General features: G+C 66.9%; 46 protein-coding genes and 1 pseudogene (1 of these 47 running past the window's edge). 39 read left to right on the forward strand and 8 right to left on the reverse strand.

Annotated features, from left to right (window positions below; all coding sequences use genetic code 11):
• From LL962_RS12485 to LL962_RS12505, 5 genes are all read left to right on the forward strand, one after another.
• A partial coding sequence (locus LL962_RS12485; protein ID WP_441004869.1) for a quinoprotein dehydrogenase-associated putative ABC transporter substrate-binding protein occupies nt 1–1722 on the forward strand: 1722 nt, incomplete at its 5' end.
• A gap of 24 nt (nt 1723–1746) precedes the next feature.
• Complete coding sequence (locus tag LL962_RS12490) at nt 1747–2397, forward strand: c-type cytochrome (RefSeq protein WP_228317118.1); 651 nt, start codon at nt 1747–1749, stop codon at nt 2395–2397.
• Nucleotides 2394–3473 (forward strand): beta-propeller fold lactonase family protein, encoded by a 1080-nt coding sequence (locus LL962_RS12495; RefSeq protein ID WP_228317119.1) that lies wholly within the window; start codon nt 2394–2396, stop codon nt 3471–3473. The genes LL962_RS12490 and LL962_RS12495 overlap by 4 nt, the downstream gene beginning before the upstream one ends.
• Nucleotides 3474–3508: 35 nt before the next feature.
• On the forward strand, nt 3509–4615 hold the full coding sequence (locus LL962_RS12500; RefSeq protein WP_104585804.1) for an S-(hydroxymethyl)glutathione dehydrogenase/class III alcohol dehydrogenase: 1107 nt from the start codon (nt 3509–3511) through the stop codon (nt 4613–4615).
• A 12-nt stretch (nt 4616–4627) separates the two neighbouring features.
• Nucleotides 4628–7012 (forward strand): TonB-dependent receptor, encoded by a 2385-nt coding sequence (locus tag LL962_RS12505; protein ID WP_228317120.1) that lies wholly within the window; start codon nt 4628–4630, stop codon nt 7010–7012.
• Nucleotides 7013–7117: 105 nt separating this feature from the next.
• Here LL962_RS12505 and LL962_RS12510 read toward each other — a convergent pair whose 3' ends face one another.
• Nucleotides 7118–9088 (reverse strand): sigma-54-dependent Fis family transcriptional regulator, encoded by a 1971-nt coding sequence (locus LL962_RS12510; protein ID WP_228317121.1) that lies wholly within the window; start codon nt 9086–9088, stop codon nt 7118–7120.
• A gap of 399 nt (nt 9089–9487) precedes the next feature.
• Nucleotides 9488–10420: a carbohydrate kinase family protein gene (locus LL962_RS12515; RefSeq protein WP_104585798.1), complete on the reverse strand. Its 933-nt coding sequence runs from the start codon at nt 10418–10420 to the stop codon at nt 9488–9490.
• Nucleotides 10421–10697: 277 nt separating this feature from the next.
• On the opposite strand from LL962_RS12515, the gene LL962_RS12520 reads away from it, so the two are divergent.
• The 9 genes and pseudogenes from LL962_RS12520 (at nt 10698) to LL962_RS12560 (ending at nt 22755) form a co-directional block, all read left to right on the forward strand.
• Entirely contained in the window at nt 10698–11744 is a 1047-nt protein-coding gene (locus tag LL962_RS12520; protein WP_010368259.1) for a rod shape-determining protein, read from the forward strand.
• Nucleotides 11745–11916: 172 nt separating this feature from the next.
• Nucleotides 11917–12865, forward strand: a pseudogene (gene mreC, locus LL962_RS12525) (rod shape-determining protein MreC); the annotation flags it as partial.
• Between the two features lie 154 nt (nt 12866–13019).
• Nucleotides 13020–13505 (forward strand): rod shape-determining protein MreD, encoded by a 486-nt coding sequence (mreD, locus tag LL962_RS12530; RefSeq protein WP_228317122.1) that lies wholly within the window; start codon nt 13020–13022, stop codon nt 13503–13505.
• Between the two features lie 3 nt (nt 13506–13508).
• The gene (mrdA, locus tag LL962_RS12535) at nt 13509–15569 is read left to right on the forward strand and encodes a penicillin-binding protein 2 (protein ID WP_228317123.1); all 2061 of its coding nucleotides are present in this window, start codon (nt 13509–13511) and stop codon (nt 15567–15569) included.
• Nucleotides 15566–16684 (forward strand): rod shape-determining protein RodA, encoded by a 1119-nt coding sequence (gene rodA / locus LL962_RS12540; protein ID WP_228317124.1) that lies wholly within the window; start codon nt 15566–15568, stop codon nt 16682–16684. The genes mrdA and rodA overlap by 4 nt, the downstream gene beginning before the upstream one ends.
• A gap of 356 nt (nt 16685–17040) precedes the next feature.
• On the forward strand, nt 17041–18429 hold the full coding sequence (locus LL962_RS12545) for a glycoside hydrolase family 28 protein (RefSeq protein ID WP_228317125.1): 1389 nt from the start codon (nt 17041–17043) through the stop codon (nt 18427–18429).
• A 284-nt stretch (nt 18430–18713) separates the two neighbouring features.
• Entirely contained in the window at nt 18714–19862 is a 1149-nt protein-coding gene (mltB, locus tag LL962_RS12550; RefSeq protein WP_228317126.1) for a lytic murein transglycosylase B, read from the forward strand.
• The gene (locus tag LL962_RS12555; protein WP_228317127.1) at nt 19859–21223 is read left to right on the forward strand and encodes a septal ring lytic transglycosylase RlpA family protein; all 1365 of its coding nucleotides are present in this window, start codon (nt 19859–19861) and stop codon (nt 21221–21223) included. Before mltB ends, LL962_RS12555 begins: the two co-directional genes overlap by 4 nt.
• Nucleotides 21224–21540: 317 nt before the next feature.
• Nucleotides 21541–22755: a D-alanyl-D-alanine carboxypeptidase family protein gene (locus tag LL962_RS12560; RefSeq protein ID WP_228317128.1), complete on the forward strand. Its 1215-nt coding sequence runs from the start codon at nt 21541–21543 to the stop codon at nt 22753–22755.
• A gap of 203 nt (nt 22756–22958) precedes the next feature.
• Here LL962_RS12560 and LL962_RS12565 read toward each other — a convergent pair whose 3' ends face one another.
• Nucleotides 22959–24020 (reverse strand): lipid A deacylase LpxR family protein, encoded by a 1062-nt coding sequence (locus tag LL962_RS12565; RefSeq protein WP_228317129.1) that lies wholly within the window; start codon nt 24018–24020, stop codon nt 22959–22961.
• Nucleotides 24021–24323: 303 nt separating this feature from the next.
• On the opposite strand from LL962_RS12565, the gene LL962_RS12570 reads away from it, so the two are divergent.
• The 5 genes from LL962_RS12570 to LL962_RS12590 all read left to right on the forward strand — a co-directional run bounded on the left by LL962_RS12570 (nt 24324) and on the right by LL962_RS12590 (nt 29992).
• Nucleotides 24324–25307, forward strand: coding sequence for a CsgG/HfaB family protein (locus LL962_RS12570; RefSeq protein ID WP_228317130.1), 984 nt, complete (start codon nt 24324–24326; stop codon nt 25305–25307).
• A 252-nt stretch (nt 25308–25559) separates the two neighbouring features.
• Nucleotides 25560–25838 (forward strand): YbeD family protein, encoded by a 279-nt coding sequence (locus tag LL962_RS12575; protein ID WP_228317131.1) that lies wholly within the window; start codon nt 25560–25562, stop codon nt 25836–25838.
• Nucleotides 25826–26524 carry a lipoyl(octanoyl) transferase LipB gene (lipB, locus tag LL962_RS12580; RefSeq protein WP_228317132.1) on the forward strand — a complete coding sequence of 233 codons (699 nt, stop codon included), beginning with the start codon at nt 25826–25828 and terminating at the stop codon, nt 26522–26524. The genes LL962_RS12575 and lipB overlap by 13 nt, the downstream gene beginning before the upstream one ends.
• A gap of 11 nt (nt 26525–26535) precedes the next feature.
• Entirely contained in the window at nt 26536–27549 is a 1014-nt protein-coding gene (lipA, locus tag LL962_RS12585; protein ID WP_228317133.1) for a lipoyl synthase, read from the forward strand.
• 283 nt (nt 27550–27832) lie between these two features.
• Nucleotides 27833–29992: a carboxy terminal-processing peptidase gene (locus LL962_RS12590; RefSeq protein WP_228317193.1), complete on the forward strand. Its 2160-nt coding sequence runs from the start codon at nt 27833–27835 to the stop codon at nt 29990–29992.
• Nucleotides 29993–30127: 135 nt separating this feature from the next.
• Here LL962_RS12590 and LL962_RS12595 read toward each other — a convergent pair whose 3' ends face one another.
• The gene (locus LL962_RS12595) at nt 30128–30871 is read right to left on the reverse strand and encodes a sulfite exporter TauE/SafE family protein (RefSeq protein ID WP_228317134.1); all 744 of its coding nucleotides are present in this window, start codon (nt 30869–30871) and stop codon (nt 30128–30130) included.
• Between the two features lie 83 nt (nt 30872–30954).
• Between LL962_RS12595 and LL962_RS12600 the strand changes: the two genes are divergently transcribed.
• Nucleotides 30955–31863 (forward strand): LysR family transcriptional regulator, encoded by a 909-nt coding sequence (locus LL962_RS12600; RefSeq protein WP_228317135.1) that lies wholly within the window; start codon nt 30955–30957, stop codon nt 31861–31863.
• Between the two features lie 39 nt (nt 31864–31902).
• Here the strand turns inward: LL962_RS12600 and LL962_RS12605 are convergent, their stop codons facing one another.
• A complete protein-coding gene (locus LL962_RS12605) occupies nt 31903–32769 on the reverse strand; it encodes an endonuclease/exonuclease/phosphatase family protein (protein WP_228317136.1) in 867 nt (288 codons plus the stop codon).
• Between the two features lie 160 nt (nt 32770–32929).
• On the opposite strand from LL962_RS12605, the gene LL962_RS12610 reads away from it, so the two are divergent.
• The 8 genes from LL962_RS12610 (at nt 32930) to gnd (ending at nt 41495) form a co-directional block, all read left to right on the forward strand.
• Entirely contained in the window at nt 32930–33985 is a 1056-nt protein-coding gene (locus LL962_RS12610; protein WP_228317137.1) for a bifunctional nicotinamide-nucleotide adenylyltransferase/Nudix hydroxylase, read from the forward strand.
• A 122-nt stretch (nt 33986–34107) separates the two neighbouring features.
• Complete coding sequence (locus LL962_RS12615) at nt 34108–35511, forward strand: nicotinate phosphoribosyltransferase (RefSeq protein ID WP_228317138.1); 1404 nt, start codon at nt 34108–34110, stop codon at nt 35509–35511.
• 22 nt (nt 35512–35533) lie between these two features.
• Nucleotides 35534–36634 (forward strand): hypothetical protein, encoded by a 1101-nt coding sequence (locus tag LL962_RS12620; protein ID WP_228317194.1) that lies wholly within the window; start codon nt 35534–35536, stop codon nt 36632–36634.
• Nucleotides 36627–37691, forward strand: a complete 1065-nt coding sequence (locus tag LL962_RS12625; protein WP_228317139.1) for a DNA methyltransferase — start codon at nt 36627–36629, stop codon at nt 37689–37691. The genes LL962_RS12620 and LL962_RS12625 overlap by 8 nt, the downstream gene beginning before the upstream one ends.
• Before the next feature lie 72 nt (nt 37692–37763).
• Entirely contained in the window at nt 37764–38498 is a 735-nt protein-coding gene (locus tag LL962_RS12630) for a DUF2242 domain-containing protein (RefSeq protein ID WP_228317140.1), read from the forward strand.
• Nucleotides 38499–38623: 125 nt separating this feature from the next.
• Entirely contained in the window at nt 38624–39004 is a 381-nt protein-coding gene (locus LL962_RS12635; protein ID WP_104585757.1) for a glycine zipper 2TM domain-containing protein, read from the forward strand.
• 202 nt (nt 39005–39206) lie between these two features.
• Nucleotides 39207–40532, forward strand: a complete 1326-nt coding sequence (locus LL962_RS12640) for a hypothetical protein (protein WP_228317141.1) — start codon at nt 39207–39209, stop codon at nt 40530–40532.
• A gap of 21 nt (nt 40533–40553) precedes the next feature.
• Complete coding sequence (gnd, locus tag LL962_RS12645) at nt 40554–41495, forward strand: phosphogluconate dehydrogenase (NAD(+)-dependent, decarboxylating) (protein ID WP_228317142.1); 942 nt, start codon at nt 40554–40556, stop codon at nt 41493–41495.
• A 302-nt stretch (nt 41496–41797) separates the two neighbouring features.
• On the opposite strand, the gene LL962_RS12650 is transcribed toward gnd, so the two are convergent.
• Nucleotides 41798–42856 carry an oxidoreductase gene (locus LL962_RS12650; RefSeq protein ID WP_228317143.1) on the reverse strand — a complete coding sequence of 353 codons (1059 nt, stop codon included), beginning with the start codon at nt 42854–42856 and terminating at the stop codon, nt 41798–41800.
• Nucleotides 42857–43006: 150 nt separating this feature from the next.
• On the opposite strand from LL962_RS12650, the gene LL962_RS12655 reads away from it, so the two are divergent.
• The 5 genes from LL962_RS12655 to folK all read left to right on the forward strand — a co-directional run bounded on the left by LL962_RS12655 (nt 43007) and on the right by folK (nt 48037).
• Nucleotides 43007–43390: a BON domain-containing protein gene (locus tag LL962_RS12655; RefSeq protein WP_167395207.1), complete on the forward strand. Its 384-nt coding sequence runs from the start codon at nt 43007–43009 to the stop codon at nt 43388–43390.
• Between the two features lie 295 nt (nt 43391–43685).
• Nucleotides 43686–45497 (forward strand): sensor histidine kinase, encoded by a 1812-nt coding sequence (locus tag LL962_RS12660; protein ID WP_228317144.1) that lies wholly within the window; start codon nt 43686–43688, stop codon nt 45495–45497.
• A complete protein-coding gene (locus LL962_RS12665) occupies nt 45494–45934 on the forward strand; it encodes a response regulator (RefSeq protein ID WP_104585751.1) in 441 nt (146 codons plus the stop codon). The genes LL962_RS12660 and LL962_RS12665 overlap by 4 nt, the downstream gene beginning before the upstream one ends.
• A gap of 3 nt (nt 45935–45937) precedes the next feature.
• On the forward strand, nt 45938–47440 hold the full coding sequence (locus LL962_RS12670) for an ATP-binding response regulator (protein ID WP_228317145.1): 1503 nt from the start codon (nt 45938–45940) through the stop codon (nt 47438–47440).
• Nucleotides 47441–47521: 81 nt separating this feature from the next.
• Entirely contained in the window at nt 47522–48037 is a 516-nt protein-coding gene (gene folK / locus LL962_RS12675) for a 2-amino-4-hydroxy-6-hydroxymethyldihydropteridine diphosphokinase (RefSeq protein ID WP_104586453.1), read from the forward strand.
• A 110-nt stretch (nt 48038–48147) separates the two neighbouring features.
• Here folK and LL962_RS12680 read toward each other — a convergent pair whose 3' ends face one another.
• Nucleotides 48148–48885, reverse strand: coding sequence for a pteridine reductase (locus tag LL962_RS12680; RefSeq protein ID WP_104585748.1), 738 nt, complete (start codon nt 48883–48885; stop codon nt 48148–48150).
• Between LL962_RS12680 and LL962_RS12685 the strand changes: the two genes are divergently transcribed.
• Nucleotides 48884–50137, forward strand: a complete 1254-nt coding sequence (locus LL962_RS12685) for a class I SAM-dependent methyltransferase (protein WP_208621392.1) — start codon at nt 48884–48886, stop codon at nt 50135–50137. The two genes, LL962_RS12680 and LL962_RS12685, sit on opposite strands and share 2 nt — an antisense overlap.
• Nucleotides 50125–50538 carry a VanZ family protein gene (locus LL962_RS12690; protein ID WP_228317146.1) on the forward strand — a complete coding sequence of 138 codons (414 nt, stop codon included), beginning with the start codon at nt 50125–50127 and terminating at the stop codon, nt 50536–50538. Before LL962_RS12685 ends, LL962_RS12690 begins: the two co-directional genes overlap by 13 nt.
• Nucleotides 50539–51036: 498 nt before the next feature.
• On the opposite strand, the gene LL962_RS12695 is transcribed toward LL962_RS12690, so the two are convergent.
• Entirely contained in the window at nt 51037–51897 is an 861-nt protein-coding gene (locus LL962_RS12695) for a 2OG-Fe(II) oxygenase (RefSeq protein WP_228317147.1), read from the reverse strand.
• A 186-nt stretch (nt 51898–52083) separates the two neighbouring features.
• On the opposite strand from LL962_RS12695, the gene LL962_RS12700 reads away from it, so the two are divergent.
• The 4 genes from LL962_RS12700 to gspD all read left to right on the forward strand — a co-directional run.
• A complete protein-coding gene (locus tag LL962_RS12700) occupies nt 52084–53556 on the forward strand; it encodes a hypothetical protein (protein ID WP_228317148.1) in 1473 nt (490 codons plus the stop codon).
• A 77-nt stretch (nt 53557–53633) separates the two neighbouring features.
• Nucleotides 53634–56288 carry a TonB-dependent receptor domain-containing protein gene (locus tag LL962_RS12705; RefSeq protein WP_228317149.1) on the forward strand — a complete coding sequence of 885 codons (2655 nt, stop codon included), beginning with the start codon at nt 53634–53636 and terminating at the stop codon, nt 56286–56288.
• Between the two features lie 159 nt (nt 56289–56447).
• On the forward strand, nt 56448–57254 hold the full coding sequence (locus LL962_RS12710; RefSeq protein WP_441004871.1) for a type II secretion system protein N: 807 nt from the start codon (nt 56448–56450) through the stop codon (nt 57252–57254).
• On the forward strand, nt 57251–57671 hold the beginning of the coding sequence (gene gspD, locus LL962_RS12715; protein WP_228317151.1) for a type II secretion system secretin GspD. Its footprint extends 1655 nt past the window's final position; 421 of the gene's 2076 nt are visible here — the first part of the coding sequence; its start codon is at nt 57251–57253; its stop codon lies beyond the right edge, outside the window. The genes LL962_RS12710 and gspD overlap by 4 nt, the downstream gene beginning before the upstream one ends.

Raw genomic sequence — 57671 nt, forward strand, 5'->3', positions numbered from 1 at the left:
CGCCGGCAGCCCGCTGCCGGCGCGCACGACATGGCCGCGCAGCTGCGCAGGGTGCTACTGGTTTGCAGCCTCGGACTCGTCGCTGGCGGCTGCACACGCGAGCCGTCCTCACCGACGGCTCGCGCTTCTGCCACCGCGCCCGCCGCGGTGACGCCCACACCCGCAGCGGCAGCTGCCGCACCGCCACCGGTACCCGATTCCACGGTGCTGCGGATATGCGCCGATCCGGGCAACATGCCGCTGTCCAACAAGGCCGGCGAGGGATTCCAGAACAGGATCGCGCAGGTGGTGGCCGAAGCCATGGGGCGGCGGCTGGACTACGAATGGCGCACCTACTACCAGCGCGGGCTGGCGCGCAGCACCATCAATGCCGGCCGTTGCGATGTGCTGATGGATCTCAACAGCGATTTCGAACAGGGGCTCACCACGGTGCCGCTCTATCGCTCCAGCTATGTGCTGGTGGCGCGCAAGGACCTGCAGCTGGCGCCCCGCACCCTGGACGATCCGGCGCTGAAATCGATCAGGCTGGGCGTGTTCCAGAGTTCGCCCGCGCGCCAGGCGCTGTACGAACACGGCGTCACTGGTGAGGTGCAGTACCTGTTCTACGATTCGGCCACCGCGCCGGAAGAACACCCTGGCAAGCTGGTGCAGCGCGTCGCCGCAGGCGAGCTGGATGCCGCCGAATCCTGGGGCCCGGTCGCCGGCTATTACGCTGCGCGCGCAGGCTTGGGCCTGGTACCGCTCAACACCGTCGACGATGCCGTGCTGGAGTATTCGATGGCCTGGGCGGTGGCGCGCAAGAATGCCGCGCTGCGCGATGCCTTGAACACGGCATTCGAACGCAGCGCCGGCAAGATCGAGGCCATTCTTCGCGATTACCGGGTGCCGCTGGTACGGTGCAGCGACTGCGTCGTGGCCGGCGATCTGCCGTCGCATGGGCCCTACGCCACACCGACACCGGCGCCGAAGTCGACCAGCCCGGCCGCGTCGTCGCAGGAGCTGGCGCAGTTGCAACTGCGCATCGCCGGCGGCGCCGACCCGAATCAGGAGCTTGCGCATGCGCTGGATGCCGGCGATGCGGTGCGCGCGGCCTGGTTGCTGCGGCACGGCGCCGATGCCAACCGGCCGAATCTGCTCGGCGAGCCGCCGCTGCATCAGGCCATCCGTAACCAGGAACCCGACCTGGTGGGTCTGCTGCTGGATGCCGGCGCGCGGCTGGACGCCCGCGATGCCGGTGGATGGACCGCGCTGATGAAGGCCGCCTGGGCCAACGATGCCGACAGCGTCGACCGGCTACTGCGCAAGCGTGCGTCGGTGGACGCGGTGTCCGGCGATGGCTGGAGCGCACTGGAACTGGCAGTGGCGTACGCCGATGTGGAGGTGGTGCGGTCGTTGCTGACCGCCGGAGCGGATGCGCGGCGCGCCAACGCCACCGGGTTCACGCCGGTGATGTTTGCGGTGGCGCGCGACGACCCGGCCATCCTCGATGCGGTGCTCGCACGCGGAGCCGACGCGGGGCACGCCAATCGGGCCGGCGTCACTGCCTTGATGCTGGCAGCCGCGGCCGGCCGCGAGCAGGTCGCCAGACGCCTGCTGGCTGCCGGTGCCGATCCGGCGGTGCGCAATCGCGAAGGCAAGACGGCGGCGGCGCTGGCACAGGACCGTGGCGATACCGCGCTGGCCACCCTGCTGAGCGATACCGCCCGCCCCTCCAGACACTGACCGCTTCTTCCGCCGCGCGCATCTGTGCGTGGCGTTCCCTCCGATCAGAAAGGTTCGTCCATGCGCAAGACCATCGTTGGTTGTCTCGATCGTTCCGTCCGTGCAGCGTTATGCAGCGTGCTGCTCAGTGCAATGTTGGCGGCATGCGGCAAGGAGGAAGCGCCGCCTGGCCCGGCGCGCGATGCGGCCGCGCCTCCCGCCGCCAGCACGCCGGCAGCGGCGACCACAGCGCCGCCACCCGCTGCCGCGCCGGCGGCCATGCCCAATCTCGCCGCCGGGCCGGCGCCGGATCCGGCTACGCCGCCTACGCCTCCAGCCACGGTGGTTCCGATTCCCAAGGGGCCGGAAGTCAAGGTCACGCCGGAACTGGTGGCCGAAGGCAAGAAGATCTATTTTTCCGCCGGCTGCAATGCCTGCCACGGCGGTACCGGGGGTGGTGGCATGTGCCCGCCGTTGACCAACGACATCTGGGTCTATGGCAGCGACGACGACACCTTGCGTGCGCTGATCAGCGAAGGCACCGCCGCGATGATCACCCATGGCAAGACCCGGATCGGCCACGAAAAAGTGGTGGGGCAGATGCCGCCGTTCGCACCGGTGCTCAAGCCCGGCGATACCGAAAAGCTGCTCGCCTTCATCCATTCCATCAACAAGACCGCAGGCAAGGCGCAATGAGGCCTGGCGTCTCCAGAGCGGTTTGCGGCACTTGGCTGCGCCTGCGTGCGGTGGCTGCACTCGGCGCGCTGGTGCTGCTGGCCGGCTGCCAGCGCGATGCGCCTGTGACTGCCTCCACGGCGAGGTCCGCTCCCCTCGCGCCGCCGCTCTCCACCGATGCAACGCCCGCGCCTGCGACTGCGCCGGTGTTTGCGTATGTGCCCAATCAGCGCAGCGGCACGGTGTCGGTGATCGATACCCGCAGCGATACGGTGGTGCGTACCCTCACCGGACAAGGCCAGTTGGGCAATCGCCTGCAGCAACTGTTGCCCGGGGCACAGGGCCACCTGTACCTGATCGATGCGCAACACCACCGATTGATCGAGCTGGACATCGCCAAGGACAGCGTGCTGCGCAGCGTGCAGATCGGCGAGAACGCCGAAGGCATCGCGCGCTCGCCCGATGGCAGGCAGTTCGCGGTGTGCGTGGAGGGGCAGAACCAGGTGATGCTGATCGATGCCGCACGCTTTACGGTGCAGCAGGTCATCGCCACGCGTGGGCAGGCACCGGAGCACTGCGCGTATACACCCGATGGCAAGTGGCTGCTGACCAGCAACGAAGGCTCCAACGACATGGACCTGATCGATCTGACCACGCAGCGCTCGATCGGCGTGGTGGCCACCAGCGGCCACCCACGCGGCATGGCCTTCGCGCCGGATGGTCATCGCGTCTACATCGCGCAGGAAACGGCCGACGTGGTGGATGTGATCGACCTGCAGACCCGCACCCGCCGCGCCAGTCTGCCGGCTGGCGTGCGCACCGCCGGGGTTGCCCTGTCTGCGGACGGCGTGCGTCTGTATGCCTCCAATGGTGGCGCCGGGACGGTCAGCGTGATCGACACCCGCAGCGCACGCCGCCTGGCCGAGATCCCGGTCGGGTTGCGGCCATGGAACCCGGCGCTGACCCCGGCCGGCGACAAGCTGTACGTGGCGAACGGGCGCTCCAATACGGTGAGCGTGATCGACACCGCCAGCCTGCGCGAACGCAAACAGATCCCTGTCGGCGAACTGCCGTGGGGCGTGGTCATCGCGCGCTGAGTGGCCGCCATGCCCACGCGCGCCAGGGAGGCGGGATGAAGACACGCGCTGCGGTGGCCTGGGGCCCGCATCAGCCGCTGACCATCGAAGAAGTGGAGCTGCAGCCGCCGCGCCCCGGCGAGGTCCTGGTGCGGCTGGTCGCCACCGGCATCTGCCATGGCGATGTGCACGCACTGGCCCACGGGCATGCGGCCAGCTTCCCGGCGATCCTGGGGCAGGAAGGCGCCGGTGTGGTGGAAGCGGTGGGTATCGGCGTCACCAGCGTGCAGGCCGGCGACCATGTCATCCCGCTGTACATGCCCGAATGCGGGGTCTGCAAGTTCTGCCGATCCGGCCGTACCAACCTGTGCCAGGCGATTCGCAGCAGCCAGGAGCGCGGGCTGATGCCCGATGGCAGCAGCCGGTTCTCGCTGCACGGGCGCCCGATCCTGCATCACATGGGTACCAGCACCTTTTCCGAGTACACCGTGCTGCCCGAGATCGCGGTGGCGCGCATCCCGCGCGAGGCCGCGCTGGAGCAGGTCTGTCTGCTCGGCTGCACGGTCACCACGGGGGTGGGCGCGGTCCTCACCGGCGCGCACGTGCGTCCCGGCGATAGCGTGGCGGTGTTCGGCCTGGGCGGCATCGGGCTGTCGGTGGTGCAGGGCGCGGTGCTGGCGCAGGCCGGGCGCATCGTGGGAGTGGATATCGATCCGGGCAAGTTCGCGCTGGCGCGCGCGCTGGGCGCCACCGATTGCCTGGATCCACGCGACTACGGCGCGCCGATCCAGCAGGTGATCGTGGATCTCACCGACGGTGGCGCCGACCACAGTTTCGAATGCGTCGGCGATGTGGGCACGATGCGGGCGGCGCTGGAGTGTTGCCACAAGGGCTGGGGCGAGAGCGTCATTCTCGGCCTGGCCGACGCTGCGCAGGAAATCAGTACCCGCCCGTTCCAGCTGGTCACCGGGCGGGTGTGGCGCGGCAGCGCATTCGGCGGGGTGAAAGGGCGCAGCGAGTTGCCCGGCTATGTGGAGCGCTGCCTGCGCGGCGAAATCCGGTTGGCACCACTGATCACCCGCACGCTGGCGCTGGACGAGATCAACCAGGGGTTGGCGGATCTGCGCGCCGCGCGCGGCATCAAATCGATCGTGCTTTATTGACGGAGACGCGACATGACAGCAGCCACACGCAGGAACGCGCCGTTGCGGCGCCACGCATTGGTGGGCGCCTGTGCCCTGGCATCGCTGGCCGGCGCTGCCAGGGCGCTGGCGGCAGAGGCGGCGCAGGTCACCTGGCTGGATCGCGTCGAGGTCACCGCCACGCCGGTCCCCGGCACCACCATCGATGCGGGGCAGCTGCCGTACATGGTGCAGTCGGCCAACACGGCCGACCTGTCGCGCGGGCGCAGCAACAATCTCGGCGATCTGCTGCAGCGGCGCTTCGTCGGCGTGGATGGCAACGATGTGCAGGGCAGCGCGTTCCAGAACGACCTCACCTTCCACGGCTTCCGCGCCTCGGCCTTGCCGGGCGCCTCGCAGGGCGTATCGGTGTATCTGGATGGCGTACGCCTCAACGAACCGTTCGCCGACATCGTCAGCTGGGACATGCTGCCCGAAGCGGCGATCACGGCGGTGACCCTGATGCCCGGTTCCAACCCGCTGTTCGGTCCGAACACGCTGGGGGGCGCGGTGGTGTTGTCCACTGCCTCCGGACTCACCGCACCGGGCGTGCAGGGCGAGTTGAGTCTGGGCAGCGGCGCGCGCAGGCGCCTGGATGCCAGCTATGGCGTCGCCGGCGCGGACGGCTGGCATGGGTTCATCGCAGTGACCGGTTTCGACGAGAACGGCTGGCGCGATGCGTCCGAAGGCCGGCTGGGCACGCTGTTCGGCAAGCTCGGTCGGCAGGGCGAGCAGACCGACTGGAGCCTGTCGCTGCTGCACGGGCGCAGCCGCCTGATCGGCAACGGCCTGCTGCCGCAGACGCGTTACACCGACGAAGGGCCTGAGCCCGGGCTGTATCGCGCCGACCGCCGCGCGGTATACACCTCGCCGGACCTCACCCGCAATCGCAACACGCTGCTGACCGCGCAGCTGGATCATCGCTTCGATGCCGACACCGCATTGCACGCGCTGGCCTATTCGCGCGTGGGCCGGCGCGACACCGTCAACGGCGACATCGGCGAAGACTACGAAGAGTTCGTCGAAGAGTGCGCGTCCGGCTATGCCGCAGACGGCACCGCGCTGGACGCCGATTGCGGGATCGCGCGCGCCGATGCCGATGCGCTGCCGACCGGGGCACTCAACACCACATGGATGCGCCAGGATGCGCAGGGGCTGGCGCTCAACCTGACCGGGCAGTGGGGTGCGCATGCGCTCAGCACCGGCGTGACCTTCGATCGCGGTCATGTCCGGTATCGACAGTTCGCCCGCGATGGCTGGGTACAGCCGGATCGCTCGGTGCTGGCCGATCCCGATGCCGAGCGGACGTTCTTCTCCGGCGTGCGCGGCAGCACCAAGACGCTGGGCGCCTTCGTCGCCGATACCTGGGCGATCGACCAGGCGACCCATCTCACTGCGGCAGTGCGCTGGAATCGGGTGGTGGTGGACAACATCCTCTCCACTGCCGAGGACGGCGACCGCCCGCGCGAGCGCTTCGTCTACGTCAAGGCCAATCCCTCGCTGGGGCTGACCCATCGGCTCGCTTCCGGGCTGACCGTGTACGGCTCGGTGGCGCAGAACACGCGCGCGCCCACCGCCATCGAGCTGGGCTGTGCCGATCCGACCCAGCCGTGCCGCCTCCCCACCGGCCTGCAGGCCGATCCACCGCTGGAGCAGATCGTCTCGCGCACGGTCGAAGTGGGCGCGCGCTGGGCGCCATCGGCCGACACCCAGGCGACGCTGTCGCTGTACCGGGCCGATAACCGCGACGACATCCTGTTCCTGCGCGCGCCCGATACCCAGCTGGGGTACTTCGACAACGTCGGCCGTACCCGCTACCAGGGCGCAGATCTGGCGCTGCAGCAGCGCAGCGGCCGCTGGCAGTGGTCGGCCGGCTACAGCTACCTGGACGCGACCTACCGCAGCAGCGGCGAATTGTTGTCCGGCGAGCGCGTGATCGCGCTGCGGCCCGGCCTGCGCATTGCCGCACTGCCGCGGCACAATTTCAAGGCCGCGGTGGAATGGCAGCGCGATGCGCTGACCCTGGGCGCCGGCGTGCGCGCGGTGTCCGGGCGCGTGGCCAGCGGCAACGAGGACGGTCAGGTCGACAATGCCGAAGCGGGCGAAGCCGCGCCCGAGCGCATCGACATCGGCACTGCCGGCTATGCCCTGGTCGACCTGCAGGCGCGTTGGACCATCACTCCACGCGTGTCGTTATTCGCGCGGATCGACAATGTGTTCGACCGCCACTACGCCACCTATGCCGCCGTGGCCGAAGACGTGTTCCCCGACGGCGAGCTGGCCCGCCCGCAAGATGCACCGGTAGAAACCGGCCCGGCGCGTTTTCTCGCACCCGGCGTACCCAGGCAGTATGTGGTCGGGCTGCGTTGGGCGCTTTGAGGCGGGGATTCGGAATTCGGGATTCGTGATTCGTAAACGCCGATGCACCGGCGGCGCCGACTGCTAGCTGTTGCCAATCCCCAATCCCGAATCCCGGCCCCCGATTCATCCGGTAGCCAGACCATGCTTGCGCAGCTTGCGATACAGCGTATTGCGGCTGATGCCCAGCGCATCGGCGGTGCGGCTGACATTCCAGCGGTGGCGTTCGAGTTGTTGCTGCAGCACCATGCGTTCGGCCTGATCCAGCGCGACGCGGCCCGGCATGTCGTCGGCGGCCACCGCGCGGCCATCCACCAGGCAGGGGGCGCTTCCGGCGTCGACGATCTCCTGCGGCAGGTTGGGCAGGCGGATCACGCCACCGCTGCACAGCACCGCCGCGGTGCGCAGCACATTGCGCAACTGGCGCAGGTTGCCCGGCCATGCGTAGCTGAGCAGCTTGTGCATGGCCTCCTCGCTGATGCGCACGCTGCGTTCGGGGTTTTCCTCGTGCAGCAGGGTGCGGATCAACTCGGCCTTGTCGCTGCGTTCGCGCAGCGGCGGCAGGTGCATGACCACGCCGTTGAGTCGGTAATACAGGTCTTCGCGGAACTCCCCTGCGGCCACGCGCTGGGCCAGATCGCGATGGCTGGCGCTGATGACGTGCAGTTCCAGCGCGACCGTGCGCTCGCTGCCCAGCGGCGTGACGCACTGGTCTTCCAGTACGCGCAGCAGGCGGCTCTGCAACGGCAGCGGCATGTCGCCGATTTCGTCCAGGAACAAGGTGCCACCGCTGGCCTGCAACAGTTTGCCGTGACGTCCTTCGCGCGCAGCGTCGGTGAACGCCCCGCGCGCATAGCCGAACAGTTCGCTTTCGATCAGCGCCTCCGGAATCGCGGCGCAGTTGATCGCCACGAACGCCCCGCTGGACCAGGGCGAGCCGCGATGCACGGCCTTGGCGAATTCTTCCTTGCCGGTGCCGGTGTCGCCGCGCAGCAGGATGGAGACCCGGTGCGCCGCCAGCTTCAATGCATTGGCCAGGTTATGGCGCATCCGCGGATCGGAGCCGATGTGCTCGCCCGGTGCGGCGGCAGTGTCCGGCACCGCCGCCGCGGCTCCGCCCACGCCCGACGGCGACGGACGCGCACGGGGCGGGCGTACCAGCGCGTAGAAGCGGCGCCCGTGGCAGGCGCAGCGGATCGACCACACCGTGCCGGCGTCGCTGCCGGCGCGGTGTTCGAGGGTGTCGAAGTCCAGTTGCATCACCTGCGAGATGTCGCGCCCCACCAATAGGCTGCGATCGATCTTGCCCAGCTGTTCGAGCACCGCTTCGTTCACCGCCAGCACGCGGCCGTCGGTGCCGATGGCGATCAAGGCTTCGTGCAGCAGGCCGGCGAATTCCGGGCGGCTGTGGAAGCGCAGGATGTAGGCGTGGGCGAACTCGTTGAGAAAATGCGAGCGCGAGATCTGCGCGGCGGACATGCTCACCAACGCCATGGTATGGCGCTGGATCTGTTTGCTGTCCTGCGCATTGGGCGTGGAGGCGTCCAGCACCGCCAGCAGGCCGCCGTGCGGATCCAGGATGGGCGCGCCGCTGCAGGAGAGCGGCAGGTGCCGGGTCAGGTAATGCTCGCCGCGGTGCACGCTCACCGGCGTGCGCTCGGCCGCGCACGTGCCCAGCCCGTTGGTGCCCTGATGGCATTCGTCCCAACTGGCGCCGCACAGCAAGCCGGCCTGGCGGAACTCGTGCACCAGCGTGGCATCGTGCACGCTGTGCAATACCGTGGCCTGGGCATCGGCAAAGATCACCGCATAGCCGCTGCCGGCGATCTGCTCGTACAGGTTCTCCATTTCCACCTTGGCGATACGCAGCACCTCGCCGAGGCGCTGCTGGCGCTCGCGCAGGTGCAGGGCGTCATGGACCAGCGGGGCGGGCGTGGCCTCGGGCAGCAGCGCGTAGTCGTCCAGGCAGCGCCGCCACGAGCGCGTCAGCGGCGGCGCCAGTGGCGCGATGTCGCGCAACCGTCGGATCTGCCGTAGCAGGTCGGGCTCGAACTCCGGCGAAACCTGGGAATCGGCGATAACGCTTGGCTCTGACATGGGCCAGCGTTCCTCAGTGGGCGCGAGGCGTCAGTAGAGACACAAACCGTGGTGATGCTCAAACTGCATTGCAGCAAAGTGCGCTGTCGCCGCTGACGATGCCGCGCTGTCGGCATAAAGCCCCTCTGCCCAAGGGGCGAGAAGGCACGGCTTACTCGCCACTGGCGCGTGTGCCTTGGAGCGCCCGTGCCGCGAGCGCGGGCCGGGGCGCAGCGCGGGGGCTGGGGTGAGGGTACGGGGCGAGGCAGTGAAGCAGTCGGTGATTCAGGTCTGATGGCGCGTGGCGACGCGTTTGTCATGACAGGTGACGGTAGATCTCCGAGGCGCACCCTCATCCGCCCCTGCGGGACACCTTCTCCCAAGGGAAGAAGGGCAAGCGCTGATCAGCGGCGGTGCGCGTCAGAGCGCGTAACCGAACTGCTGCTTGAACTGATCGTTGAATTCGGCGAAGTCGAAGCGCTGGTTCTGCGTACCCGGGTGCTCCACCTTCAGCGCGCCCATCAGGTTGCCCATGCGGCCGATGGTCAGCCAGTCGTAGTTGTGCTGGATGCCGTAGATCAGCCCGGCGCGGAACGCATCGCCGCAGCCGGTGGGATCGACCACGCGGCGCTCGTGCGCCGGCGGAATGTCGTAGGTCTTCTCCGGGGTGTGCACCAGTGCGCCCTTGGGACCCTGGGTGGTGATGTAGGCCTGCACGCGCGAGACGATGTCCTTTTCGTCCCAGCCGGTGCGTTCCTGCAGCAGATTGGACTCGTAGTCGTTGACCACCACGTAGTCGGCCTGCTCGATGAACTGGCGCAGCTCCGGGCCGTTGAACAGCGGCATGGCCTGGCCGGGGTCGAAGATGAAGGGGACGCCGCCGGTAGCGAACTCTTCCGCGTTCTGGATCATGCCTTCGCGCCCGTCCGGGCCGACCAGGCCCAGGGTCACCCCCGGCACGTCCTTCACGTGGTTCTCGTAGCTGCGCATCATCGCGCCCGGGTGGAAGGCGGTGATCTGGTTGTTGTCGTGGTCGGTGGTGATGAACGCCTGCGGGGTGAATAGGTCGTCGATGATCTTCACGCGCGACAGGTCGATGCCCAGGGCCTCGAAGTGCTCGCGGTAGGGGCCGAAATCCTGGCCAACGGTGCCCATCGGAATCGGTGCGCCGCCGAGCAGGTGCAGGTTGTAGGCGATGTTGCCGGCACAGCCGCCGAACTCGCGGCGCATGCGCGGCACCAGGAACGAGACGTTCAGGATGTGCACCTTGTCCGGCAGGATGTGGTTCTTGAACTGGTCCGGAAACACCATGATGGTGTCGTAGGCGAGGGAACCACAGATCAGTGCGGACATCGAATCAGGCCTTTGCGTAGGGAAATACCCGCCAGTTGCCGGGCATGGCAGCGGGACGGCGCGTGCGCCGCGGCGCAAAGGGTAACGGCTGCGACCGATCAGGGCCACAACCGCATGCCATGGCCGGCGTGACCGGCACATGAAAACGGGGCCGGGGCGGCCGATTTTTCCTTGCTCACCCCGGGGGGGATTGCTAGGCTAGCCGACTTCGTTTTCTGCCCAAATTTTCGCCACTCTGGCGGTAGGGCGCGCGACTCACCCAGGAACAACTCCCTCGATGTTCAAGAAACTGCGCGGCATGTTCTCCAACGACCTGTCCATCGATCTGGGCACGGCCAATACGCTGATCTACGTGCGCGGGCAGGGCATCGTGCTGAACGAGCCATCGGTGGTGGCGGTGCGTCAGGACCGTGCGATCGGCGGTACGCGCTCGGTGGCGGCGGTCGGCGCCGAGGCCAAGCAGATGCTCGGCAGGACTCCCGGCCATATCACCACCATCCGCCCGATGAAGGATGGCGTGATCGCCGACTTCACCTACACCGAGGCGATGCTGAAGCACTTCATCAAGAAGGTGCACAAGTCGCGCGTGCTGCGTCCCAGCCCGCGCGTGCTGGTCTGCGTGCCGGCCGGCTCCACCCAGGTCGAGCGCCGCGCCATCAAGGAATCGGCGGAAGAGGCCGGTGCGCGCGACGTCTACCTGATCGAAGAGCCGATGGCCGCGGCGATCGGTGCCGGCATGCCGGTGACCGAGGCGCGCGGTTCGATGGTCATCGATATCGGCGGAGGCACCACCGAGGTGGCGGTGATCTCGCTCAACGGCATCGTCTACTCGCAGTCGGTGCGGGTGGGCGGCGACCGCTTCGACGAGTCGATCACCAACTACGTGCGCCGCAACCACGGCATGCTGATCGGCGAAGCCACCGCCGAGCGGATCAAGCTGCAGATCGGCTGCGCCTATCCGCAGGACGAGGTGCAGGAGATGGAGATCTCCGGCCGCAACCTGGCCGAGGGCGTGCCCAAGATGATCAAGATCAACTCCAACGAGGTGCTGGAAGCGCTGCACGAGCCGCTGTCGGGCATTGTGTCCGCAGTCAAGCTGGCGCTGGAGCAGACCCCGCCGGAACTGTGCGCCGACGTGGCCGAGCGCGGCATCGTGCTCACCGGCGGCGGCGCGCTGCTGCGCGACCTGGACCGGTTGATCTCCGAGGAAACCGGCCTGCACGTGCAGGTGGCCGACGACCCGCTCACCTGCGTGGCCCGCGGCGGTGGTCGCGCGCTGGAGCTGGTGGACATGCATGGCAACGAGTTCTTCGCTCCAGAGTGATGGAGCTGGGAATGGGGAATCGGGAATGGGGAATCGTCAAAGCATTCCCTGCCTGCTGCCCTGCGCGGTTGCGACGCGGTCCCGCCGATGTGAGTTTTAGCCTCAGCCGCATCGAGGGCAGCACAGCGCTCTCCGATTCCCCATTCCCGAATCCCCAATCCCGGCCCTGACAGTGCCCTCCTACGCCGGTCCTCCCGTCGCCTCCCGTCCGGGCGAAGTCACCTCCACACTGCGGTTGCTGGTCTATCTGGTGCTGGCGGTCGTGCTGATCGGACTCGATAGCCGTGGTGGCTGGCTGAGCCAGCTGCGTTTGCAGGCCAATCTGCTGATCCAGCCTATTTGGGCGGTGGCCGGGCTGCCGGGGCGGATCGGCTCGCAGGTGCGCGACAACGCTGCCACCCATGCGCAGTTGGTGGAGGAAACCCGCGACCTGCGCAATCAGCTGCTGGTGGCCAATGCCCGCCTGACCCGGCTGCAGACCGCCGCGCTGGACAACGCGCAGTTGCGCGAACTGCTCAACGTGGCCGAGCGCCGCGGCCTGGACGTGCAGCTGGCGCCGATCCTGGATATCGACCTGGACCCCACCCGCCAGCGCCTGCTGCTGGATGCCGGCAGCCGCGACGGCGTGCGGTTGGGCCAGGCGGTGATCGATGCCGGCGGTTTGATGGGCCAGGTGATCGAAGTGACCCCGCTGCATTCCACCGTGCTGCTGCTGACCGACCCCGATCATGCGGTGCCGGTCAGCGTTGCGCGCAATGGCGTGCGCCTGATCGTCTACGGCCGCGGCGACCGCCTGGAACTGCGCGACATCCCGCTCAGTGCCGGCGTGCAGGTGGGCGACGAGATCGTCACCTCCGGCCTGGGCGGCCGCTTCCCGGCCGGCTTCCCGGTCGGCAAGGTCTCCGAACTGCATCCGGACGACACCCACGCCTTCCTGGTCGGCGAACTGACCCCGGCGGCCAAGCTGGATCGGGGCCGGGATGTGTTGTTGCTGCGGGCGGGCAAGCCGTTGCGGGTAGTGCCGGGAGAGCCGGGAGAGCCGGGACCCGGGACCCGGGACCCGGGACCCGGCAACAGCAACAGCAACAGCAACAGCAACGATGGTAGTGCCTCTGCCCGGGACCCGGCCTCTCAGCAGTCGGCGGAGCGTGTGCGCCCGGATGCCGCGGCGGCCGTTACCGCGACACGCCCCGCTTCTGCCCGGGTCCCGGGTCCCGGGTCCCGGCTCCCGGCTGGCTCCGGATCCCGGGTCCCGTCTCCACAGGAGACGGACCAATGACCCGCATGCGCAATACCTGGATCCTGCCGGTCAGCATCTTCGTTGCGCTGTTGCTGGGGCTGCTGCCGTTGCCGGCGCTGGTACAGCCGCTGCGTCCGTACTGGCTGGCGCTGGTGCTGGCCTATTGGGTGATCGAAGCGCCCGACCGGGTCGGGCTGGGCGTGGCTTTCGTGGCCGGGGTGCTGGCAGATCTGCTGTATGGCGGGCTGCTCGGCGAGCAGGCGCTGCGGCTGGTGATCATGACCTTCATCCTGCAGCGCTTCCGCGCGCGGATGCGGTTTTTTCCGCTCTCCCAGCAGGCGCTGGCCATCGGGGGGTTGCTGCTGAACGACCGCATCGTGTCCTCGGCCGTGCATCTGGCGGTGGGCGAGCCGACCCTGCCGTGGAGCTACTGGTGGGCGCCGCTGCTGGGCATGGCGCTGTGGCCGCCGCTGTTCGTGCTGCTGGATGCGGTGCGGCTGGGCAAGCGGAGCAAGAAGTAGCCCATGCACGGTCGTCGCCAGGCCAAGAATCCGCACGCCGAAGCCGAGCAGTTCCGCCGCCGCGCGGTGCTGGGCTTTGCGATGGTGGTCGTCTGCCTGGTCGGCCTGGGCGGGTGGTACTTCAAGCTGCAGGTGCTCGACCACGAGGTCTACGCCACCCGCTCGGAAGCCAACCGCATCAAGCCCAAGCCGGTGGTCCCCGGGCGCGGCATGATCTACGACCGCAGCGGCCGGTTGCTGGCCGAGAACGTGCCGGCGTTCCGCCTGGACGTGACCCCGGACAAGGTGGCCGACATGGACGCCATGCTGGCTGCGCTGGGCAAGGTGATCCCGATCGCGCCGGAGGATCTGGAGCGCTTCAAGCGCGAACGCCGCGCGCGCCGCAGCTTCCTGCCGGTGACGCTGAAGCTGCGCATGAGCGACGAGGAAATGGCGCGCTTCGCGGTGGAGCGCTGGCGCTTCCCGGGCGTGGAGCTGGAACCGTACCTGACCCGGCGCTATCCGTTCGGGCCGCTGTTCGCGCACATCATCGGCTACGTCGGCCGCATCGACGAAAAGGATCTGGCGGTCCTCGGCGAGGGCAACGCTGCGCTCACCCACATGGGCAAATCCGGGCTGGAACGCTACTACGAGCAGGATCTGCGCGGGCAGGTCGGCTACGAGCAGGTCGAGACCAACGTGCAGGGCCGCGCCATCCGCACCGTGGGCCGGGTCGCACCGCAGTCCGGCGCCGATCTGCGGCTGTCGGTCGACGCCGACCTGCAGCGCGCGATGGTGGCCGCGTTCGGCGAGCACGAAGGCGCGGCGATCGCAATGGACCCACGTACCGGCGAGATCCTGGGCATGGTCAGCCTGCCCAGCTACGATCCCAATCTGTTCGTGAACGGCATCTCGCACAGCGATTTCCGCATGCTCAACGACAACCCGTCGCGGCCGCAGTTCAACCGGCTGGTGCTGGGTGGCGTGGCGCCGGGCTCCACGCTCAAGCCGCTGATCGCGCTGGCGGGGCTGGACAGCGGCCTGCGGCGTCCGGAGGACCGGGTGTTGTCCACGGGCATGTTCTATCTGCCCGGAGTCAGCCGCGGCTGGGGCGATTCGCACCGTGGCGGGCATGGCTGGACCGATCTGCGCAAGTCGATCGCGCAGTCGGTCAATACGTATTACTACCGCCTGGCGGTGGACATGGGGATCGAGCGCTTCGACCGTTACATGTCCGACTACGGCTTCGGCCAGCCCACCGGGGTGGACCTGCTGGGCGAGATCGGCGGCATCCTGCCGTCGCCTGCCTACAAGTACAAGACCCGCAAGGAACGCTGGTATCCCGGCGATACGGTCAACATCGCCATCGGCCAGGGCGACTGGAAGGTGACTCCGCTGCAGCTGGTGCGCGGGGTCTCGGCGATCGCCAGCGGCCTGCTGCTGCGCCCGCATCTGGTGCTGGAGCAGCGCACCGGTTTCGATCACCCGTGGCAACCGATGATCCAGCCGCCGGGCAAGCCGCTGAGCCCGAGCCCGGCGCATCTGCAGGTGGTGCGCGAGGGCATGATGGACACCATGCGACCGGGCGGTACCGGTTATGCCATCACCCCCGGCGCGCCGTACCAGATGGCCGGCAAGACCGGTACCGCACAGGTGGTCAGCCGCAAGGGCGTGGCGGCGGTGGACCCGCGCAGCCTGCCGCTGCATCTGCGCCACCGTGGCCTGTTCGTCGGCTTTGCGCCCGCCGACAATCCGGTCATCGCGGTGGCGGTGGCGGTGGAAGGCGGCGGCTTCGGTACCAGTTCGGCGGCACCGATCGCACGCAAGATCTTCGACGCCTGGTTGCTGGGCAAGATGCCGGCCGGACTGGAGCCGCTGGATAGCGAGCTCGGCATGACCGCAGTGGGCATCAACCAGTTCGAGGCCGGTGCCACCGATGCGCGTCAGGCCGGCGACGCGGCCGCCGCCGCACTGGAAGAGCTGCCGGTGATGATCGGCCAGACCGCGGTTGCGCTGGACCCCACCACGCCGGCGCAACCGGTGGTGCCGGATGTCCCGGATACGGTGCAGGAGACCGACCATTGAGCGACATCCTGCGCTGGCTGGTGGACATGGCTGCGCGCTTCACGCGCAGCCTGGACTGGGTGCTGTGCCTGGCGCTCGGCAGCTTGATGGCGATCGGCCTGTCGGTGCTCAAGAGCGCAGGCGGCACTGCCGAGGGCGATCACCTGGTGATGGCGCAGGGCGTGCGCTTCGTCATCGGCACCGGCGCGATGTGGTGCATCTCGCGCATGTCGGTGCTGCGCCTGCGGGCGTGGACGCCGTGGATCTATGGCCTGTCGATGCTGCCGTTGCTGGCGGTGTTCGTGCTGGGCACCGGCAAGTACGGCCGCCAGTGGCTGGACCTGAAAGTGTTCTACCTGCAGCCGGCCGAACTGCTCAAGATCAGCCTGCCGATGATGGCCGCCTGGTATCTGCACCGCATGCCGCTGCCGCCGCGCATTTCCACCGTGCTGGTCACCTGCATGATCATCGGCGTACCGACCGCGTTGATCATGTTGCAGCCGGACTTCGGCACCGGCGTGCTGATCGCTGCCAGCGGCGTGTTCGTGCTGCTGCTGGCCGGATTGCCGTGGTGGTGGGTGGCGGTGGGCGTGAGCGGTGTGGCGGCAGCGGCGCCGGTGGCCTGGTTCTGGCTGCTGCGTCCGTACCAGAAGGACCGCATCATGATGTTCCTCAACCCCGAGAACGACGCGCTCGGCGCCGGCTGGAACATCATCCAGTCCAAGATCGCGATCGGCTCGGGCGGGTTGGACGGCAAGGGCTGGGGGCTGGGCTCGCAATCGCATCTGAACTTCATCCCCGAGCAGACCACCGACTTCGCGTTCTCGGTGCTGAGCGAGGAGTTCGGCTGGATCGGCGTGGCCACCGTGCTGACCCTGTACCTGATCGTCATCGGCCGTTGCCTGTGGATCGCCGCGCAGGCGCGCGATACCTATTCGCGCCTGATCGCCGGCGCTACCGGTCTGGCCTTCTTCGTCTATGTGCTGGTCAACGGCGGCATGATCTCCGGCCTGCTGCCGGTAGTGGGCGTGCCGATGCCGCTGATGAGTTATGGCGGCACCTCGGCGGTGTCGCTGCTGGCAGGCCTGGGGTTGGTGATGGCGGTGAAGTCGCATCGACCGGTGCACGGATACTGAGGCGCGAGGTCTCGAACGCGTATCGCCAACGCGTCAGCCCCGGTGTCTGCGCGCGAGGTTGTAACTGATTGCGTCGCGCGGCTCGGCAGACGCGGGGCACGCCTGCACGCTGCATCGTTTGCGGTTGTCACAGCGGTCCGTTGCCGTGTTGCCGCGCTGCGACACATCGCATGTTCTGTGCATTGCTGCGCAATGCGCGCCTGCCACGCGGCGCCGCTTCGTTCGCACGGTGGACGGTTCGCCAGCCCTGCACGGCCATGGGCCGCTCTGCGTAGAGTCCGCGGCGCCTCTGCAGCGATGACGGCGCCGCATCGCCTGCAGATTCGCGCACCCTCTTCCTCACGGACAATCCTTCTATGAAACTGCTCCCCGCTGCCATTGGTGGCGTTTGTCTGACGCTTGCCACACAGGCCGGCGCCGTCACCTTCGCCACCGGCGATACGCGTGCCGTCTCCGAGCCGACGATTCCTGCAACCTGCCAGACGGTGAGAGCCAGCCACACACCGAGCGGGCGCCTGTTCGATGCCGCGCTGGAAGGCGCGCCACCCGATACCAAGGCCATCCAGGACGCGCTCAACGCTTGCAAGAGCGGAAGCGTGCTGTTGACCAGCGGCAGTGGGAACGCGTTCCTGACCGGCCCGCTGTCGATTCCGGCCAATGTCACCCTGGTCGTCGACCAAGGCGTCACCTTGTACGGCTCGCGCAATCCGGCAGATTACGGCAGTGGGTGCGGCGTGGCCGCGTCCAAGAGCGGTGGCTGCCTGCCGCTGATCAGCGTCAAGGGCAACGACACCGGCGTCATGGGGATTCGTCGGGGCGATCGCCAGGGCACCATCGACGGGCGCGGCGATCTGCTCATGCTGGGCAAGAACACCAGCTGGTGGCAATTCGGCGAGAACGCCAAGGCCGCGGGCCAGGTACAGAACAGCCCGGACCTGATCAAGGTGCAGAATTCCAATGCGTTCACCCTCTACCACATCAATCTGATCAACGCGCCGTACTTCCATTTCTTCTCGCACATCGTCAACGGACTCACCATCTGGGGCGTGCGGGTGAAGTCGCCGGCCACCAGCCCCAATACCGACGGGCTGGATCTGGACAGCGTGGTCAATGCCACCATCCACGACAGCGACGTGATGGGCGGCGACGACGGCGTAGCGATCAAGACCATCAATTCCAGGTCGGCCAACATCACCGTGCGCAACTCGCGGTTCTACGGCACCCATGGCATCTCGATCGGCAGCGAGGTGATGTCCGGCGTCAGCAACGTGCTGGTGGAGAACAACGCGTTGGTGTCCACCGACGATGCAGGCAACCGCAGTACCGACAACAACGGCCTGCGCATCAAGACCAGCATCGTCAAGGGCGGTGCGGTCAGTCAGGTCACCTATCGCAACACCTGCCTGTACGGCGTGACCAGCCCGGTCGTGATCAATCCGTTCTACGCCAGTGGCAGCAGCGGTACCAAGCCGACCTTCAGCGCCATCGTCGTGGATGGATTGCGCAGCGCGAACGATGCAGGTGGCAAGGGCTGGATCCTACGCGGTTACGACGCACAGACGCCGTTGGACCTGGTGCTTGCCAATGTGGCGACCGGAAACACGTCGGTCACTGCGAGCAACGCGAAGATCGGGTTGAGCAATAGCGCACTGACGCCCACCGGTGCCGGCGTCACCACCGGTGCCGTGCAAGTCGAAGGCGCCGTGCCCACCTGTTCGGGAGCGCCGCGTTTTCCAGCGTTGTGACCGCACCCGCCGTCGCCGCGCCAGGTCGAGGGTGCGGCGACGGCTGGGACTGCAGCTGCGGCCCGGTTTATCCGCAAGGGGGGCAGTGCTGTCGCGGCGCACCGGCTCCGCTTTCAATCTCCGGGTCCCGGGTCCCGGCTCTCCGCATGGGCCACATGAACGAACCCGGATTCCCGAAGGAAAAACAGGAACCACTGCTGCGCCCGCCCTTGACTTTGCCTAAAGTCTTTTCGTTTCATGGCCTTATTGCCAGAAGTTCATCTGATGTCTGTTACCCTCGGCCGATGATTCGACGCACCCTGACCTGCCTGCTCACCCTCGGCCTTGTCGCCTGCGCGACCCAGCCCAGCCCTCCGTCCCCGCCGCCGACCGCCAGCGCGCCGCCGGCCAAACCGCCGGGCTCGTCGGCAGCGTCCGTCACGCCTGCCAGTGCCGCTGCCGAAGCGCCGACCTTGCCGCCGGTGGATCTGACTCCGGTGCCGTTCGAGATCGCCCGCGCCAACTTCGTGCGCGACACCACCGCCAGGTACGGCATCGATGCGGCGCAGATCGAGGCGACCCTGGCGCAGGCCCAGTTCAAGGACGCCATCGTTGCGGCGATGTCGCGCCCGGCCGAGCGGGTCAAGCCATGGAACGAATACCGGCCGATGTTCATCACCCAGGCGCGCATCGATGGCGGCCGCACGTTCCTGGCCGAACACCGCGCCGAACTCAGCAAGGTCGAAGCGGCCACCGGCGTGCCGGCACAGGTGATCGTGGCCATCATTGGGGTGGAGACCAGTTACGGCAGTAACGCCGGCAAGTACCGCGTGCTGGATGCGCTGTACACGCTGGCGTTCCGCTATCCGCGCAGCGGCGATCCGGCCAAGCTCGAACGCGAGGTGCGGCGCGAGCTGTTCTTCCGCGATGAACTCGGCCAGCTGTTCGCGCTGGGCAAGGAAGAGCAACTGGATGTCACCACGCTGATCGGCAGCTACGCCGGTGCGATGGGCATGGGCCAGTTCATGCCGTCCAGTTATCGCCAGTTCGGTGTCGACGGCGATGCCGACGGCAAGCGCAATCTGTTCACCGACTACAACGACGTGTTCGCCTCGATCGCCAACTACTTCGTCAAGAAAGGTGGGTGGGTGCGCGGCGGGCAGGTGGCAGTGCCGGCCACGCTGGCCGCCGGTCACGAGGAATTCAATCCCACCGACTGGGCACCGGTGTACACGCTGGCCGATCTGTCCGCGCGTGGCTATCACCCCAGCGCGCCGGTCGTGGCCGGCAGCACGGCCACCCCGATCAACCTGGACGATGCCAACGGCAAGCAGTACTGGCTCGGCTTCCAGAATTACTACGCGATCACCCGATACAACATTTCCAAGATGTACGCGATGGCCGTGTTCCAGCTGTCCGAGGCCATTGCCGGCAAGGAGTTACCTCCGGCATGAACACTATGACAGGCCCCAAGTGGCTGATCCCGATGGCACTGATGTTGGGCCTGGCGGCCTGCAGCAGCGCGCCGAAGAAGAGTGCAGGTGGCAATGGCAGCGGCGCCGTCAAGGGCATCAAGGTCGAGGGAAGGGGGCCTGCGCACGTCGCCACCGGATGCCCCTCGACATCGCCTTACGCGCCGGCCAGGGAAGACCCGTCCACGCGCGGCGACTACACCGCCGGCGGTCTGTACAAACCCGGCGTCAAGGACAGCACGCCCGACCACGTGCCCAACGTGGCCTGCATTCCCGAGCCCTTGGTCACCGACGAGCCGCGCTCTGCCGTCGGCAATCGCTCGCCCTACGAAGTGCTGGGCAAGCGCTATGTGGTGATGGACAGCCCCGGCGACTATGTCGAACGCGGCACCGCTTCCTACTACGGCAGCAAGTTCCATGGCCGGCTGACCTCCAACAAGGAGGTCTACGACATGTACGCCTTCACCGCCGCGCACAAGACCTTGCCGCTGCCGAGCTTCGCGCTGGTGACCAATACCGATACCGGCGATTCGGTCGTGGTGCGCGTCAACGACCGCGGCCCGTTCCACGATGGGCGCGTGATCGATCTGAGCTACGCCGCTGCGGTCAAGCTGGGCATCACCGGCAGGGGCACCGGTAATGTCGAGGTGCGTGGGCTGACCGAAGCCGACAACGGCACCTTGCTGGCCAAGCGCCGCGGCGGCCAACCGGCCACCACGGCCGTTGCCACGGCGCGGCCTGTCGCCGGCAGCCAGATCGACGGCCTGGTGCAGCGCCTGCCCACCCGCACCGTGCCGCCACGTGCGGCGGCGAGCGCGGGTACGCCGGCGGCCACGCCCGCAGTGGCGACCGCAGGCGCAGCGGTCAACACGGCGGGCGAGCGCTGGCGCTACCGGGTGGCCGACTCGCGTCAACCCGGCAATGCCGACAACTTCGATGCCTGGATGAAGACGCAGGGCGTGCGTGTGGCCACCGGCAAGCCGGCGGCCGTGGCTCCCCGGCAAGCATCGGCGGCCGTGGCCGCGGTCAAGACTGCCGATCGCGCCCCGGCACGCCTGCCTGCCGCCGATCCGGCACCGGCAAAGGCCCCGAGCGCGGCCGAAACGGCGCTTGGCAACATCCTGCTGCAGGTCGCCAGTTTCGCCAGCCGCGAAAACGCCAACCGCGCGCTGTCGCAACTGGCATCGGCCGGCATCGCCGGCGCCAGCGTCAGCGATATCGTCAGCGGCGGGCGCACGCTATGGCGGCTGCGCGTGAATGCACGCGATCACGCCAATGCCTCCGAGATCGCACAACGGATCGCCGGGCTCGGGTTCGGCAACCCGCAGATCGTCGCCAACTGACGAGGGTCTGCAGCGGCGCATCCGCCGCCGTCGGCCCGCTGCAGCCACGCACGAGCAGCTGTGGACGGCAGGGGCGGAGCCGGAAACTCGGGTCTGACCTAGCTGCCGGCTGCCTTTCCCGGCGGCTGCTCTGGGCACGGTCGGTCAGGCACGGTCGGCGCCATGCAGGCATCGCGCAGCGAGGGCCGCAGCTGCCTGCGCGCCGCTGTCGCTGAACTGCACGGCTGCGCGCCCGGCGGTGTACGTCGCCCCGATCGCCGTCGCACTTTACAATTTCCGATCACCCGGCCTTCGGGCCTGTCAGGAGTCGTTCTTCGATGAAATTCCGCTTCGCCGCCGCTGCCGTGGCCACGTTCGCCTTTGGCCTGGTCTGCGCCCAGACACCCGCGCCGCAGCCCACGCCTGCTGCGGCCGCCGCGCCCGCTGCCCCGGCGGCATTGCCGGTTCCGCCGGCGCCCGCACCGGCCGTGTCCAAGTCCTGGATCCTGATGGACTACGCCACCGGCCAGGTACTGGCCGGCGAGAACATCCATCAGCAACTGGCGCCGGCCTCCATCACCAAGGTGATGACCTCCTACGTGGTTGCCGCCGAGATCAAGAACGGCAAGGTCACCCGCGACGACCAGGTCATGATGAGCGAGCGCGCCTGGCGCGAGGGCGGCGCCGGCACCGACGGCAGCTATAGCGGCTTCCCGGTCAACCAGACCGCGCGTCTGGAAGACATGGAAAAGGGCATGGCGATCCAGTCCGGCAACGATGCCGCCATTGCCCTGGCCGAGCATGTGGCCGGCAGCGAAGAGGCCTTCGCCTCGCTGATGAACAGCTACGCCGCCAAGATCGGCATGAAGAACTCGTACTTCGTCAACGCACATGGTCTCAGCGCCGAAGGCCACCACTCCACCGCCTACGATCTGGCCCTGCTCGGACGTGCGATGGTGCGTGATTACCCGGAAACCTACGCCTACAACAAGATCAAGGAATTCCAGGTCGGCAGCATCAAGCAGAACAACCGCAACCTGTTGTTGTGGCGCGACCCTGCCGTGGATGGCATCAAGACCGGCCACACTTCCGAAGCCGGTTATTGCCTGCTGAGCTCGGCCAAGCGTGGCGACCAGCGTCTGGTTGCGGTGGTCATGGGCGACAGCTCCGAGCGCCAGCGCGCCGACGACAGCCTGGCGTTGCTCAACTGGGGTTTCCGCTTCTTCGAGACCCACAGCCTGTATGCGCCGGGCAAGGTCGTCACCAAGCAGAAGGTTTGGAAGGGCGCGCAGGACGAAGTGCAGCTGGGCGTGGCCCAGCCGCTGCTGGTCAGCCTGCAGCGCGGCCGCTACAACGACCTCAAGCCCAGCATGGACGTGGCCAAGAACCTGCAGGCGCCGATCAAGAAGGGCCAGCAGGTCGGCACCGTCAAGGTTAGCCTGGACGGCAAGATCATCGCTCAGGCCCCGCTGGTCGCCATCAACGCGGTCGAGGAAGGCGGATTCTTCAAACGCCTCTGGGATGCGTTCTGGATGTGGTGGGAATCGGAGTGATGCAAACAAGAAGCCGGCGAACGCCGGCTTTTTGTTTGCCGGGATTTGGGATTCGGCATTCGGGATTGGTAAACGCCAGAGCAGGAGCCTCGTCAGCCTGCTCTAGCGAATCCCCAATCTCCAATCTCCAATCTCGAGCCAGGAGCGAAGCCTCAGCAGCCCGCTCTTACGAATCCCCAATCCCCAATCCCGAATCCCCGCCTTCAAAGCATCCGGCTGATGGTGAAACTTCCGTACACCGGTGTCTCGCGCTGGGTGTCGAATTCGCGGGTGCGGTGGTAGCGGGCGAGCGCGAATTTCCAGCGGCCGTACATCACCGCGAGCCCATAGCCGACATCGGCCACGAACGGCCGCTTGTCCACGCGATGGCTGTTGCGGAAGGTATTGCCGTCCAGGGTGATGTCACGCAGCACCCAGCGTGCGTCGGAGGTCACGAACAGGTGTCCCGACCAGCCGCGGGCGCGGCTCAACCGGCTCGGAGCGGTGTTCTCGCCCGCCGGCCGGGTCGGGGTGCTGCCGAAGTCGTCCGGCAGTTTCCAGCCGAAGCGGGCTTCGCCGCCCGCGTTCAGATGCGTGGCCATGTTGCCTAGCGCACCGCCCCAGTGCGAAATGACATCCCAACCGAACCCATCGGCATTGCCGCTGGCATCGGCTGGCCAGCGGTGCATGCGCTCGTGCACCAGGTTGATCAGCGGTTCGTTGTGCAACTGGTTGTCCCAACCCTGGAATTTCTCGTCGCCCAGCACATCGTGGATCGCATCCTGCGCCTCCTGCGCGAACGCCCACGGACCGACCACGCCGATCTGCAGCTGGGTCGTGCGCAAATGCGCGTCGTTACGCGCGTTGTAGCCGAAGCTCGCCAGCAGGATGCCGGCGTAAGGCCGGTCGTCGGGGATCACATCGCGGCGGGTGAAGTCGGTTGGGGTGAAGATCGCCTGCCCGATCGAAAACACCATGTTCTGCTGATCGAACTCGCCAGGATGCAGGCGCTCCAGATAGCTGTTGACCCAGCGCGCCGTGCGCGGCAGGCAGGGATCGTCGGTGTAGTCCACCAGGTTGGGCGACACCAGGGTCAGCACCGCGCCGTTGGAATATCCCTGGTCCTGATCCTCGCCACCGAACAGGTCGTTGTCGACCCGGAAGTTGACCGCCGGCGGTGTGCGTCCCAGTCGGCTGGAATCGCATTGGTCCGCCGCGACGGCCGACGTCGACAGCCCGGTGAGAGAAAGCAGCAGGGCTGCGGACAAGGCGCGCGGTCGGAGCATGGAGGGCCTGGGGGAGTAAAAGTGGACTAGATTCGGCAAAGGTGCCTGCGCTCACTGCTGTGCGGCGTGAATATGCGCAGCATCATGCCCGTCGCTTGCGACACAACGTGGAGCGTCTCACGCACCAGTCCGTTTCATCGGCGGTGTGACCGCGTTGCCGCATGGCAGCGATGAAAAGCCAGCGCGAATAGCATATGATCCGCCTCCGGGGAAAGAAGCCCCAAGGAACGGCAGCCTTCGCAGGCTATTCATCACCAACGGATCGCGTTTGCCGGCGGCAGCGCAGGTGTCAGGGGACTAAACATGAGCAAGACGATTTCTGTCAGCGTGGCGGTACTGTCCAGCATGCTGGGTATTGCATTGGCCAGCGTCAGCGCGCCGGCATCGGCCGGGTTCAAAGACGCCTTCAAGCGCTCCGCGCAGGATCAGCGCAAGGAGGGCGTCGCGCAGATCCCGACATGCGCCAAGCCGCTTGGCAGCCTGTCGGTTATCGAGCCGGAAGATGCTGTCAACTGGTGGTCCGGCCAGCAGCTGCCGGCGCCGTCCAAGTTGATCAAGGTGTTCGTCAACAAGTCGCGCTGCTTCACCCTGGTGGACCGTGGCGCCGGCATGGCGGCATCGCAGCGCGAGCGTGATATGGCGGCCAATGGTGATCTGCGTGCACGTTCCAATGTTGGCAAGGGCCAGATCCGCGCGGCCGACTACGTGATGACGCCAGACCTCATTTCGCAGAACAGCAATGCGGGCGGCAGTGCGATTGCCGGCATGCTGGGCGGCTTGGTCGGTGGCAATGCCGGCAACTTGGTGGGCGGCCTGAATCTCAACAAGAAGACCGCGGACGTGGTCCTGACCATCACCGATGTGCGCTCGTCCGAACAGGTCGCCATGGCTGAGGGCAACGCCAAGAAGACCGACCTGGGCTGGGGGGCGCGTGGCAATTTGTTCACTGGCGGCGATTTCGGCGCAGCCGGCGCTGGCGGTTATGCCAACACCGAGATTGGTCAGGTGATCACGCTGGCGTATTTGCAGGCCTATACCGATATCGTCAGCCAGCTTGGAGGTCTGTCCGGCAATGCGGCTGCTTCCAACACCCAACAGGCAGTCACCGTAACGCGCGCAGGGCGCCTGTTGGCTAATGCGAAGGGCACTGGCGCGGCTGTCCGCACATTAGAACCGGGCATGATGTTGTATCCCACCGGCACCAAAGAAGGCGTGATGTGGGAAGTAGAGGACGAGATGGGGAATCGCGGCTGGGTATCGTCGGCGATGCTTGAACTGTCCAAGTAAGCGCGTGCGTCGGGCACCGCGTCGCAGTCAGGCGTGCGCGGTTGCTGACTGGAGACCAGGTGGGGGCCGTGTTCAGCCTGGTCTGTTCCCGGCCTTGTCTGGTGGAGCCGTCTTCCAATCCGGGTAGCGCAATCATCGCGCGTGGCCCTGCCGGGGGCGATGCAGCGGAGTCCCCGGAAGCTGTGCGGCGTCGCGTGCCAGTTCGGGCACTGCGCACTTGGGTTTGGCTGCCATCGACCCGATAATGGGTGCATGGACATCAGCTCTGACAACCCTGACCACGGCTTTCAATTCCCCGGCACCTTCGAGCTCAGCGCCATGGGCGCGGCCGATCGTGGCCTGGAGACGGAACTGCCGCGCCTGCTCGCCGCCACCGGCGTGGAGCTGCTGCAGGAAAGCATCAGCTGGAAGCATTCCTCCAGCGGCAAATACGTGTCGGTCAAGATCGGATTCCGTGCCGAGAACCGCGCGCAATTCGACGCAGCGCATCAGGCGCTGCGCGAGCACCCGGAAGTGAAGTGGACGCTGTAGTGGCCGAACCCGCCGCGGCGCCCGTCGCCATCCCGCCGGCACAGCTGCGCGAACTCGGTCGGCAGGACTACGCGCCGGTGTGGCGTGCAATGCAGCGTTTCACCGATGCGCGTGATGAACGCACGTCCGACGAGATATGGGTGGTCGAACACGCGCCAGTCTTCACCCTGGGCCAGGCCGGCAAGCCCGAGCACGTCTTGGCGCCGGGCGATATTCCGGTGCTGCAGGTCGATCGTGGTGGGCAGGTGACCTATCACGGGCCCGGGCAACTGGTGGTTTATCCGCTGCTGGATCTGCGCCGGCTCAAGATCGGCGTGCGCGATTACGTCTGCAAGATCGAGCAGGCGCTGATCGACACGCTGGACGAATGGAACATCGGTGCCGAACGCCGCGACGGCGCGCCCGGCGTCTACGTCGGCGCGGCCAAGATCGCCGCACTGGGCATCCGGGTGCGGCGTGGCTGCACCTTCCATGGGCTCTCGTTCAACGTGGCGATGGACCTGGAACCGTTCCAGCGCATCAACCCCTGCGGCTACCAGGGTCTGCAGGTGACCTCGGTGCTAGACTTGGGTGGCCCTTCCGGGATGGACGCCGTCAAGGCGGTGCTGCTCGATCAGCTGGCACGCCAGTTCGGTCTCGTGTTGCAGCCCACTTCCGCATTGCCCGACCTTTCGCTTCCGGCCTGAGCGCCCACGTCATGACCCAGCCTATCGCCCGTTCCATTCCCCTGCAGGTCGTCTCCGGCGACACCGCCGCGCCTGCGCCGCTGCAGACCGGCGTCAAGCAGATCGGCGGCGACAAGATCAATCGCTCGCCGGTGCAGTTCGTCGATGCCCCGGTGCTGCGCAAGCCGTCGTGGATCCGCGTGCGCATTCCGTCCGGCAATGCGGTGCAGAACCTCAAGGCCAAGCTGCGCGAAAACCGCCTGGTCACGGTCTGCGAGGAAGCCAGCTGCCCGAACATCCACGAGTGCTTCAGCCACGGCACCGCCACCTTCATGATCCTGGGCGAGGTGTGCACGCGGCGCTGCTCGTTCTGCGATGTGGCGCACGGCCGGCCCAAGCCGCCCGATGCCAACGAGCCCGCCAGCCTGGCCACCACCGTGGCCGACATGGGCCTGAAATACGTGGTGGTGACCAGCGTGGATCGCGACGACCTGCGCGACGGCGGTGCCCAGCACTTCGTCGACTGCATTTCGGCCATTCGCGCCAGTTCGCCCAAGACCCGCATCGAGATCCTGACCCCGGATTTCCGCGGCAAGGGCCGCATGGACCGCGCGCTGGAGATCCTGGCGCTGAGCCCGCCGGACGTGTTCAACCACAACATCGAGACTGTGCCGGACCTGTACCCCAACGTGCGTCCCGGCGCGGATTACCAGTGGTCGCTGACCCTGCTGCAGCGCTTCAAGGCGCAGCACCCGTCCATCGCCACCAAGTCCGGCATCATGCTTGGCCTGGGCGAAACCATGGAGCAGGTGCAGGCCACCTTGCGCGACCTGCGTGCGCACGACGTGGACATGATCACCATCGGCCAGTATCTGCAGCCGACGCCGCACCACCACCCGGTGATGCGCTACTGGACGCCGGAGGAATATCAGGCGCTGGAGGAGTACGGCAACGCGCTGGGCTTCAGCCATGTGGCGTCGGGCCCGATGGTGCGCTCGTCGTATCACGCCGACCGGCAGGCAGCCGGCGCCGGCGTCGCTGCCTGAGACACCGAGCCCGCGCGTACGCGAAGCGGTTTGTGCGGTACGTCAGCGAATGGATCGGACACGGCCCCGCCCAGCGCGGGGCCGTGTCGCATCTGCCGGCGGCTTCCGCCGCCCAGGGTACGGCCGCGTTCACAATCCGCTACAGGCCCGGCGCTAGGCTGATTCAGCCAGTGGATGACAACGCCAGCAACTTTCGGCACTGTCATGCTGTCCGATCCGTTCACCGCCTTTTCGTCGGCCTTGCGCCGAGAGCCATTCGATGACCTACAACGTTTCTGCGTCCATGAAGGCCGGCCTGCTGGCGCTGGTGTTGACCACTCCGATGGCGTTGCTCGCCCGTGCCGATACCGCGTTGCCCGCGGCTGCCACGCCCGAGCAGGCGACCGCCACCAAACTCGTCTTCGGGCTGCTGTCGGACAGCCGTTACGCCTATCGTCCGCGTACGCTGGACGAGGCGATGGCCCAGGACGTGTTCAAGCGGTATCTGGAAACGCTGGATGGCGGCAAGCAGTTTTTCACCCAGGCCGATGTGGACAGTTTCGCGCCGCTGAAGGCCGGCGTGAGCGATGCCTTGCGGGGCGGCAAGCTGGAACCGGCGTTCCAGGTGTTCTCGGTGTACAAGAAGCGCGTCGACCAGCGCGTCAAGTACGCGCGCGACCTGCTCAAGCAGGATTTCGATTTCACCGGCAGCGACAAGTTCGAGTACGACCGCAAGGACGTGCCGTGGGCGGCCGACGACAAGCAGCTGGACGTGCTGTGGCGGCAGTCGGTGATGAACGACTGGCTGCGTCTGAAGCTGGCCGGCAAGAAGCCGGAAGACATTCGCAAGACCCTGGACAAGCGGTACGCCACGCTGGCCGACTCGGTCAACGAGCTCAAGGGCGAGGATGTGTTCCAGTTCTTCGTCAACGCCTACACCAACGCGGTGGATCCGCACACCGATTACTTCACGCCGCGTACCGCCGAACGCTTCAACCAGCAGATGTCGCTGTCGCTGGAAGGAATCGGCGCGCAGCTGCAGAAGCAGGAAGACATGGTGGTGATCCGCGAGGTGATCCCCGGCGGTCCGGCGGCCGTGAACGGAACGCTCAAGCCCGGCGACCGCATCGTGGGCGTGGGGCAGGGCAAGAATGGCGTGATCGAAGACGTCATCGGTTGGCGCATCGACGACGTGGTCGAGAAGATCAAGGGCAGCAAGGACACCCAGGTGCGCCTGGAATACATTCCGGCCGAACTGGGCATCGATGGCGCGCACCGCACCCTGACCTTGACCCGGCAGAAGGTCCGCCTAGCCGAACAGGCTGCCAAGGGCGAAACCATCACCTTGCCTGCCAAGGGCAGCGAGCCGGAACGCCGCATCGGCATCATCAAGCTGCCGGGCTTCTACCAGGATTTCGAAGGGCGTCGCCGCAACGCGGCCGACTATGCCTCGGCAACGCGCGACGTCGCCAAGCTGCTGGCCGGCTTCAAGACCGACAAGGTCGACGGCGTGGTGCTGGACCTGCGCAACAACGGTGGCGGTTCGCTGGACGAGGCCATCGAACTGACCGGCCTGTTCATCGAGCAGGGCCCGGTGGTGCAGGTGCGCGAGTCCGGCGGCCGCGTCACCGTCAACGGCGACAGCAATCCCAAGGTCGCCTGGGATGGTCCGCTGGGCGTGTTGATCAATCGTGGCTCGGCCTCGGCGTCGGAGATTTTTGCTGGCGCCATCCAGGACTACGGCCGTGGCCTGGTGATCGGTGAAACCAGCTTCGGCAAGGGCACCGTGCAGAACATCGTCGACCTGGACCGTTGGCCGGCCGCCGAAGGTCAGCGCTACGGGCAGGTCAAGCTGACGATCGCGCAGTTCTTCCGTATCAGTGGCTCCAGTACCCAGCACAAGGGCGTAGTGCCCGACATCGCGTTCCCGGCCAGCGTGGATGCCACCGAGTTCGGCGAAAGCACCTACGACAACGCCTTGCCGTGGACGCGCATCGCCGCCGTGCCGCATACCCAGTACGGCAATTTCGCCCCCTTGCTGCCCAAGCTGCAGACGCTGCACTCCACGCGCATCGCCAGCGACAAGGAGTTCCAGTGGTGGGAGGAGGACGTCAAGCAGTTCCGTGACGAGAAGGCCAAGAAGTACATCTCGTTGAACGAAGCCGAGCGCGTGGCCGAGCGCAAGAAGCAGGATCAGCAGCGCAAGGACCGTCAGCAGATCCGCAAGCAATTGGGGCTGCCGCTGGATCCGCTGGCCGATGACGCCGACGACGGGCTGACCGGCAACGAGCGCGACATCGTCAAGGACACCGCGCGCGAGAAGGCTGCCGAGAAGCGTCCCGATCCGCTGCTGCACGAATCGGCGGCGATCCTGGCCGATGCGCTGGGGCTGCTGTCGCAGGACCGGCCGTTGTCGGCACAGGTGCTCCCGCAGTCCACTGCGCCCGGCAGCTGGGCAGACTGATTCCCGGGCTGCGCAGGACATCGACGCCACCGCCCGCCGGTGGCGTTCTCCATTACGCCAGGAGCGCGGCCACTGCCTGATGGGGCAAGCGCCGGCAGGCGGTGCCCGTGGCGATCATCGCCGCACTCGGCCCCCTCATCCCAGCGCCTGCCAGCAGGCCTGCAGGCCAAGCGCCAGCAGGGTGCCGAAGAACACCCGCCGGAACGTCTCGGCAGAGATGCGGCGACGGACCCGGGCGCCTGCCCACAGCCCCAGCGCGGTCGGAAGCAGCGCCAGCAGCGACGGCAGGCCGGCCGATAGCGGCGCACCGCCGCGCCAGACCAGTGCGATCGCCAACGCCAGCGTGGCGGTTCCGAAACAACACGCCAGCGCGCGGATCAGGATGTCGCGCGGCAGTGCGAGCGAGGACAGGTACGGCAGCGCCGGCAGTACCAGCACGCCGGTGGCGCCGCTGAGCAGGCCGCTGGCCAGTCCCGCCAGCGGCCCGGCCCAGCGCTCGTGGCGCGCGGGCAGCGTCCACTGCCAGCGAGCGAGTCCCAGCAAGGCGTACAGCATCAGCAGGATGCCCAGGCCGGCGCGCAGGTGGCTGGGGTCGCCGTCGATCATCACGTCCACGCTGAGCCAGGTGCCGACCACGATCATGCTCAGCAGCGGCCAGAGCCGCCGCAGCAGGGCGCCGGGTGCGGGCCCCCAGGCCTGCTGCAGATTCGTCACCAGCGAAGGCAGCACCAGCAGCGCGGCGGCCTGGGTCGGCGGCAGCCAGAGCCCGAGCAGGCCCATGGCGACCGTCGGCAGCCCCATTCCGGCAACGCCCTTCACCGCGCCGGCCAGCAGAAACACCGCGGCGACCAGGATCCACTGAGACATGTGTGCATGCATGCCGGCGAGGATCCGGCGGCTACCGGCTTCCGGACAAGCTGTGTTTGTTTGAGGCAGACTTCGGCCAGGCCGAAGGCTGAGGGATGAACATGCAGGTGGAGCTGGTCGATCTGCGGATCTTCGTGGCGGTGGCCGAGGCCGGCAGCATCACCGCCGGCGCCGATCGGGCGGCGTTGTCGCTGGCGGCGGTCAGCGCGCGCATTCGCGCGCTCGAGCTGCAGGTCGGGGCGGCCCTGTTCGAGCGCGGTCGGCGCGGTGTGACGCTGACCGCTGCCGGCCAGGTGCTGCTGCGGCACGCGCGGGTGCTGGCACGGCAGGAGCAGGCGATGCGCAGCGAACTGGGCGACTACGGGCCGGGCGGGCAGGTCACCTTGCGCCTGGCCGCCAATACCGCCGCGTTGTCGGAAGGCTTGCCCGAATGCCTGGCCGATTTCCTGATCGCCCATCCACGGGTGGACCTCACCCTGGCCGAGCAGGGCAGCGAAGAGGCGGCGGATGCGGTGCGCGACGAGCGTGCGGATCTGGCCATTGTGGCCGGACATGCCGATTTCACCGGCCTGCAGCGGCGCCCGTTCCGCGCCGATCGCCTGGTCGTGGCGGTAGCGGCCGGGCATCGGCTGGCCGCTGCGGGCAGCGTGCGGCTGGCCGATATCGCCGATCTGCAGCTGTTGGCGCTGTCGGCCGACAACGCCTTGCAACGTCACCTGCGCACGCATCTGGCCAGGGCCGGTGTGCAGCTGCGCGTGCGCGCGCGCGTGCCCGGCATCGAGACGCTTTGCCGCATGCTGGCACGGGGCGTGGGCGTGGCGATCGTGCCGCAGGTGGCGTTGCTGCGTTCCAGTGTCGGGCAGGCGCTGGTGGCGATACCGCTGGACGAAGCCTGGGCCAGCCGCAGCTTGTCCATCGTGTGGCGCGAGGGCTCTCCCACCTTGCAGGCTTTGCTGGACTGGCTGCAGGCCAGCGCGGTCGGGGCGGATCTCCCGGCGGTGTGATGGCAGGCCCGGCGCAGCGTCGCGGCCATGCGCGGCCGCTCAGCGTGGCCAGGCGAATTCGGCCAGCACCGGGTAATGATCGGACGGCAGGACGCCGCCGGGTCGCGCATCCAGGGTGCTGAACTGCGTGGGTATCAGTCCGCGGAACAGGATCCAGTCGAGACGGCGGGTGGGCGCCGTGCCGAAGCCCTGGAAGGTGTTTTCCGGGCCATTGCGCCTGGGCGCCCCGACACGCGCATCGTTCAGCACCGCCGTGAGCAAGCGGTGGGTACGATGGTCCGGATCGCTGTTGAAATCACCGGTCAGCACCACCGGAATGTCCGCAGGCAACCGTGCGATGTGCGACAGGATCAGTCGCGCGCCCTGTTCGCGTGCCGGCTCGTCCTGATCGCGGTGCGGCAGGTGCGTGTTCAACAGGTAGAAGCGGCGCTTGTCGCGCCGACGCTCGAACAGCGCCCAGGTCACCATGCGTGGCAGGTCCGTCTCCCAACTGCTGCTGCCCGGCACCTCGGGCGTTTCCGACAGCCAGAAGTCGCCCGATTCGACCACCCTCAGCGCGTGGTGGTCATACAACACCCCCATGTGTTCGTCGCTGCCGTCGGCGCGACGCCCCCTGCCGAACCAGCGATAGTCAGGCAACTGCGATGCGAGATAGTCCGCCTGTTCGCGCACCAATTCCTGCGTGCCGATCACATCGGGGTGGGTCTGCCGGAGCAGCGCGACCATCGCGTTGCGGCGTACCGTCCAGCGCTTGTCGCCGTCGGTGTCGACCGGTACGCGGACATTGAACGACATCGCCCGCAGCGGTGCGGGAGCAGGTGCTGCCAATGTCGGCAGTGCGATGCACAGCGCGACGACGGCAGCGCACAGGGAGTGCATGACGACACGGAGCGATAGACGAGACATGTGGGCAGCACCAGGTGGCCTGCGCGCCAGTCTAAGGCGTGCGGATGACCGGGATGTTGGCGACTGCGCCGCCGGCTTGACGCCGCTGCGCATCGGCGTAGCATGCGCATCAAGCCTACGGACAGACCGCTGGCGAACCAATCAACCGTGAGGGATTCTCATGGCAGCACCGTACGACTATCTCGTGTTCATCGGGCGTTTCGAGCCCTTTCATAACGGCCACGCCGCCGTTGCCCAACACGCGCTGGGCCTGGCCAACAAACTCATCGTGCTGATCGGCTCCGCCGATACGCCGCGTACCATCCGCAATCCCTGGACCGTTGCCGAGCGCGCGGTGATGATCGAATCCGCATTGCCGGAGCAGAGCCAGCGATTGATCCTGCGCCCGCTGCGCGATCACCTCTACAACGAAAGCCTGTGGATCGCCGAGGTGCAGCGCCAGGTCGCCGAGTCGGTACAGGCCGATGGTGGTGCAACCGACGCGCGCATCGGCCTGATCGGCATGGACAAGGATGCCAGCAGTTATTACCTGCGCGAGTTTCCGCAGTGGCCGCTGGAAGACGTGCAGCACACCGCGACCTTGTCGGCCACTGAACTGCGCCGTTATCTGTTCGAGGCCGGCGACATCGGTTTCCATGGCGGGCTGTTGATGTTGCGCGGCAATGTGCCGACGCCGGTGTACGACATGCTGGAAGCGTTCCGGCGCAATTCGCCCAGCTACGCGCAGCTGGTGGCCGAATACCGCTTCATCGAGCACTACCGTGCGGCGTGGAAGGACGCGCCGTATCCGCCGACCTTCGTCACCACCGATGCGGTGGTGGTGCATTCGGGGCACGTGCTGCTGGTGCGGCGGCGTGCCGAGCCGGGCAAGGGGCTATGGGCACTGCCGGGCGGCTTCGTTGGCCAGGACGAAGGCCTGCTGGATGGTTGTCTGCGTGAGCTGCGCGAGGAAACCCGGCTCAAGGTGCCAGTGCCGGTGCTCAAGGGCTCGCTGCGCGGTCGTCAGGTGTTCGATCACCCCGAGCGTAGCCTGCGCGGTCGCACCATCACCCATGCCTTCCACTTCGAATTCCCCGCGGGCGACTTGCCTGCGGTACGCGGCGGCGACGATGCCGACAAGGCGCGCTGGATTCCGATCGCCGAAGTCATGGCGATGGGCCCGCGCCTGTACGAAGACCACCTGCATATTCTCGAATTCTTCCTGGGTCGCGGCTGAGAGCGAGGGCGCGTGCGGGTTGCCACCGATGCACAACGGCCGCCCGTCCATCCCTTGCCTGCAGCGTGACCTTCCACCGGCGGACAGACTGCCGGTTCACTCGACGCGAAGGAGCTTCCGTCATGCATTACCTCGATAACCTGCTGCTCAATACCGACAGCTACAAGGCCAGCCACTGGCTGCAATACCCGCCCGGTACCGACGCCTCGTTCTTCTACGTCGAATCGCGTGGCGGCCTCTACGACCAGACCGTGTTCTTCGGGTTGCAATCGATCCTGAAGGAAGCGATCAACCGGCCGGTGACGCATGCCGACATCGACGATGCGAAGGCCTTGCTGGCCGCGCACGGCGAACCCTTCAACGAAGCCGGTTGGCGCGACATCGTCGATCGCCTGGGCGGGCAGTTGCCGATCCGCATCCGCGCGGTGCCTGAAGGCACGGTGGTGCCTACGCATCACGTGCTGATGACGATCGAATCGACCGACGCCAGGGCATTCTGGGTGCCGTCTTATCTGGAGACCCTGCTGCTGCGTGTGTGGTATCCGGTGACGGTGGCCACGGTGAGCTGGCAGGTGAAGCAGACCGTGCGCGAGTACCTGGAGCTCACCAGCGACGATCCGGAAGGGCAGCTGCCGTTCAAGCTGCACGACTTCGGTGCGCGCGGCGTGTCCAGCCTCGGCTCCGCAGCCCTGGGCGGCGCGGCGCACCTGGTCAATTTCCTCGGTACCGATACCTTGTCGGCGTTGCTGCTGGCACGTGCGCATTACCACACCCCGGTGGCAGGCTTTTCGATTCCGGCGGCCGAGCACAGCACCATCACCAGCTGGGGCCGCGAGCGCGAGGTCGATGCGTACCGCAATATGCTGACCCAGTTCGCGCGGCCCGGTTCCGTGGTGGCGGTGGTGTCTGACAGCTACGACATCTATCGCGCCATCCGCGAGCATTGGGGCACCACCTTGCGCGAGCAGATCATCGGCTCCGGCGCCACGGTGGTGATCCGCCCCGATTCGGGCGATCCGGTGGACGTGGTCGAACAGTGCCTGTTGCTGCTGGACGAGGCGTTCGGCCACCGGCTTAACGGCAAGGGCTACAAGGTGCTCAACCACGTGCGCGTGATCCAGGGCGATGGCATCAACCCGCTATCGCTGCGCGCGATTCTGGAACGTATCACGGCCGCAGGTTACGCCACCGACAACGTCGCCTTCGGCATGGGCGGTGCGTTGCTGCAGAAGGTGGATCGCGACACGCAGAAGTTCGCGCTCAAGTGCTCGGCAGTGCGCGTGGACGGGCAGTGGATCGATGTCTACAAGGATCCGATCACCGATCAGGGCAAGCAGAGCAAGCGCGGCCGGCTGACCTTGTTGCGCGATCGACGCGACGGCAGTTACCGCAGTGCCTTGCTCGACGAGTCGGCCGCAAGCAGCGGCTGCGAGGATGCCCTGGTGACGGTGTGGGAGAACGGCGTCATGCAGCAGGAATGGACGCTGGAGCAGGTGCGTGCGCGCGCCGATGCCGCGCGCCGCTGATCGGCAGCAGGCTGGCATGACCGTGTCCGCCGCCATCGACGACGCATCGTCGCTGTCCACGTCGCCGCTGTTGGCGCGGTTGCGTGCCACAGTGCCCAGCCTGCAGCGTCGGGTACCACAGCAGGACGAGTGCGGCCGATGGCATCGGCTGCAGATCGGCGAACGCGGCTACCGGGTCGCGCTGCCGGTCACGTTCACTCCCTATGCGTCGGTGCGGCCATGCTCGGCGCGTTGCGGGTTCTGTTCGGAAAACCTGCGTCAGCACGGCGGCGGTCCGACCGGGTCCATGCTGCGACCAGGCCCGGCGTACTTCGACCAGCTGCGTGCTGCGTTGCAGGTGTTGCATGCGGTGCCGTTGTCGTATTCGTTGTCCGGCCTGGAGATGACCGACGACGCGCAGTGGCTGCAGGCACTGCTGCAGACCTTGTCGGCAACCGCTGCTGGCCCGCAGGTCGAGCAGCGTGTGCTCTACAGCAACGGTGCCGGTCTGGCGCGTGCGCAGGGAGGGCGCCTGCTCGATGCGCTGAGCGACTTCCGGCTGTCGTGGATCGAGTTGTCGCGCCACCATCCGCTGCAGGCGCGCAACGATGCCATCATGCGCTTTCGAGCGGACGAGCCCATCGCCGATGCGGCGACCTTCGAGCACACCGCGCGCCGCATCGCCGAACGCCTGCCGGTGCGGCTGGTCTGCATCGTGCAGCGCGATGGCATCTGCAGCGCCGAGGACGTCGCACGGTACATCGCGTGGGCACGCGGCTGCGGTGCCAGCCAGGTGATTTTCCGCGAACTGTCGCGCTTGGACGAGGCATATCGCAGCAACGGCACCTGGCGCTACATCGAACAGCAGCGCATCGGCGTGGAGCCGTTGCTGGCCGACTGCATGCAGCAGCCGTGGTGGACGCACTGGCAGCTCGACGGCATGACCGAAGGGTATTACTTCTGGAATGTACGCCTGCGCGCCGGCGACGGCATGCAGGTGGTGTTCGAAAGCGCCGACTATGCGGCCATGCATGCGCGTCATGCCACCGGCGACATCTACAAGCTGGTGTTCTTCGCCAACGGCCGTCTGTGCGCCGGTTGGGATCCGGATGCCGACGTGCTGTGGGAGGCGGACGGTGGATGAGTTCGATCGGCGCAGCTGGTGGATGCCCAGTGCCGACGATGCGCGCTGGGGCCTGCCGGACGATCTGCGCGCCACCGATCCGCTGCATGGCCGCGACTGCGGGTGGGTCAACCAGATGCGCCCGTTCGTGCGCCACTTCAGTTCGCCCGGTGAGCAGGTGTTCGATCCGTTCTGCGGCTTCGGCACCACACTGCTGGCCGCCGCCATCGAAGGCCGCCACGCGCACGGCATGGAGGTCGATGCGGAGCGGGCGAGGACGGCGTGCATGCGTCTGCGGCGGCTGGGAGTGGAAGCGCCGGTCAGGGTCGGCAGTCTGGCGCACACGTCACCGGCCGCCGCGATCGATCTGTGCCTGACCAACGTGCCGTACTTCGGCTGCCAGTGGCGTGGCGCGGCAACCCAGGGCCAGTTGTACGACAGCGCCGATTACGCCGGCTATCTGGCAGGCATGCGCGCAGTGTTCCATGCCTTGCGGCGGCGCTTGAAGCCGGATGGATTCGGCGTGGTCATGGTCGAGAACGTCCAGCTGGGCGGGCGCACGATTCCGCAGGCCTGGGATCTGGGCCGGATCCTGGGCAGCCTGTTCACGCTGCGCGAGGAGCGCGTGCTGTGCTACCAGCGTCCGGCTGGCGGCGTGGAGCACGCACGCACCGACAGCAACCGTAGCCACGAATACGCGCTGATCTTCCAGCACTGCCGGGCGCGTCTGGATCCGGCGCAGGCGGCGCAGTTGCTGCAGGCGGTGCAGGCGCTGGGGGTGCCGGCGGTGGTGCACGGCAGCTACGCGCGCTGGCTGCAGTCGCCCGCGTCGGTGCCGGACGGGCCGGCCGACCTGGACCTGATGCTGGGTCCGGAGCAGCCAGTGTGGGACCGCCTGACCAGTTGGCTGCAGGCGCAGGGCTTCGCCCTGAGCCTGTGGGGCGAGCCCTGCCAGGCGCCGGTGGCGCTGGCGGCGGTGCGTGCGCATCACTATCTGCGCGCCGAACGCATCGGTGCCGATGGCAGCCGGCTGCAGGTGGACCTGCAACTGCCGGGGGATGAACCGCCGATGCCCTGAGCGGCGGCGCGACGCCGCGGCCACATGGGTTGCGGCTATCCTTTGCGCGGTTCTGGATGATGGAATCTTGCCATGTCTCGTATTTCCCTGATTGCGCGCGGCGCGCTGCTCGGCACCCTCGCGACCCTGGCCGGCTGCGGTGGCAGCAAGGGCGACAGCATGCTGATGCGCGAGTCGTTCAATTCCGACGACACCTATTCGCGCAATGTTGCCGCAACCTCGCCGCAGGCCTGCGAAGCGGCCCGGCGCGTCCTGTTGAGTCAGGGTTACGCGGTGACGCGCGCGGATGCGGCCGGTGTGGAAGGCAGCAAGAACTTCCAGCTCAAGGAAGCCGAGCAGAGCGAGCAGCTCAACCTGCGCATTTCCTGCGCCAGCCAGGACGACGGCAAGGCGCAGGTGTTCGTCAGCGCGCTGCAGGACCGCTATGCGCTCAAGAAGAGTTCGACGTCGGCCAGCGTCGGGGTGGGCGTCCTGGGGTCGTTGTCGCTGCCGGTGGGCAGCAGCGGCGATTCGCTGGTGCGCGTCTCCAGCACCACCGTGCAGGATGCGGCCTTCTACAAGCGCTTCTTCGAACGCCTGAATTCGTATTTGCCGAAGGTGACCGAGGCGCCGCCCGCGGCGACCGCTGCACCGGCAGCGGTGGCGCGTCCGGCAGCCTCGCCTACTCCTGCTCCCGCCGCGCCGCCTGCCGCAGCGCCCACCCCTGCGGTCGTGGCGCAGCCGCCGGTAGCGCCGCTACCAGTGGAGGCGCAGGACCCGCCGCCTGCGCCGGCTCAGGAGCCGCGCAGCGAACCCGCGACGCCGTGACGCGGAGTTCATGCATCGCTCCGTGGGCTGAATAACGATCGGCACGTTTCACGTTACGTTCTCGAACCCGCGAACAGAGTTCCGGCCATGGCTCGCCGAGTGGGCGAGGATGATGGAGATTGACGATGAAGATGCGTACTTCCCTGCTGGGCATGACCATGATCGGCCTGATGGCCACGAGCACGTTTGCGCAGGCGCAGCGGTATTCGGACCAGGGCCGCTACTCGGAAGCCGACGAAGGCCGCAGGTTCTCCGACGGCACGCGCGTGCGTTGCAGGAACGTCGAAGTGCAGAAGAATTCCACCGACCCGAACCGGATCGGCGGTACGCTGGCCGGTGCTGCCATCGGCGGCTTGCTCGGTAACCAGGTCGGCGGCGGCAACGGCAAGAAGCTCGCCACGGTGGCGGGTGCAGTGGGCGGCGGCATGGCGGGGCGCGCCATTCAGGGCAATCGCCAACAAGCCAACGGCAACCGCCAGGTCGAGCGCGTCTGCGAACGCCGCTGAGCGCCGATCCGCCGCTGAAGAGCGGTCTGCACCGATGTCTGCGAGCCCCGGCCATGCCGGGGCTTTTTCAATCCAGCCGGCAGCACCGCTGCCCTGTCCACGACATAACGATGCGTTACAGCAAGTCCATGGCAATCAGCAATTGCACCTTGTCGGATGGATGGATCCGGCATGCGGTGCGGTGGTGAGGCCCACTGCCGCGATGCGGCCTCGCGTCCAGGCACTGCTGTGCGCCACGCTCCTGCTCATCGTGCAGGTTCCGCACGCGGCTGCCATCACGTCGGCGCCGGTGACCGATGCCGCAGGGAGCGACTGCGTGGAGCTGTTGCTGCGCCGGCTGGGTTGGCGGATCCAGCATGCCGCGATCGACACCGTGGCGATCCAGCGCGGAGCGCCATGCACGCGCGCCTCGCTCGCGCAGGCGCAGGCGGCTGGCGATCTGCAGATCAGCCTGCCCGTCGGCTGGAGCGCCGGGCAGCGCCATGTGATGTTCGAGAGGTTGCTGGACGACCCCGCAACGCTGTGCGCTTACGGGTTCGAACTCGGCGCGGCCACCCGCCGCGCCGTCACCCGGCTGCAGGACAATCCGCACTACCGTTTCTCAGCGCTGCAACTGGGCTGGATCGGCTTCGGCTGGCGCGGTGCTGCCGCACAGGGATGGAGCCGATTCCGTAGCTTCGGCCGAGGCTATCAGCCGGCCGCCAGCAATGCGCGGGCGCTGGATGCGTTCTATCGCGGTCACGTGCGTTCCGAGTGCGGGGTGGGGCGGCAAGTGGCCCAGCTCGCCACCCAGCGCGAGCTGTATGGCGATGCGGGATTCGATCGCGCGTTCACGCCTGGCGAGCTGTCGATCGGCACGTTCCTGACCTTGCACGACACCGACAGCATCCTGCTCGGCGCGCACGCTGGCGAATTCTTCGCCGACGGCAAGGCGGTCAAGACCTCGCAACTGGGGCGGCAAGCCTTCGTAGGCGCACCGGGTTTCATCGCGCACGTCTTCGACAAGCGCTATCTGGACGATATCCATAACCAGGCCGAGAACTTCGTGGTGGTGGATGTGGGCGATGCGGCGGCACAGGCGCTGGCGCGGCATGGCGGGTTCGCCTACTACGATGCGCTCAACCGCAGGATCTGGGAACTGGCCAGGTCGTTGCGCGGGCCGGGCAAGCGCAGATTCGAGCGGCTGCTCTACGAGCGCGATGCGCGCCTGCGCGTCAGTCTCGATCCGCAGCAGCAGACACGACTGCAACAGGTGCAGGAGCTGCTGGACGATCCGTTCTATCGCCAATTCCAGGTCTACGTGCATCCCAAGGGAGTCAAGCCGATCGGCTACCACGTGGCGCGGTTGCTCGACCGCAACCCACGCACGCCGTACGCGATCGATCTGACCCTGCACAACCTGCACAGCAGCCTGTACCGGCGATGGATCGACTGGCAGCTGCAGCAGTGCAGCGGCAACGCCGTGACGGAACAATCCATTGAGAATTCCAACACACCAATCTACAGCGGGCATGGCACCCTGCACTGATCAGAACACGAGGAGCGATTCATGGAACTGGGTATGGTGGGCTTGGGCCGGATGGGCGCCAACATGGCCGAGCGTCTGGTGCGTGGCGGGCATCGTGTGCATGGTTACGATCCGGGCGCGAGCGCGCGCAGCAGCGCACAGGCCAAGGGCATCGTCACTGCCGAGGCGCTGGAAGCGCTGGTGTCCGCATTGCCGCAGCCAAAGGTGGTGTGGTTGATGGTGCCCGCCGGCAAGATCGTCGATGACACCCTGGCGCAACTGGTACCGCTGCTGCAGGCCGGCGACATCGTCGTGGATGGTGGCAACTCGTATTACAAGGATTCGCAGCGCCGCGCCGAGCAGCTGCAGGCCAGCGGCATCGCCTTCGTCGACTGCGGCACCAGTGGGGGTGTCTGGGGCCTGCAGGAAGGCTACAGCCTGATGGTCGGTGGCGACGAGGCCGCGGTGACCACGTTGCATCCGATCCTGGCCACGCTGGCGCCTGCTCCGGACAAGGGGTGGGGGCGGGTGGGCCCGAGCGGCGCCGGTCACTTCACCAAGATGGTCCACAACGGCATCGAATACGGAATGATGCAGGCCTATGCCGAGGGCTTCGCGCTGCTGCAGCACAAGACCGATTTTGCGCTGGATCTGCATCAGGTCTCGGAGATCTGGCGCGACGGCAGCGTGGTGCGCTCCTGGCTGCTGGACCTGACGGCCGATGCGCTGCGACACAACCCGACCATGGGAGGTATCGCGCCCTTCGTGGCCGATTCCGGCGAAGGGCGCTGGACGGTGGCCGAGGCGATCGATCTGGAAGTCTCGGCGCCGGTCATCACGTTGTCGTTGATGGAACGCCTGCGCTCGCGCGACAAGGATTCGTTCACCGACAAGCTGCTGGCGGCGATGCGCAACCAGTTCGGTGGTCACGCGGTGATGTCGGCCGTCACAACGGCGCCGGCGAGCGGCAGCAAGGACGCCTGAGCGCGGCTGGCAGCTGAGCGCGCGAGCGTGAGCGCGTGCGTCGCGTGGGGCGGGGCTTGTGATCGGAGTTCGACGCTGCCCCGCCGCGAACGGCGATGGCAGGACAGCGGCGAGCGAAGGTTCGCGCAGGGATACTCCGCTGTCGGCTCGCAACAGCACTCTCACCGGGCGCGCGGCAATGCGCGTGCCTTGTCCGCTTGCACGTCCCGCGCAGGCGGCGACGTCAGGGGATGGCCAGCGCACCGGCACGCAAGTGCGCAGCGTCCAGGCGCGGCTTGCGCAACGGATACGGCTGTCAGCCGTTATCGGCCAGGTGAATCACCCAGCCACTGCACCTGGCCGGTGGTGGCGCTGCGTCGGGCCAACTCCAGCAACTGCATCAGCTGCACGGCATCGGTCGCGCTGACCGGTGCGGGGCCATTGCCGGCCAGCGCATCGCGGAATGCGGCATAGCACTGCCGGTAGTCGCCGGGCTGATTGTCCGGCTGGTGGGTGTGCATGCGGCCTTCCTCATCCACGCGGGTCAGCGTGCCGGGCAACGGATCCACGCCCCAGCCGACGGTGCCGGGTCGGCGACCGGCACGCAGCTGGTCTTCCTGCGTATCCAGTCCGTGCTTGAGATAGCTGCCGCGGCTGCCGTGCACCGCAAAGCGCAGCCGGTTGTCGGCCACCAGGGAGCCGGCGTGCAGGATCGCCCGTAACCGCGGGTAGTGCAGGGTGACGTGGAAATAATCGTCGCTACGCGCCTGGCTGCGTTGAGGCAGCAGGTCGGCAGCGATCGCCTGTGGTGCTCCGAACAGCTGCACTGCCTGGTCGAGCAGATGCGGGCCGAGGTCGTACCACAGCCCGGCGCCGGGAATATCGCTTTCGCGCCAGCGGTCGCGTACCTGTGGGCGATACCGATCGAAGTGCGAATGGAATTCCACCACCTCGCCCAGCAGGCCTTCGTCGATCAATCGGCGCACGGTCAGGAAGTCCGCGTCCCAGCGACGATTCTGGAACACGCTGACGATGCGCCCGGCGGTTGCCGCCGCCTGCATCACTGCACGCGCCTGATCGGCATCCAGCGTGAATGGCTTGTCCGCCAGCACATGTTTGCCGGCCGCCAGGGCCTGCAACGCGAAAGGCGCGTGGGTCTGGTTGGGAGTGGCCAGCACCACCGCGTCCAGCGCGGGATCGGCCAGCGCAGTGTCGAGATCGGCGATGACGGTGACGTCGGGAAAATCGGCCTGCGCCAGTTGTGGCTTGGACGACACCACGCTGTGCAAACGCAGGCCGGGCGTGGCCGCGATCAGGGGTGCATGGAAGGTGCGGCCGACATAGCCGTAGCCGACGACGGCCAGATTGAACGGTTTAGGCATTGAAAACGGTTCATTGCAACGACGGAGGAGGCCTGCATGGTATTGCACCCACCTGTGTGCGCCGGGTTCACAGCTCTTGCATGCTGCGGTCACGTCTGCTCGACGGGCGCGGCCGCAAGCTTGCCGCCACGTTCAACAGGAGTGGCTGAGATGAAGAAGATGATGCATGCACGTAAATTGCTCGCGCTGTCGTTGTCGCTGGGCCTGACCCTGGGCGCCACGCAGGCGTTTGCCGCGCCGCAGGACATGGGAGCGCACAAGGATCACGCGGCCAAGGATCACGCGGCCGGCATGAACGAGTCCAAGAAGCCGGTGACCGACACCTGGATCACCACCAAGGTGAAGGCGGACCTTCTGGCCACCGACAACGTGTCCGGCACCGACGTCAAGGTCGAAACCAAGAACGGCATCGTGATGCTGACCGGTACGGTCGCCACCCAGGCCGAGCATGACAAGGCGGTAGCCGTGGCCAAGGGCATCGAAGGCGTCAAGAGCGTCAAGGCCACCGGGCTGAAAGTCACTGCCAAGCAGTGAGGTCCTGACGCCGTTGCGGATGCCGGACCTGCCGAGGCGAGGCGGCAGGTCCGACACGAGGCGCACCCTAGCGGGTGCGTCTTTTTTTATGGATGCTGGGTCCAGACCGTCAGCCCGAGAGCGACAACCTGAGCAGGTTCGCTCTCGCCGTTTTCACCAGCGTTGCACGTATCATATGCCTATTCAGGCATGTCAGGGTTGGATGGACTGGCCTGAATCATTCATCTCATCGTTGGCGCGATCGGAGACAATGCCGGCTCGCCCCGACACGCAGCGAGCGGATACAGACATAGCAATGCAGACAACGTCCCAAGCAGACAGATGGGATCGCTGGAGACTGCCATCGTTGGCGGCTGCCGTGTTCCTGATCGTGGTGGTGCCGGCGTTGCTGTTGCAGCAGATGGCGCGCAACGCCAACCAGGCGGCGGTGCGGGTTACCCATAGTCACGAGGTGCAGGAAACTGCGCAGCGCCTGGAAGCGGCGATGCGCGACACCGAGTCGGCCGCACTGATGCGCTCGCACGGGATGCACCATCCGGCGCTGGATGAACGCATGCGCCGCGGCCGACGCGAGGCCCTGGCCGCGGTCAGGCAGCTGATCGAACTGACCAGCGACAACCCGGCCCAGCAGGTGCGCATGGGGCGCATCCAGAGCACCATCGAGCGCCGCCTGCTGCTGGCCGAACGCATCGCCGCAACCACCGAGCCGGCGCAGATCCGCGCGCTGATCGAAGACATGACCGTGAACAACCCGATCCGGGTGTTGATCGACGAACTGCAGGGTGCCGAAGGCCGGATGCTGGAGTTTCGCAATGCGCGGGCGGAGACCGAACGCGTGCATTTCGCGGTGCTGAGCTGGGCGGCGCTGGCAGTACAGCTGCTGCTGCTCACCTCGGTGATCTGGCTGTTGCAACGTCAGATCCGGCGTCGCCTGGCGGCCGAGCAGGAGTACCTGCGTGCCAACGGCCGCGCCGGCTCGGTGCTGCAGACCGTGCGCGAACCGATCGTGCTGCTGGATTCGCGCAGGCGCATCGTGCTGCACAACCCTGCGTTCGCCGATCTGTACGGACTGGAGGAGCGCGGCAACGAGCTGATGGCGCTGGAAGACGTGGGCGACGGGGTCTGGCGCGATGCGCAGATTCACCAGCGGCTGGCCGACGTGCTGCTGCGCGACCGCGAGCTTTGGGATTTCGAGCACGAACAGCGCGCAGCCGATGGCGTGCTGCGCACCATGTTGATCAACGCGCGGCGCATGCCCTTGCCCGATACGGTCGATGAGGATGTGGTGCTGATGACGGTCAGCGATATCAGCGTGCAGAAGGCTACGCAGCTGCGCATCCAGGAACTCAACCGGCAGATGGAAGGCAAGGTGGAGCAGGTGTCGGAGGTCAACCGCGAGCTGGAAGCCTTCAGCTATTCGGTCTCGCACGATCTGCGCGCTCCCTTGCGCCATGTGGCCGGTTTTTCGGACAAGCTGGCGCGCCATCTGGGCGATGCGGCGGACGAGAAATCGCGCCATTACATGGAAGTCATCAGCAGCTCGGCGCGGCGCATGGCGTCGCTGATCGACGATCTGCTGGTGTATTCGCGCCTGGGCCGCAGTGCGCTGCGCCTGCAGGCGGTGGACATGCAGTCGCTGGTGGCCGAAACGCGTGCGATTCTGGATTCGAACGTGCAGAGCGAAAACACCGGCCACCGTGTGGACTGGCATATCGCACCGCTGCCGGTGCTGGTGGCCGACGAGAACATGATGCGCCAGCTGTGGATGAACCTGCTGGGCAATGCGGTCAAGTACAGCGCCAAGCGCGAGGTGGCCCGGATCGAGGTCACCTATACGCTGACCCAGGAAGGCGGCCACCAGTTCAGCGTGCGCGACAACGGTGCCGGCTTCGACATGGAGTACAGCGCCAAGCTGTTCGGCGTGTTCCAGCGGCTGCACAAGGCCAGCGAGTACGCCGGTACCGGCATCGGCCTGGCCAGCGTGCGCCGCGTGCTGGCGCGTCATGGCGGCCGCATCTGGGCCGAAGGCGCCGTCGATGAAGGTGCTACGTTCTATTTCGAGCTTCCCCCTGCGCCTGAAGCGCCCAACCAAGAGTTCACCGTATGACCGCCATTCGTACCATCCTTCTGGCAGAAGACAGCCCGGCCGACGCGGAAATGGCCGTCGACGCGCTGCGCGAAGCCCGCCTGGCCAATCCCATCGTGCATGTCGAGGACGGCGTGGAGGCGATGGACTATCTGTTGCGCCGTGGCGCGTTCGCTGACCGCGAGGAAGGGCTGCCCGCCGTCCTGCTGCTGGACATCAAGATGCCGCGCCTGGACGGGCTCGAGGTGCTCAAGCAGGTGCGCAGCGACGAGGCGCTCAAACGCCTGCCGGTGGTGATCCTGTCCTCTTCGCGCGAAGAGAGCGATCTTGCGCGCAGCTGGGATCTGGGCGTCAATGCCTATGTCGTCAAGCCGGTGGATGTGGATCAGTTCTTCAACGCGGTCAAGACGCTGGGTACCTTCTGGGCAGTCATCAACCAGGCACCGGAGCTGGACTGAACCATGCCGCATGAGGGGGGCAAACTGGAGCAGCTGAAGATCCTTCTGGTGGAAGATTCACCGGAGGACGCCGAGCTGTTGTCCGATCAGTTGCTGGATGCCGGCATCGACGCGGCATTCGAGCGCGTGGACAGCGAGCCGTCGCTGCGCAGTGCGCTGGAGACGTTTGCGCCGGATATCGTGCTGTCGGACCTGAGCATGCCCGGCTTTTCCGGGCATCAGGCGTTACGCCTGGTGCGCCAGAACGGTGCAACCCCCTTCATCTTCGTCTCCGGCACCATGGGCGAAGAAACCGCGGTCAAGGCGCTGCAGGATGGCGCCAACGATTACATCATCAAGCACAACCCCACCCGCCTGCCGAGCGCGGTGACGCGGGCGATCCGCGAAGCGCGCGCCGAGCTGGAGCGCCAGCGGGTGGAAAGCGAACTGATGCGGGCGCAGCGGTTGGAGAGCCTGGCCATGCTGGCGGCCGGGTTGAGCCACGACCTGCGCAACATCCTGCAGCCATTGCTGATCGTTCCCGACCTGCTGGCCGGGCGCACCGACGACCCGCAGTTGCGTCAGCTCGCCAATGTGGTGGCCGAATGCGGCCGCCGCGGGCACGAGATGGCCGAGTCGATGCTGTCGTTCGTGCGCGGTTCCAACAAGCCGCGCGAACAGGTCTCCATCGCCAACCTGTTCCAGGCGGTGCAGATGCTGCTCAGGAGCAGCCTGCCCGATGGCGTGCGCCTGCAGATGGATCCGATCCCGGCGGATCTGACCATCGAAGCCAATTACACCGAGCTGCAGCAATGTCTGCTCAATCTGGGGCTGAACGCGATCCAGGCGATGCCCGGCGGCGGCAGCCTGCTGCTGGCCGCCGATCGCTACGATTCCACACGCGTGCGCATGAGCGTGGCCGACACCGGCATGGGCATGAGCGATGAGACCCGCGCACGTCTGTTCAGTCCGTTCTTCACCACCAAGGCCGATGGCACCGGCCTGGGCTTGATCTCGTGCAAGCGCATCGTGGAAAGCTACGGCGGCAGCATCCAGGTGGACAGCCAGCTGGGCAAGGGCACGCGTTTCGACATGATCGTGCCGATGCGCGCGGCACCGGCGCCGGTGGCCGATGCCGAACTGCCGCTCGCGCTGGGTCATGGCCAGCGCATCCTGCTGGTGGATGGCGAGGCCACGCGGCTGTCGCTGCTCGGCAATGCCTTGTCCAGCCAGGGCTACCAGCCGCAGTTGGCGACCGATGGCGCGGCGGCGCTGCAGCTGGTGCAGCAGCACGCCATGCCGGACCTGGTGATCATCGACAGCGACATCATCATGCTGTCTGCAGTGAGCGTGCTGCTGAGCATGCAGGAGCTGGGCTACCAGGGACCGGCGATCGTGCTGGAAGATGTCGGCTCGCCGCTCCAGCGTGCGCATTTCCCACCGGATATCCCGGTGCACGTGCTGCGCAAACCGCTGGAAATGCGGCGGGTGTTCCGCGCGGTGGCGCACGCGCTGGAAGTGGCCTGACGCCCCTGCCGGAACGTGCAGGCGCGGACCGGCGCATCTGCAACAGTTGACGCTGATGCCGGCTGCATGCGCGAATACCGCATGACCACCGTGCTCCTCAGCCTGGGCAGCAACGTCCAGCCGACCCACTATCTGCACCTGGCCGTGGCGGCCTTGCGCGCGCGCTTCGGCCCGCTCCTGGTATCCCCTGCCTATCGAACACCGGCCGTCGGTTTCGATGGGCCGGACTTCGTCAACAATGCGGTCGCCTTGCAGACCGAGCTGGACCTGCATGCGCTGGACCGTTGGCTGCACGCGCTGGAAGATGCACACGGGCGCGATCGTAGCGGGCCGCGCTTCAGCGACCGCACGCTGGACGTGGACGTGGTGTTCTTCGGCGATCGCATCGTCCAAGGGCCGGGGCAGTTGCGTATTCCGCGCCCCGAGCTCAAGCATGCCTTCGTGCTCAAGCCGCTGGCCGATATCGCGCCGGAGTTCGTCGACCCGTTGAGCGGCCAGACGCTGGCCGCGCTATGGAAGGCGCACCCGCAGCACGCCGACGCGTTCACGACGGTGGAACTGGCCGCTGCGCCCGCAGCGCTGGGTATGGCGCAGTAGCGCCTCGTGTTGCGCCGCTGGGCTCTGCACCTGCGGGACGCTATCCGGACACGGCCGGGGACGTCGCGTTGGCGGCGCAAAAACGGCGCGGCCTTCCGTGCATGGACCTGCTAGCTCAGTTGGCGGCCGCCATCCACGTGCAGGGTCTGCCCGGTGACGAAACCGGCATCGGCCAGCAACCAGCGCACCGCTTCGGCGATCTCTTCCGGTGTGCCGGTGCGCGCCAATGGGGTGCGTGCGAGCAGCGCCTGCTTGGCATCGGCGGCCTTGCCTTCTTCCGGCCACAGGATCGCGCCGGGCGCCACCGCGTTGACGCGCACATCCGGCGCCAATTCCAGCGCGAGCGAACGGGTCAGCATTTCCAGCGCGCTCTTGGAGGCGCCATACAGCGGATGATGGCGCATCGGTTGCTGCGCATGCAGATCGGTCAGGTTCACGATGGCGCCGCGGTGCTGGCGCAGTTGCGCGGCGGCGGCCTGGGCGATGAAGAACGGGGCTCGCGCATTGACCGCGAACAAGTCGTCCCACTGCGCCGGCGTGGCCTCGCCCAGCGCGGTGGGATAGAACGCCGAGGCATTGTTGACCACGGCGTCCAGGCGGCCGAAGGCGGCAAGACAGTCGGCGACCAGTTGCGCCGGCGCCTGCGGCAGACGCAGGTCCGCGTGCAGGGCGTGTGCGCTGGCGGGGCGTTGCGCGCACAGCTCGGCCACGCGCGCGCTCAGCGCCTGGCCGGAGCTGTGCGCATGCAGCGCGACGCGGTAGCCGGCGGCGTGCAGGGTGGTGGCAATCTGCGCGCCGATGCGGCGGCCTGCACCGGTGATCAGCACCACCTTGGAACTGTCTGTCATGGCGTACTCGCTCGGCGTCGCGGAGGGCTCGGCTATGCTGTGCATTGTCTTCGCAACCGGTGCCCGCATGCACGCCGACCTTCCCACCCCCGATTCGGACGCACTGGCGCATAGCGATCGGTTGGCCGCTCACCTGCGCGCCGAAATCCAGGCGGCCGGCGGGGCGATCCCGTTCTCGCGCTTCATGGAGCTGGCGTTGTATGCGCCGGGCCTGGGCTATTACAGCGCCGGATCGAGCAAGTTCGGCGACAGCGGCGATTTCGTCACCGCGCCCGAACTCGGGCCGCTGTTCGCGGCCACCGTCTCCGGCGCGCTGGCGCCGGTGCTGCAGCAGCTTGGGCCACAGGCGCGGGTGCTGGAGGTGGGCGGCGGCAGCGGCGCGTTCGCCGAAGTCATGCTCAAGCGGCTGCTGGAGCTGGATGCGTTGCCGGAGCGCTATGCCATTCTCGAGCCCAGTGCGGATCTGCGCGAGCGTCAGCGCGAGCGGCTGGGCCGTAGTCTGATTCCACCGGTGTTCGATCTGGTCGAGTGGCTGGACGCTCCGTTCCCTGACGATTGGGACGGCGTGCTGTTCGCCAACGAGGTCATCGATGCCTTGCCCACGCCGCGTTTTGCGATACGCGACGGGCAGGTCTATGAAGAGACGGTGGTGCTGGATGCACAGCAGCGGTTCGCGCGCGGCGAGCAGCCTGCCGATGCCTTGTTGAGCGCGGCCGTGCGGCATCTGGAGCGCTATCTGGAGCAGCCGTTCGCCGAGGGCTATCGCTCCGAGTTGCTGCCGCAACTGCCGTACTGGGTGCAGGCGGTGGCCGGCGGGTTGAAGCGTGGTGCGATGCTGTTCGTCGATTACGGCTACCCGCGTGGCGAGTTCTACCGCCCGCAGCGCGAAGACGGCACCTTGCGCGCGTTCTACCGGCATCGCATGCATGAGGACCTGTACCTGTGGCCCGGTTTGCAGGATCTCACTGCCTCGGTGGACTTCACCGCGCTGGCCGAAGCCGGTACCGGGGCGGGCTTCGAGTTGGCGGGTTACTGCACGCAGGCCAGCTTCCTGCTCGGCAATGGCATGGATGCGTTGCTGACGCAGGCCGATGCGCGTACCGACGAGGTCGGCCGCATGCGTCTGCGGCAGCAGGTCAAGCAGCTCACCTTGCCCAGCGAGATGGGCGAGCGCTTCCAGGTGATGGGGTTTGCGCGCGATGTGGATTTCGCCCCGGCCTTTCTGGCCGGCGATCTCACGTGGCGGCTGTGACCGCGGCGCTGCGGCCGTTCCATCGGCCAAGCGTGTGGGTGGGGCTGTGGATCGCCGCGATCGTGGTACTGATCGCGGTATGCCTGGGGCCGCCGCCGGAGTTCCCCGAGCTGCCGTCCAATAGCGACAAGGCCGAGCACTTCCTGAGTTTCGCGCTGCTGAGCTGGGGGGCGGTGCAATTGTTCGCGACCCGCCGCGCACTGCTGCTGGCTGCATTCGGTCTGGTGTTGCTGGGCATCGGGATCGAGATCGCGCAGGGTGCACTGACCACCAACCGCAGCGCCGATCCGTACGATGCGCTGGCCGACACGCTGGGGATCCTGGCAGGCCTGTGCCTGGCGTGGACGCCGTTGCGACTGGTGATGTTGCGCATGGATAAGCGCTTGTTTGGGTCGCGCTGATTGTTTGGCAACGCGGTGCGATCGGGGCTGCAGATTCACTGCAGGGCCATTGCCCGCCCACCATCGCGGGACACGCTGCAAGTACGTCCTTGTAGCTCTTATGCGGCATCCGTGCCGCGTAAGGTCTCGCGACGGTGGGCGGGCAAGGACCAGTCGAGTTCATCGTGTGCACCGATCGCTATGCAGCAGCCAGAAAGTCGCGTGACGCGGTGTCCTCGCTCTTCAATAAAACGACCATTCAACTTTCTGGTGCGGTGTCCTTGCCGCTTGCGGGACCGTTGGCGGCATGGATGCCGCCATCGAGACCCATGGATGGGTTCACGGCGTGTCCCGCGAGTGGCGAGGGCACCCCGCGCTCGGCCCGCTCGGCTTTAGACGGTATCCGAACCCCGCCACGACGCAACGCCCCTGTCGCGAGGAGCCGATCCGACCAGTTGGGTGGGTCATCCAGGACGATCGTCGTGCACCTGGGGGCTGCGTAAGCATTGAGCTCCGCGTTCAGCCGGGCATATGCACTGCGCGCTCGCGCAGCCACTTGGTGGCCACCCACTTTTCCCCGGCCAGCACCGGTGCGCCGGCGTGCAGGCTGCGCGTCATCGGGTGTGGGCGGTCGTAGCTGAAAAACACCGCATTGCCTTTCACCGCGGCCACGTCCAGGTGCGCCTCCGGAAAGCGCGTGGCGCCGCCACGTTCGGGCGTGTTGAGGTACATCACCAACGAGGCCACGCGCTGGCCGCCAGCGCGCAGCAGCACGGGCGTGCCGGCCGCATCCGGGTCGAAGTAATCGTAATGGGGCTGATACTCGGCGCCGGTGGCGTAGCGCAGGACCTGCAGGCCCTCGCCGTGCTCCACCGGCCAGTCGAGCAGGCGTGCGATGCGCGCTTCGATCCGTTGGCATAGCGCGTCCTGCCCAAGCTGCAGGTACATGCTGTCGCTGGTGCGCGCGGCATGGACGATCTGCGCGCCGCTGCCGTTGTCCACGGTGCGCGAGCGCGCCAGGTATGGATGCGCCATGGCGATCAATGCATCGCATTCGGCCTCGGAGAGAAAGCTGCCCAGCACCACGACGCGGGGCAACAACAGGCTGACCAGCACGCGCACCTGACGATCACCCAGGTCCAGCAGCGAGGCATCGTCGTGTTGCAGCACCGCGGGCACGCGCACCGGCAGCGGCAAGTCGTTCGCTCGTGCATGCCGCTCGATGTGGTCGCGCAGCAGCGCTTCGACTGCGTCGATGGCGTCCTGCTCGTTCCAGCCTCGCTCCAGCAGCGGCTGTAGCGCCTGCTCGGGCGGGCGTCCGGCCATGGCTTGCGCCACGATCCAGTCGGCCAACGTGTCGGGGATAGCGATGGATGTCATCCCTCTACAGTGCATGCGGACGTGTGTCAGCGATGTGTCAAATGTGTCGCGGTAAGACAAATGCAACAGACGCTCCCTATAAAGGTGACGGGGATCTTGAACGTGCTCGCCACTGCAGTGAGCGGAACGCAACCATTCTTGACGACTCCTCTTCATACCGGACCTTTTGACCTGGAGATCAGCCGCATGTCCGTTCGCAATAGCAGCAAGACACTTTTGATGACGTTTGGAACCGCACTGGCGCTGTCGGCCTGCGGTGGCGGTGCCGATCGTGTCGCTTCGCCGGGCGAAGGCGCGTTTCCGCCGGCGCCAGCGCCCGTGCCGACACCAGCGCCCACGCCCGCTCCGACGCCGGCGCCTGCACCAAGCGGCCCGGCCGCCGATTGCCCGACCGGCTTTTCCAACGTCGGCACCATCGCCAACAACACGCTGCGTGCCTGCCAGTTGCCGGAAACCATCACCGGCAATCTGGTGGTGCCCGCACGCGCGGGCACCGCGTATTCGATCAGCGGGCGCGTCAACGTGGGGACCGACCGCGGCGGCAATGCCAGCGCGCCGGCCGCAGGCAGCACCCAGGGCATCCTGACCGTCGAGCCGGGCGTGACCCTGTACGGCTCGTCGGGCAGCGACTACATCGTGGTCAACCGCGGTTCGCAGATCTTCGCCGAGGGTAGTGCCACCGCACCGATCGTGTTCACCGCGCGGCAGGCACTGGAAGGTCAGGTCAGCGCCAACACCATCGGCCTGTGGGGCGGCATCGTGGTGCTGGGGCGTGCGGCGATCAACAACTGCCCGGGCGCCACGGTGTCCGGCACGCCGGAATGCCAGGCGCAGGTGGAGGGCACCAACGCGTTCTACGGCGGCAACAGCGCCACCGACAACAGCGGCGCGCTGCGCTACCTGCGTGTGATGTACTCGGGCTTCGAAATCTCGCCCAACAACGAACTGCAGGGCATCACGCTTGCCGGCGTGGGCAGCGGCACGCGCCTGGATTACGTGCAGATCCACAACAGCTCCGACGATGGTATCGAATGGTTCGGCGGTACCGTCAACGGCGGCCACATTGTCATTACCGGTGCCGACGACGATTCGCTGGATACCGACGCCGGCTGGAGCGGTGCACTGCAGTTCGGCATCGTGGTGCAGCGCGCCGGTGGCGGCGATCGCATGAACGAGTGGAGCAGCCTGCGTCGCCAGCCGTATTCGCGTCCGAAGGTGGCCAACTTCACCTATGTGGGCAATGCCCGCGCCGGTGCAGCGATCATGCTCAACCAGGGCACGCAGGCAGCGTTCTACAATTCGGTGGTCACGCGTCCGGCCGGAGGCACCGGTGATGGTCTGGTTTGCTTCAACCTGGCCGATACCGACACGCTCGGTACCTTCAACTCGGTGTTCTTCGCCTGTCCGACCGCATTCGGTAGCGACCCGCGCGCGGCCAGCCAGTTTGCGGCCGGTACCAACAACGTCGCCAACGGCGTGTCCACGCTGCAGAACACCTTCGTCAATGGTGCCAATGAAAGCGCCGTGCCGGCGTTCCAGGGCTTGAACGGGGTGAGCAGCTTCTTCCAGCAGGTGAACTACATCGGTGGCGTGCGTGATGCCAACGACACCTGGTGGCAGGGCTGGACCTGCGGTCTGACCGCCGATCGTCCCTGCTGAGGCACGGCATCGCGCGGCGGCCCGATGCCGCCGCGCGATGCGTCCCGCTTCATCTTTCTGTTGCCAGGGCTCCCACGATGCGAACCTCCACTGTTGCCCGTCTCTCGCGGACGGGCCTGTCTCTTTCCATTTCCACCTTGCTGATGTCCGGCACCGCGTTGGCACAGTCGGCCAGCAACGATGCCAGCGGTGGCATCAGCTCCAGCGCCGCCGCCACCAGTGCGCCCAAACAACTCGACCAGGTCGTGGTGCGTGGCGAGTACATTCCCGAACCGATGCTGCAGACCTCGGAGGTGGCCTCGTTCGTCACCCGTGAGGACATGGAGCGCACCGGCGACAGCAGCGCGGCGGTGGCGCTGACGCGCGTGACCGGCTTGAGCCTGTCGCGTGGCAAGTATGTCTATGTACGCGGGCTGGGCGAGCGCTATTCGTCGGCGCTGTTCAATGGCTCGCCATTGCCCAGCCCCGAGCCGATGCAGCGCGTGGTGCCGCTGGACCTGTTTCCCAGCGACGTGCTGGCCAGCGTGACCGTGCAGAAGACCTATTCGGCCGATTATCCGGGCGAATTCGGCGGCGGCGTGATCGATCTGCAATCGATGACCGTTCCGGAAAAGCCGTTCTTCTCGCTCACTCTGGGCGGTGGCGCCAACAGCGTCAGCACCGGCGAGAAGGGCCTGACCTACTATGGCTCGGGCGACGACGAATGGGGCGTTGATGATGGCACCCGCAAGCAGCCGGGTGCATTGCGCGATGCCATCGCCAGCGGGCGCCGCGTGGATCTGGGGAATTTCTCGCGCGAGGACATCCGCCGCATCGGCCGCAGCATGAACAACGCGAACCTGTACGTGCTGCAGGAAAGGGACAGCATCGCCCCGGACGTCAATGTCGGCGGCAGCGCCGGCTACGGCCTGGAGATCGGCGAGGCCAAACTCGGCATTCTTGCGGTAGCCAGTTACGACAACGAATGGCGTACGCGCACCGGCAAGCAGCAGGACGGCATCTTCGTCGGCGATAGCGTGGAGTTCAATTCGAACTACGATTTCGCCACCACCCGCAACAATGTGCGTACCAACGGCATGTTGGGGCTGGGTTGGGAGTATGGTCGCCACAAGATTGGTTGGACAACCTTGTACGTGCACGATGCATTGAAGGTGGCGCGCAGCCGTGCCGGGCGCGACGAGCTGGCCGGTTTCGACGTGCGCGACGACAACACCGAGTGGTACGAGCGCCAGCTGATCAACAACCAGCTGCTGGGCTCGCATGCCTTCGGCGAGTACGACGATCTCAAGGTGGAGTGGCGTGCTGCGGTGGCCAACGCCAGCCGCGATGTACCGTACGAGACCGGCATTCGCTACGAGCTGCTGGATGGTTACTGGGCGCACGATGCCTCGCGCGTGCAGAACTACACCCGTTTCAGCAAGGTCGACGATAAAGTGGCCAGTGGTGGCGTGGATGTGACCTGGCGCCTGCCGACGGAGCGCGACTTTACCGTCAAGGGCGGCCTGGCGTACCTGGACAACGACCGCACCGCGTGGAGCCGCGAGTTCCGCTTCCTGGCGCTGGACGGTCCGCTGCCGTTCCTCAACCAGTACCAGCGCGTGGATTATCTGCTCTCCGACTACAACCTCAGCAACGACCTGTTGCGCTTGCGCGAGACCACCGGCAGCTTCGGTGCGGCCGCTTACGACGCGACCTTGAAGGTCAAGGCGGCGTATCTGCAGATGGAGGGCGAGATCGTGCCGACCCTGCGTGCCACGGTCGGCGTGCGGTACGAAGATGCCACCCAGGCGGTGCACCCGTACGACATCTTCAGCGGTACGCGCCAGGACAGCGTGGCACCGTTGGACAACAGCTACGCGCTACCGTCGGCCACCGTGACCTGGAACTTCGCCGACAACCAGCAGCTGCGCTTCGGCGCATCCAAGACCATCGCGCGCCCGCAGTTCCGCGAGATGGCGCCCCAGCAGTATCTGGATCCGGACATCGACCGCCAGTTCTTCGGCAACCCGTTCCTGGTCGACAGCGAGCTGGTCAATCTGGATGCACGTTACGAATGGTTCTTCGAACCGGGCCAGTACGTCACCGTCGGTGCGTTCTACAAGGACATCGACAAGCCGATCGAAGCCATCGTCAACGATGCACCCGGTGGAGGCATCGTGCAGAGTTTCATCAACGCACCCAAGGCCACGCTCTATGGTGTCGAACTGGAGGCCAAGAAATACCTGGATCTGCCGATCGCCGCCGACTGGTGGGGCGACAAGCGCCTGTTCGTGTCCGGCAACTACACCCGGGCCAAGTCCGAGGTGAGTGCCAGCGCCAGCGACACCGTGCAACCGTTCGGCTTCAGTGCCCCGGTACAGGCCAATCTGTTCATTCGTGATGGGTCTGCGCTGCAGGGGCAGTCGGACGACATCGCCAATCTGCAGATCGGTGTGGAAAGCCAGAGCACCAACAGCCAGGCGACCTTGATCGCCAACTACGTCGGCGAGCGAATCTCCGCGCGCGGCCGCCCAGGCCAGCCGGACTACGTCGACAAGCCAGGGACTTCGCTGGATCTGGTGATCAGGAAGGGCCTGGTGTGGTCTGGCGATACCTTGTCGGTGAACTTCGCTGCACGCAACCTGCTCAAGACCAGGTACCAGGAATTCCAGAAAGTGGGCAGCAACCGGGTGGACCTCTACAGCTACCAGCCCGGTATCAGTTATGACATCAGTGTGACAGCGCGCTTCTGATCCATCGGCCTCAGGAACCGCTGCAAACGCCCGCCATGCCGCGCATGGCGGGCGTTTGCGTTCTGCCGCAGATCGCTTCATGTCGCCTTGTGTCATGCGTTTCTCCGAACTGACACATTGCTGCCGCATTCTGTCATCCGATCGCAATTCCTCGGACGGATAACCGCTTTGCTGCACGTGTCGCCCTCGTTGCCTGCCTTCATGTCACTGCGCGTTGCACGCGCGGTCGGGCTCGGTGTGCTGGCCGTGTTGCTGGTCGTGCAGGCGCTACGCCTGGTGTGGCTGGTCGTCACGCCGATCGGGCCGCTGGGCACACGCCAGCCGGTGATCGATGCGAACGCGGAGGTGTCCGCGCTCCGCCGCGATGTGTTCTATCGCAACGTCGACGACGCCCGCAGCGACGGGATCGTGCTGCATGGTGTGCGTGCCGGCGGTGCCCACGCTGCGGCCTATCTGAGTGATGGCGATGGTGGGCAAGGCGCCTACCGCGTTGGCGACGCGGTGCTGCCAGGTGTGCTGGTCCAGGCGATCGCCGCCGATCATGTGCTGCTGCGTGCCGGCAGCGGGGTGCGCCGTCTGGTGCTGGCCGACGCCGCGCCGCAGGCACCTGCGCCGCCAGCGGCGGGCACTCGAACCGCAGGCACGGCGGCAGCGGTGTCGAACGTGGCGAGCGCGAGTGAGGCGACTGCTGCGGCGGCTGTCGATCCGCAACAGTTGCTGAGCACTGCCGGCTTGCGCGCAAGCGAGGACGGCAGCGGCTTGACCGTGATGCCGCGCGGCGATGGCGCGCTGCTGCGGCAAGCCGGTCTGGCTCCCGGCGATGTGCTGACCCAGATCAATGGCCGCACGCTCGATGCCGAACACCTGCGCGAGCTGCAGGACGAACTGCGCGATGGCCAGGCGGCCACGTTGACCTATCGCCGCAATGGCCAGACCCACACCATGACACTGAAGCGCCCGCAATGAGTTCCGTCCGTCCTCTCTGGCTGATCTGGGCCGCAGTGCTGTTTGTGCTTCCGGTCATGCCTGCCGCATCGCTGCATGCGGCCGATGCTCCGGCGGTACGGTTGCAGGACGTGGAGCTGCGCGCCTTCATCCAGGATGTCTCGCGGGCCACCGGCATCACCTTCATCGTGGACACGCGCGTGCAGGGCACGGTGAACGTGGCACGCGCGCAGGCGATGTCCGAGGCCGACTTGCTGGGCATGCTATTGGCAGTGCTGCGGGCCAACGGATTGATTGCCGTCTCCAGCGGGCCATCCACCTATCGCATCGTTCCCGACGATACCGCCGCGCAACAGCCCGGCAGCGCTGCCAACGCCAACCTGGGGTTTGCGACCCAGGTATTCACGCTGCAGCGCGTGGATGCACGCAGCGCGGCAG

It is taken from the genome of Xanthomonas sp. NCPPB 1067, assembly GCF_020783795.1.
Lineage (GTDB): Bacteria > Pseudomonadota > Gammaproteobacteria > Xanthomonadales > Xanthomonadaceae > Xanthomonas > Xanthomonas melonis.

What these genes read in the sequence shown, in the direction of transcription:
- LL962_RS12495 (WP_228317119.1), top strand. Translation starts at nt 2,394, where the DNA reads ATGAGGCCTGGCGTCTCCAGAGCGGTTTGCGGCACTTGGCTGCGCCTG.
- LL962_RS12500 (WP_104585804.1), top strand. Translation starts at nt 3,509, where the DNA reads ATGAAGACACGCGCTGCGGTGGCCTGGGGCCCGCATCAGCCGCTGACC.
- LL962_RS12505 (WP_228317120.1), top strand. Translation starts at nt 4,628, where the DNA reads ATGACAGCAGCCACACGCAGGAACGCGCCGTTGCGGCGCCACGCATTG.
- LL962_RS12510 (WP_228317121.1), bottom strand. Translation starts at nt 9,088, where the DNA reads ATGTCAGAGCCAAGCGTTATCGCCGATTCCCAGGTTTCGCCGGAGTTC.
- LL962_RS12515 (WP_104585798.1), bottom strand. Translation starts at nt 10,420, where the DNA reads ATGTCCGCACTGATCTGTGGTTCCCTCGCCTACGACACCATCATGGTG.
- LL962_RS12520 (WP_010368259.1), top strand. Translation starts at nt 10,698, where the DNA reads ATGTTCAAGAAACTGCGCGGCATGTTCTCCAACGACCTGTCCATCGAT.
- mreD (WP_228317122.1), top strand. Translation starts at nt 13,020, where the DNA reads ATGACCCGCATGCGCAATACCTGGATCCTGCCGGTCAGCATCTTCGTT.
- mrdA (WP_228317123.1), top strand. Translation starts at nt 13,509, where the DNA reads ATGCACGGTCGTCGCCAGGCCAAGAATCCGCACGCCGAAGCCGAGCAG.
- LL962_RS12545 (WP_228317125.1), top strand. Translation starts at nt 17,041, where the DNA reads ATGAAACTGCTCCCCGCTGCCATTGGTGGCGTTTGTCTGACGCTTGCC.
- mltB (WP_228317126.1), top strand. Translation starts at nt 18,714, where the DNA reads ATGATTCGACGCACCCTGACCTGCCTGCTCACCCTCGGCCTTGTCGCC.
- LL962_RS12555 (WP_228317127.1), top strand. Translation starts at nt 19,859, where the DNA reads ATGAACACTATGACAGGCCCCAAGTGGCTGATCCCGATGGCACTGATG.
- LL962_RS12560 (WP_228317128.1), top strand. Translation starts at nt 21,541, where the DNA reads ATGAAATTCCGCTTCGCCGCCGCTGCCGTGGCCACGTTCGCCTTTGGC.
- LL962_RS12565 (WP_228317129.1), bottom strand. Translation starts at nt 24,020, where the DNA reads ATGCTCCGACCGCGCGCCTTGTCCGCAGCCCTGCTGCTTTCTCTCACC.
- LL962_RS12570 (WP_228317130.1), top strand. Translation starts at nt 24,324, where the DNA reads ATGAGCAAGACGATTTCTGTCAGCGTGGCGGTACTGTCCAGCATGCTG.
- LL962_RS12575 (WP_228317131.1), top strand. Translation starts at nt 25,560, where the DNA reads ATGGACATCAGCTCTGACAACCCTGACCACGGCTTTCAATTCCCCGGC.
- lipA (WP_228317133.1), top strand. Translation starts at nt 26,536, where the DNA reads ATGACCCAGCCTATCGCCCGTTCCATTCCCCTGCAGGTCGTCTCCGGC.
- LL962_RS12590 (WP_228317193.1), top strand. Translation starts at nt 27,833, where the DNA reads ATGAAGGCCGGCCTGCTGGCGCTGGTGTTGACCACTCCGATGGCGTTG.
- LL962_RS12595 (WP_228317134.1), bottom strand. Translation starts at nt 30,871, where the DNA reads ATGCATGCACACATGTCTCAGTGGATCCTGGTCGCCGCGGTGTTTCTG.
- LL962_RS12600 (WP_228317135.1), top strand. Translation starts at nt 30,955, where the DNA reads ATGAACATGCAGGTGGAGCTGGTCGATCTGCGGATCTTCGTGGCGGTG.
- LL962_RS12605 (WP_228317136.1), bottom strand. Translation starts at nt 32,769, where the DNA reads ATGTCTCGTCTATCGCTCCGTGTCGTCATGCACTCCCTGTGCGCTGCC.
- LL962_RS12610 (WP_228317137.1), top strand. Translation starts at nt 32,930, where the DNA reads ATGGCAGCACCGTACGACTATCTCGTGTTCATCGGGCGTTTCGAGCCC.
- LL962_RS12615 (WP_228317138.1), top strand. Translation starts at nt 34,108, where the DNA reads ATGCATTACCTCGATAACCTGCTGCTCAATACCGACAGCTACAAGGCC.
- LL962_RS12630 (WP_228317140.1), top strand. Translation starts at nt 37,764, where the DNA reads ATGTCTCGTATTTCCCTGATTGCGCGCGGCGCGCTGCTCGGCACCCTC.
- LL962_RS12635 (WP_104585757.1), top strand. Translation starts at nt 38,624, where the DNA reads ATGAAGATGCGTACTTCCCTGCTGGGCATGACCATGATCGGCCTGATG.
- LL962_RS12640 (WP_228317141.1), top strand. Translation starts at nt 39,207, where the DNA reads ATGCGGCCTCGCGTCCAGGCACTGCTGTGCGCCACGCTCCTGCTCATC.
- gnd (WP_228317142.1), top strand. Translation starts at nt 40,554, where the DNA reads ATGGAACTGGGTATGGTGGGCTTGGGCCGGATGGGCGCCAACATGGCC.
- LL962_RS12650 (WP_228317143.1), bottom strand. Translation starts at nt 42,856, where the DNA reads ATGCCTAAACCGTTCAATCTGGCCGTCGTCGGCTACGGCTATGTCGGC.
- LL962_RS12655 (WP_167395207.1), top strand. Translation starts at nt 43,007, where the DNA reads ATGAAGAAGATGATGCATGCACGTAAATTGCTCGCGCTGTCGTTGTCG.
- LL962_RS12660 (WP_228317144.1), top strand. Translation starts at nt 43,686, where the DNA reads ATGCAGACAACGTCCCAAGCAGACAGATGGGATCGCTGGAGACTGCCA.
- LL962_RS12665 (WP_104585751.1), top strand. Translation starts at nt 45,494, where the DNA reads ATGACCGCCATTCGTACCATCCTTCTGGCAGAAGACAGCCCGGCCGAC.
- LL962_RS12670 (WP_228317145.1), top strand. Translation starts at nt 45,938, where the DNA reads ATGCCGCATGAGGGGGGCAAACTGGAGCAGCTGAAGATCCTTCTGGTG.
- folK (WP_104586453.1), top strand. Translation starts at nt 47,522, where the DNA reads ATGACCACCGTGCTCCTCAGCCTGGGCAGCAACGTCCAGCCGACCCAC.
- LL962_RS12685 (WP_208621392.1), top strand. Translation starts at nt 48,884, where the DNA reads ATGGCGTACTCGCTCGGCGTCGCGGAGGGCTCGGCTATGCTGTGCATT.
- LL962_RS12680 (WP_104585748.1), bottom strand. Translation starts at nt 48,885, where the DNA reads ATGACAGACAGTTCCAAGGTGGTGCTGATCACCGGTGCAGGCCGCCGC.
- LL962_RS12695 (WP_228317147.1), bottom strand. Translation starts at nt 51,897, where the DNA reads ATGACATCCATCGCTATCCCCGACACGTTGGCCGACTGGATCGTGGCG.
- LL962_RS12700 (WP_228317148.1), top strand. Translation starts at nt 52,084, where the DNA reads ATGTCCGTTCGCAATAGCAGCAAGACACTTTTGATGACGTTTGGAACC.
- LL962_RS12705 (WP_228317149.1), top strand. Translation starts at nt 53,634, where the DNA reads ATGCGAACCTCCACTGTTGCCCGTCTCTCGCGGACGGGCCTGTCTCTT.